This window comes from Vibrio sp. 10N.222.55.C6, assembly GCF_041473395.1.
Lineage (GTDB): Bacteria > Pseudomonadota > Gammaproteobacteria > Enterobacterales > Vibrionaceae > Vibrio > Vibrio crassostreae_C.
In genome coordinates this window covers 230,687-288,357 of record NZ_JBFRSD010000005.1, presented here as the reverse complement: position 1 = coordinate 288,357, position 57,671 = coordinate 230,687, and the positions used below count along the sequence as shown (strand labels likewise).

The 57,671-nt window shown below is 45.7% G+C and carries 50 protein-coding genes and 1 pseudogene (2 of these 51 running past the window's edge); 38 read left to right on the top strand and 13 right to left on the bottom strand.

The window, feature by feature from the left end; all coding sequences use genetic code 11:
* On the top strand, positions 1-464 hold the 3' portion of the coding sequence (locus AB4486_RS07060; protein WP_372116822.1) for an NADAR family protein. The gene continues 97 nt to the left of window position 1, outside the view; 464 of the gene's 561 nt are visible here — the last part of the coding sequence; the start codon falls outside the window, past its left edge; its stop codon occupies positions 462-464.
* 174 nt (positions 465-638) lie between these two features.
* Here AB4486_RS07060 and AB4486_RS07055 read toward each other — a convergent pair whose 3' ends face one another.
* The gene (locus tag AB4486_RS07055) at positions 639-1,397 is read right to left on the bottom strand and encodes an ABC transporter substrate-binding protein (RefSeq protein WP_136974558.1); all 759 of its coding nucleotides are present in this window, start codon (positions 1,395-1,397) and stop codon (positions 639-641) included.
* A gap of 88 nt (positions 1,398-1,485) precedes the next feature.
* Here AB4486_RS07055 and AB4486_RS07050 point away from each other — a divergent pair, with 88 nt between their 5' ends.
* Positions 1,486-3,918 carry a response regulator gene (locus tag AB4486_RS07050; protein WP_372116821.1) on the top strand — a complete coding sequence of 811 codons (2,433 nt, stop codon included), beginning with the start codon at positions 1,486-1,488 and terminating at the stop codon, positions 3,916-3,918.
* A 151-nt stretch (positions 3,919-4,069) separates the two neighbouring features.
* Here AB4486_RS07050 and AB4486_RS07045 read toward each other — a convergent pair whose 3' ends face one another.
* Together AB4486_RS07045 and AB4486_RS07040 are read right to left on the bottom strand one after the other, a co-directional pair.
* On the bottom strand, positions 4,070-4,822 hold the full coding sequence (locus AB4486_RS07045; protein ID WP_017061222.1) for an SDR family NAD(P)-dependent oxidoreductase: 753 nt from the start codon (positions 4,820-4,822) through the stop codon (positions 4,070-4,072).
* Positions 4,823-4,834: 12 nt separating this feature from the next.
* On the bottom strand, positions 4,835-5,530 hold the full coding sequence (locus AB4486_RS07040) for a sulfite exporter TauE/SafE family protein (protein ID WP_372116900.1): 696 nt from the start codon (positions 5,528-5,530) through the stop codon (positions 4,835-4,837).
* Between the two features lie 362 nt (positions 5,531-5,892).
* On the opposite strand from AB4486_RS07040, the gene AB4486_RS07035 reads away from it, so the two are divergent.
* Entirely contained in the window at positions 5,893-7,209 is a 1,317-nt protein-coding gene (locus AB4486_RS07035; RefSeq protein WP_372116899.1) for an aspartate aminotransferase family protein, read from the top strand.
* Between the two features lie 167 nt (positions 7,210-7,376).
* Here AB4486_RS07035 and AB4486_RS07030 read toward each other — a convergent pair whose 3' ends face one another.
* On the bottom strand, positions 7,377-8,891 hold the full coding sequence (locus AB4486_RS07030) for a PLP-dependent aminotransferase family protein (protein WP_017066354.1): 1,515 nt from the start codon (positions 8,889-8,891) through the stop codon (positions 7,377-7,379).
* Between the two features lie 239 nt (positions 8,892-9,130).
* Here AB4486_RS07030 and AB4486_RS07025 point away from each other — a divergent pair, with 239 nt between their 5' ends.
* The 4 genes from AB4486_RS07025 to AB4486_RS07010 all read left to right on the top strand — a co-directional run bounded on the left by AB4486_RS07025 (position 9,131) and on the right by AB4486_RS07010 (position 12,398).
* Positions 9,131-9,997, top strand: coding sequence for a transporter substrate-binding domain-containing protein (locus AB4486_RS07025; protein ID WP_065584482.1), 867 nt, complete (start codon positions 9,131-9,133; stop codon positions 9,995-9,997).
* Positions 9,998-10,128: 131 nt separating this feature from the next.
* On the top strand, positions 10,129-10,770 hold the full coding sequence (locus AB4486_RS07020; RefSeq protein ID WP_017066356.1) for an amino acid ABC transporter permease: 642 nt from the start codon (positions 10,129-10,131) through the stop codon (positions 10,768-10,770).
* A 115-nt stretch (positions 10,771-10,885) separates the two neighbouring features.
* Positions 10,886-11,551, top strand: coding sequence for an amino acid ABC transporter permease (locus AB4486_RS07015; RefSeq protein WP_017071256.1), 666 nt, complete (start codon positions 10,886-10,888; stop codon positions 11,549-11,551).
* The gene (locus tag AB4486_RS07010) at positions 11,544-12,398 is read left to right on the top strand and encodes an amino acid ABC transporter ATP-binding protein (protein WP_017065130.1); all 855 of its coding nucleotides are present in this window, start codon (positions 11,544-11,546) and stop codon (positions 12,396-12,398) included. Before AB4486_RS07015 ends, AB4486_RS07010 begins: the two co-directional genes overlap by 8 nt.
* Before the next feature lie 103 nt (positions 12,399-12,501).
* Here the strand turns inward: AB4486_RS07010 and AB4486_RS07005 are convergent, their stop codons facing one another.
* The gene (locus AB4486_RS07005) at positions 12,502-13,230 is read right to left on the bottom strand and encodes a UTRA domain-containing protein (RefSeq protein ID WP_102428102.1); all 729 of its coding nucleotides are present in this window, start codon (positions 13,228-13,230) and stop codon (positions 12,502-12,504) included.
* 211 nt (positions 13,231-13,441) lie between these two features.
* On the opposite strand from AB4486_RS07005, the gene AB4486_RS07000 reads away from it, so the two are divergent.
* From AB4486_RS07000 to AB4486_RS06975, 6 genes are all read left to right on the top strand, one after another.
* A complete protein-coding gene (locus AB4486_RS07000; protein WP_371690469.1) occupies positions 13,442-14,545 on the top strand; it encodes an ABC transporter substrate-binding protein in 1,104 nt (367 codons plus the stop codon).
* Between the two features lie 61 nt (positions 14,546-14,606).
* Positions 14,607-15,527 carry an alkaline phosphatase family protein gene (locus tag AB4486_RS06995; protein ID WP_372116818.1) on the top strand — a complete coding sequence of 307 codons (921 nt, stop codon included), beginning with the start codon at positions 14,607-14,609 and terminating at the stop codon, positions 15,525-15,527.
* Complete coding sequence (locus AB4486_RS06990) at positions 15,524-16,417, top strand: ABC transporter permease (RefSeq protein WP_372116816.1); 894 nt, start codon at positions 15,524-15,526, stop codon at positions 16,415-16,417. Before AB4486_RS06995 ends, AB4486_RS06990 begins: the two co-directional genes overlap by 4 nt.
* Positions 16,417-17,202: an ABC transporter permease gene (locus AB4486_RS06985; RefSeq protein ID WP_004732591.1), complete on the top strand. Its 786-nt coding sequence runs from the start codon at positions 16,417-16,419 to the stop codon at positions 17,200-17,202. The genes AB4486_RS06990 and AB4486_RS06985 overlap by 1 nt, the downstream gene beginning before the upstream one ends.
* Positions 17,202-18,221 carry an ABC transporter ATP-binding protein gene (locus tag AB4486_RS06980; protein ID WP_102393377.1) on the top strand — a complete coding sequence of 340 codons (1,020 nt, stop codon included), beginning with the start codon at positions 17,202-17,204 and terminating at the stop codon, positions 18,219-18,221. The genes AB4486_RS06985 and AB4486_RS06980 overlap by 1 nt, the downstream gene beginning before the upstream one ends.
* Position 18,222: 1 nt before the next feature.
* Positions 18,223-18,882: an HAD family hydrolase gene (locus AB4486_RS06975; RefSeq protein ID WP_372098832.1), complete on the top strand. Its 660-nt coding sequence runs from the start codon at positions 18,223-18,225 to the stop codon at positions 18,880-18,882.
* 75 nt (positions 18,883-18,957) lie between these two features.
* Here AB4486_RS06975 and AB4486_RS06970 read toward each other — a convergent pair whose 3' ends face one another.
* From AB4486_RS06970 to AB4486_RS06960, 3 genes are all read right to left on the bottom strand, one after another.
* Positions 18,958-19,623 (bottom strand): response regulator, encoded by a 666-nt coding sequence (locus tag AB4486_RS06970; RefSeq protein ID WP_136974564.1) that lies wholly within the window; start codon positions 19,621-19,623, stop codon positions 18,958-18,960.
* Positions 19,620-20,993, bottom strand: a complete 1,374-nt coding sequence (locus AB4486_RS06965) for an ATP-binding protein (protein WP_372116897.1) — start codon at positions 20,991-20,993, stop codon at positions 19,620-19,622. The genes AB4486_RS06970 and AB4486_RS06965 overlap by 4 nt, the downstream gene beginning before the upstream one ends.
* A gap of 288 nt (positions 20,994-21,281) precedes the next feature.
* Positions 21,282-21,527, bottom strand: a complete 246-nt coding sequence (locus tag AB4486_RS06960) for a hypothetical protein (protein ID WP_017072318.1) — start codon at positions 21,525-21,527, stop codon at positions 21,282-21,284.
* Between the two features lie 301 nt (positions 21,528-21,828).
* Here AB4486_RS06960 and AB4486_RS06955 point away from each other — a divergent pair, with 301 nt between their 5' ends.
* The 5 genes from AB4486_RS06955 to maiA all read left to right on the top strand — a co-directional run bounded on the left by AB4486_RS06955 (position 21,829) and on the right by maiA (position 28,369).
* Entirely contained in the window at positions 21,829-23,877 is a 2,049-nt protein-coding gene (locus AB4486_RS06955) for a DUF3466 family protein (protein WP_372116815.1), read from the top strand.
* A 517-nt stretch (positions 23,878-24,394) separates the two neighbouring features.
* The gene (gene hppD / locus AB4486_RS06950; RefSeq protein ID WP_372116813.1) at positions 24,395-25,468 is read left to right on the top strand and encodes a 4-hydroxyphenylpyruvate dioxygenase; all 1,074 of its coding nucleotides are present in this window, start codon (positions 24,395-24,397) and stop codon (positions 25,466-25,468) included.
* Complete coding sequence (locus tag AB4486_RS06945; protein ID WP_372116812.1) at positions 25,461-26,591, top strand: homogentisate 1,2-dioxygenase; 1,131 nt, start codon at positions 25,461-25,463, stop codon at positions 26,589-26,591. Before hppD ends, AB4486_RS06945 begins: the two co-directional genes overlap by 8 nt.
* Before the next feature lie 12 nt (positions 26,592-26,603).
* A complete protein-coding gene (locus AB4486_RS06940) occupies positions 26,604-27,641 on the top strand; it encodes a fumarylacetoacetate hydrolase family protein (RefSeq protein ID WP_372116810.1) in 1,038 nt (345 codons plus the stop codon).
* 38 nt (positions 27,642-27,679) lie between these two features.
* A complete protein-coding gene (gene maiA, locus AB4486_RS06935; protein ID WP_372116808.1) occupies positions 27,680-28,369 on the top strand; it encodes a maleylacetoacetate isomerase in 690 nt (229 codons plus the stop codon).
* Between the two features lie 253 nt (positions 28,370-28,622).
* On the opposite strand, the gene AB4486_RS06930 is transcribed toward maiA, so the two are convergent.
* The 4 genes from AB4486_RS06930 to murQ are packed head-to-tail and all read right to left on the bottom strand — an operon-like array spanning position 28,623 to position 33,927.
* Positions 28,623-29,615: an OmpG family monomeric porin gene (locus AB4486_RS06930; RefSeq protein ID WP_017065119.1), complete on the bottom strand. Its 993-nt coding sequence runs from the start codon at positions 29,613-29,615 to the stop codon at positions 28,623-28,625.
* Between the two features lie 21 nt (positions 29,616-29,636).
* Entirely contained in the window at positions 29,637-31,532 is a 1,896-nt protein-coding gene (locus AB4486_RS06925) for a glycoside hydrolase family 3 protein (protein ID WP_372116895.1), read from the bottom strand.
* A gap of 12 nt (positions 31,533-31,544) precedes the next feature.
* The gene (gene murP, locus AB4486_RS06920; RefSeq protein ID WP_372116806.1) at positions 31,545-32,996 is read right to left on the bottom strand and encodes a PTS N-acetylmuramic acid transporter subunit IIBC; all 1,452 of its coding nucleotides are present in this window, start codon (positions 32,994-32,996) and stop codon (positions 31,545-31,547) included.
* A 28-nt stretch (positions 32,997-33,024) separates the two neighbouring features.
* Positions 33,025-33,927 carry an N-acetylmuramic acid 6-phosphate etherase gene (murQ, locus tag AB4486_RS06915; protein WP_372116804.1) on the bottom strand — a complete coding sequence of 301 codons (903 nt, stop codon included), beginning with the start codon at positions 33,925-33,927 and terminating at the stop codon, positions 33,025-33,027.
* 227 nt (positions 33,928-34,154) lie between these two features.
* Between murQ and AB4486_RS06910 the strand changes: the two genes are divergently transcribed.
* A complete protein-coding gene (locus AB4486_RS06910) occupies positions 34,155-35,009 on the top strand; it encodes an SIS domain-containing protein (protein ID WP_017065115.1) in 855 nt (284 codons plus the stop codon).
* 47 nt (positions 35,010-35,056) lie between these two features.
* On the opposite strand, the gene AB4486_RS06905 is transcribed toward AB4486_RS06910, so the two are convergent.
* Positions 35,057-37,111 (bottom strand): acetoacetate--CoA ligase, encoded by a 2,055-nt coding sequence (locus AB4486_RS06905; protein ID WP_372116802.1) that lies wholly within the window; start codon positions 37,109-37,111, stop codon positions 35,057-35,059.
* Positions 37,112-37,310: 199 nt separating this feature from the next.
* Here AB4486_RS06905 and phhA point away from each other — a divergent pair, with 199 nt between their 5' ends.
* From phhA to secD, 19 genes and pseudogenes are all read left to right on the top strand, one after another.
* Positions 37,311-38,105: a phenylalanine 4-monooxygenase gene (gene phhA, locus AB4486_RS06900; protein WP_017065113.1), complete on the top strand. Its 795-nt coding sequence runs from the start codon at positions 37,311-37,313 to the stop codon at positions 38,103-38,105.
* Entirely contained in the window at positions 38,095-38,433 is a 339-nt protein-coding gene (locus AB4486_RS06895) for a 4a-hydroxytetrahydrobiopterin dehydratase (protein ID WP_371725521.1), read from the top strand. Before phhA ends, AB4486_RS06895 begins: the two co-directional genes overlap by 11 nt.
* 141 nt (positions 38,434-38,574) lie before the next feature.
* Entirely contained in the window at positions 38,575-39,675 is a 1,101-nt protein-coding gene (locus AB4486_RS06890) for a Fic family protein (protein ID WP_372116801.1), read from the top strand.
* Between the two features lie 135 nt (positions 39,676-39,810).
* Positions 39,811-40,317 (top strand): hypothetical protein, encoded by a 507-nt coding sequence (locus AB4486_RS06885; protein ID WP_017066729.1) that lies wholly within the window; start codon positions 39,811-39,813, stop codon positions 40,315-40,317.
* Between the two features lie 216 nt (positions 40,318-40,533).
* Positions 40,534-40,743 carry a DUF3283 family protein gene (locus AB4486_RS06880; protein WP_004732615.1) on the top strand — a complete coding sequence of 70 codons (210 nt, stop codon included), beginning with the start codon at positions 40,534-40,536 and terminating at the stop codon, positions 40,741-40,743.
* Between the two features lie 96 nt (positions 40,744-40,839).
* Entirely contained in the window at positions 40,840-41,556 is a 717-nt protein-coding gene (locus tag AB4486_RS06875) for a YebC/PmpR family DNA-binding transcriptional regulator (RefSeq protein ID WP_010432326.1), read from the top strand.
* A gap of 187 nt (positions 41,557-41,743) precedes the next feature.
* Positions 41,744-41,908, top strand: a pseudogene (locus tag AB4486_RS06870) (LysR family transcriptional regulator); the annotation flags it as partial.
* A gap of 12 nt (positions 41,909-41,920) precedes the next feature.
* Positions 41,921-42,796 (top strand): NAD(P)-dependent oxidoreductase, encoded by an 876-nt coding sequence (locus tag AB4486_RS06865; RefSeq protein WP_372116799.1) that lies wholly within the window; start codon positions 41,921-41,923, stop codon positions 42,794-42,796.
* Positions 42,797-43,256: 460 nt separating this feature from the next.
* Complete coding sequence (locus tag AB4486_RS06860) at positions 43,257-43,937, top strand: hypothetical protein (RefSeq protein WP_372102628.1); 681 nt, start codon at positions 43,257-43,259, stop codon at positions 43,935-43,937.
* 46 nt (positions 43,938-43,983) lie between these two features.
* Positions 43,984-44,682, top strand: coding sequence for an ABC transporter ATP-binding protein (locus AB4486_RS06855; protein ID WP_017067011.1), 699 nt, complete (start codon positions 43,984-43,986; stop codon positions 44,680-44,682).
* Positions 44,670-45,968, top strand: a complete 1,299-nt coding sequence (locus AB4486_RS06850) for an ABC transporter permease (protein WP_372116797.1) — start codon at positions 44,670-44,672, stop codon at positions 45,966-45,968. The genes AB4486_RS06855 and AB4486_RS06850 overlap by 13 nt, the downstream gene beginning before the upstream one ends.
* Positions 45,961-46,743, top strand: coding sequence for an outer membrane lipoprotein-sorting protein (locus AB4486_RS06845; protein ID WP_017065102.1), 783 nt, complete (start codon positions 45,961-45,963; stop codon positions 46,741-46,743). The genes AB4486_RS06850 and AB4486_RS06845 overlap by 8 nt, the downstream gene beginning before the upstream one ends.
* Positions 46,744-46,752: 9 nt before the next feature.
* Positions 46,753-48,045 (top strand): hypothetical protein, encoded by a 1,293-nt coding sequence (locus AB4486_RS06840; protein ID WP_372116795.1) that lies wholly within the window; start codon positions 46,753-46,755, stop codon positions 48,043-48,045.
* Positions 48,045-49,079, top strand: coding sequence for a sensor histidine kinase (locus tag AB4486_RS06835; RefSeq protein WP_102397968.1), 1,035 nt, complete (start codon positions 48,045-48,047; stop codon positions 49,077-49,079). Before AB4486_RS06840 ends, AB4486_RS06835 begins: the two co-directional genes overlap by 1 nt.
* A gap of 72 nt (positions 49,080-49,151) precedes the next feature.
* Positions 49,152-50,000 (top strand): LytTR family DNA-binding domain-containing protein, encoded by an 849-nt coding sequence (locus AB4486_RS06830; RefSeq protein WP_017066907.1) that lies wholly within the window; start codon positions 49,152-49,154, stop codon positions 49,998-50,000.
* A gap of 175 nt (positions 50,001-50,175) precedes the next feature.
* On the top strand, positions 50,176-52,938 hold the full coding sequence (locus AB4486_RS06825; protein WP_017066906.1) for a pitrilysin family protein: 2,763 nt from the start codon (positions 50,176-50,178) through the stop codon (positions 52,936-52,938).
* Between the two features lie 297 nt (positions 52,939-53,235).
* Entirely contained in the window at positions 53,236-56,004 is a 2,769-nt protein-coding gene (locus AB4486_RS06820) for a M16 family metallopeptidase (RefSeq protein ID WP_372116793.1), read from the top strand.
* A 299-nt stretch (positions 56,005-56,303) separates the two neighbouring features.
* Positions 56,304-56,768, top strand: coding sequence for a hypothetical protein (locus tag AB4486_RS06815; RefSeq protein ID WP_372116893.1), 465 nt, complete (start codon positions 56,304-56,306; stop codon positions 56,766-56,768).
* 275 nt (positions 56,769-57,043) lie between these two features.
* Positions 57,044-57,671 carry the start of a protein translocase subunit SecD gene (gene secD, locus AB4486_RS06810; protein WP_372116791.1) on the top strand. Its footprint extends 1,172 nt past the window's final position, so the window shows 628 of its 1,800 coding nt (coding positions 1-628); the start codon lies at positions 57,044-57,046; the stop codon falls past the right edge of the window.

Genomic DNA, 57,671 nt, shown 5'->3' with positions numbered 1-57,671 from the left:
TTAAAGAAGTGCTGTTTTACGAACCCGAAGATCCGAACGGATACCTGTCAAATTTTGCCGCTTGTCCTATCAAGGTAGGTGATCAAGTTTGGGCAACCAGCGAACATTATTATCAAGCGATGAAGTTTGCCTCCGAAGCGCTACGCAATATCATTTTGGAAGCCAGTACACCTGCCGAAGCGTTCTCTTTAAGTCGTGACTACGAAGACCAAGTTCGCGAAGATTGGTATGACATTCGTGTTGAAGTGATGCAGTTTATTGTGACGGAGAAGTTCAGACAGAATCCACAGTTTGCGCTGTTTCTTACCAATACCGGAGATTCGGTGATCAAAGAACATTCGCACAAAGACCACTTCTGGGGCGATGGCGGCGATGGAACCGGCGAGAACCATTTGGGTAAGATTCTGATGGCAGTGCGTCACCAGCTTCGCACTCAGCAACTGCATTTAATTGCTTCACACTGATTCGTCGATTCAGATAGCGGCATGCTTATCATTACTCCTTAGACGCATTTAAAAGGCCGCCCTGCTATCTAGTATGAAGCAGGGCGGCCTTTTCGGTTTTAGAGAGTCAGGCATCAACGAGAGTTAACGTACGTGACTAAGCTATCCGTTGATAAGTTCTACGTTACGCTGGTGCTATAAGTAACTCTGTACGATGTCGTCAAGCTGTCCATCGTCTTTCATTTGGTCTAGGCGTTGGTTGATGAAGCTTTGCAGCTTAGGATCCATCTCAGGGTCAAACGCCAAATGGATAGGGTAGTTATTGATGACAGAACCAAACTCATGCATCTGGTAATCATCAATACTCAGTTTTTGCTCGTTTAGGTTGTATTTGATTCGTGATTCCATTTCCACAAACACGGTGTCGCCAGGTGCTCGGTTCAGGACACGAAACGCAGCAGTGTAATCTTTTACTCGAATCTCGTTGAGCTTGCCCTGTTGGATATAAGGTTCCAAGTTCGGATACTCAAATCCTTTCAGCAATACTACGGCTTTCCCATCGAGATCATCGATTGTATTGAACTCAAATGGCTTTTTACCGCTGCTGAGTAATACGTGTTTTACATTGTAAATCGGGTCTTCAGATAGGTTCGCAGATTGAATATTCCCCCAACTAGGGCTGCCATAGGTAACCCAGTTTGGATTCTCTCTCGCATCGAGCTTGTCGATCATTCGATTAAAAGGGTAGGTGTGGTAGTTGATCTCATATTGGCTGTCATCAAACACGGCTTCCACAATATCTGAAACAATTCCTCTGTGAGATGACCCGTCAGTTTCGATTTGAAAAGGTTGCGCTTGGCTCGCAATAATGTAGTAGTGAAGAGGTTCGCTTGCAGAAGCATAACTGCTTGAAAACAAACTGACTATGGATGCAACGATAAGATGTTTTTTCATAACCTTCCCTAGTTATTTGATGGATGACTACTATTATACTAGTTGAGTAATTGTAGTTTGCTAGGATAACAATAATGGTAATTTGTGTATGGTGACAAAAGGAAAACGCTACGTTGGACTCTCCCGACAGTTGATCGGGATGATAATAGCGATCAGTACCTTATTCACAGTTATAGTGACAGGTCTCGGGTTGTATGTAGAGTACCAAAGTCGAGTTTCTTTTATCAGCTCTCAGATCGAGCAGGTCAAGGCTGGCTACCTTTCTGGTTTAACGGCAAGTTTGTGGGTTGAAGATCGAGAGCAATTGTTTGTGCAAGCCGAAGGCATCTCTCGCCTCCCTTCGGTCAGTTACCTTCTTATCGAAAGTCCCGATGAAAAAATTCTAGAGTTAGGTCAAAAGACCGAAGGCCAATCTTATTCTCAGTCTTGGGAAATGGTGCACCAGATGGGCGGCACAGACTTCCCGTTGGCGACGCTCACGGTGCAATCAGACTTGAGCATGATCCTAGATGACTTTGAAGAACGAGTGTTATTGTTGCTCGCCTTCGAAGCCGTTAAAATCTTCTTGTTGTCTCTCGTATGTTTAACCATCGTCTATCGTCTTGTCGTAAAACGTTTGATGACTATGTCTTCCCAAATCAACCAACAACAGGTCGAAGACAACAAACCGCGCTTTATAACGCCAACTCACTCTACTTACAAAGATGAGATATCGACTCTAGAGAGTAGCTATAACCGATCGGTAGAACGTATTCGTCAACAATATCAAGAGCTGGAAAAAGCCAAAGACATTGCTGAGGTGGCCAACCGCAATAAAAGTGAATTCCTTGCCAATATGAGTCACGAAATCCGTACCCCAATGAATGGGATTATCGGGCTGTCGTCTTTGCTTTCTGAAATGGATATGCCGAAAGAGCAAAAAGAGTACATCAACATGCTCAATACCTCTTCGCTTACGTTGCTCGACTTAATCAACGACATTCTCGATTACTCGAAGATCGAAGCGGGGCGACTAGAGCTTCAGCAAGAGCCGATGAAAATGATGGGCATTGCGGCCGACGTTGAATCAACCTTTCGAGTGAAAGCCGAACAGAAAGGGCTTCGATTCCAATTAGCGATCGACCCTAAGATCCCAACCATGGTGATTGGCGACGGTACACAACTAAGACAAGTCCTAAATAACTTAGTAGGTAACGCGATTAAATTTACCGAGCATGGCCACGTCACGCTCTCGCTTCGTTTGGAAGAGGTGGTTGAGCCTGAGCAAAAACTCAGAGTGAGGTTCGAGGTTGTCGACAGCGGTATCGGTATTGCAGAAGACAAACAGAAATCGGTGTTCGATAAGTTTCAACAAGCCGACGGCAGTACCACACGTATTTATGGAGGCACAGGGCTTGGTCTAACAATATGCGAGAAGATAGTGACATTGATGGGCAGCAAGCTTGAACTCACCAGTGTTGAAGGTAAAGGCAGTACCTTCTATTTTACGGCTGACTTTGACCCGTGTTTAGAAGCCGATGAAAGCAATATCGATTTCAATAAGGTTTCGGTTCTGCTTGTGGATGATAGCCAGCTGAACATGCGTATAACGTCTACACAGCTTCAATCCTTTGGCGTTAAGTCTGAGTGCTGTGAAACGGCAAACCAAGCGTTAGAGTTGGTTTCAGAGTCTGTGGCTAAGTCATCACCTTATGATCTCGTTCTGATAGACAAAGTAATGCCGTCCGTTGATGGCTTTCAACTGGCGAGAAGCTTAGTTGAACGCTTTGGTAGCGAGTGTCCCAAGTTAGTGATGATCTCTGCTGACCCTAGAAAGCAAGATGAAGCTCGTGCTAAACAAGTCGGTTTTGTTGCCTACATTGCGCGTCCTTACCAAGATAATCAGCTTAAATGGACCATCAGTGAGGTACTCGCGAGAGCGGCTGATACTTCAGTCTTTACCTATCCGAACAGAGGAGAGGTTGCGTTTAAAGACAATGAACCTGTGCCGTTAAGTAAACCTGCAGCGGTTGTTAAAGATGCTCCCATTGTCTCTGTAAACGCCACACCAGCCGATAAACAAGCTCCAATTCAAGCAGAGTCAAAACCTGTCGCAGTTGCCGGAGAATTTAGTGGTACAGTTTTAGTTGTTGAAGACTCGCGAGTAAACCAACAAGTCGCCAAGATGATGCTCAAGAAGCTTGGCTTTGAGGTTGATATTGCCGACAACGGTGAAATTGGTGTCGAGAAATTCAAAGCCAACGAATACGAGATGATTTTTATGGATTGTCAGATGCCGGTTCTCGATGGCTTCGAAGCGACCAAGCAGATCCGAGCGCTCGAAGAAGGGGCTGCAAAGCATATTCCAATCATTGCGCTGACGGCCAACGTCGTGCAGCGAGACAAGCATTTGTGCTTCGATGTAGGCATGGATGAGTTTTTACCTAAACCGGTTAACCAAGGCAAACTGAGAGAGATCGTAGCGAGTTTCTTGTCGAAAGAGACGGAATCAAACAAAGAACATGAGCAGCAAATTGTTTAGTTGAGTATCTCTAATCTTACTTTCATTAAAAGAGTAATGAGGCGAATTAGACATAGTCTTTTATGCCGTTGGTTATATTTGAAGTATCGTGTGAAAGAAATGATAAAGGTGGCCTGAAAAGACCACCTTTTTTGTATGTGTCGGTTTGAACTTAATCTCTATCGATTGCGAACGCAGACCATGCTTGACGTGTCGGCATCACTTCGACTCGGTTAATGTTGATGTGATCTGGCAAGGTTGCGATATAAAACATCTGCTCGGCAATATCCTCTGCTGACAACGGTGTAGTGCCTTGGTAAAGGTTGTCTGAAGCCGTCTGGTTACCTTTAGTTCTTACAAGAGTAAATTCCGTTTCTGCAATACCAGGGGAGAGGTCAGTCACTCGTACCCCTGTGCCTTGTAAGTCACAACGTAGGTTGTAACTGAACTGCTTTACGAACGCTTTGCTGGCACCATACACATGGCTTCCTGGGTAAGGCCACTGTCCGGCGATTGACCCAACATTGATGATTGAGCTTCCTGCGCCTTTTTTAATTAACGTAGGCAACAGCGCATGAGTAACATTAACCAAGCCTGTGACATTGGTATCGATCATAGTGTGCCAGTCTTTCAAGTCCACATCAGGCGCGCCTTCTGGTGCCAAAGCTAACCCAGCATTATTGACCAATGCGGTAATCGATGAAAATTCAGCGGGTAATGAATCAATGGCTTGTTTTACGGCGTCTGCGTCTCGAACGTCGAGTTGAATTACATGCACAGGCACCGTTAATTCTTCCTTTAGGTCGAGTAGCCTTTCGATTCGACGACCAGACAGCACTAACGACCAGTTATCTTCTGCGAAACGTTTTGCTGCCGCTTTGCCGAAACCAGAGGTTGCCCCTGTAATGAACGCTATCTTATCCATAAATACATCCTTCTAATTTGAAATTAACATAAGTAGTGCCATGCCGATCAAAATCGGCGCGGTCGTTGTTTTTGCAGACAAGTTGGGTACTGATAGATACAGTTTTTGCCCCAGTACATTGCCAATCAAAGCTGCCGGTAATAGCCATAAACCTGTGATGAACGATTCTTGGTTAAATGCGCCAATCCATATGAAGCCGATCAGTGAAATCGCTGAACTCAGCAGAAAAAACACAATCGCGGTGGCTCTCTGTTCACTGGTTTTAATGGTCAGGTTCATCAAATACGTCACTAATGGCGGACCTCCTGAAGAAGCGGTGGTCATGCTAAACCCCGAAATGGCTCCCGCCCAAAACGCGTGTCGTTGGTTCAACCAAGTGAGGCGTAAGTCCAAAATAATCAGCGTGCCAGCGACCAAAGACATCATCGCGATAAAGGCCTTCAAGCCTGATTCCGATATCGTGCTAATGAAATACAGCGAGAAAGGCACCGCAACCAACATGCCAATACACAGCGGCGCAATAAGCCGGATATTGATGGTGGTTTTACTTCGCTTGAGCAGAGGAAAGGCACTTAAAAAGTCCAACAAGATAGCGATGGTTACCGCTTGCAATGGTGGAACAATAAAGCTGAGGGAAAGCGCTACGATAATCGCAAACCCAAATCCTGAATAGCCTCGAACTACTCCTGCAAACAGAATCAATGTCATCGCTAATCCTAATTCCACTCTTGCTCACCTCTTTGCTTTTGATATTGCTGCTGCGTTAATTAGCGTTCGATGAGACCTGTCTCGTCTGCCTTTCAATCTATTCACACCTAAGAGTTTTGAATAGAGCCAGATCGACGATTGGATTGGGTCAGGCTGTTTGTTGGATCGGGGATGAGACTTGGGCTGATGTACTGGCCCAATGTTTTGTTGAAACTGACACTATGACCTCCGCCCTGTTTGGGATGAAGATTATTCCATCCGATAGCGCAGCCTTTTCAATGTCGTGTTTTGTGTCTTTCATTCTCGAAGACGAGCCAAGCACGAGCGGCTGTGAATCTAGTGTTGTTAATGGAGACGATGAAATGGAAGTATCAACAGAACAGCTTGTGAACCAAGATATTATCGACCTCGACAAGAGCGTATTTCATTCTTGGTCGATTCAAGAAGCAGCGGAGCCTATCGCCATTGCGGGTGGGCAAGGATGCAAAATGTGGGACTACGAAGGTAAAGAGTACCTTGATTTTAGTAGCCAACTGGTTAACACCAACATTGGTCATCAGCATCCACAAGTGATCAAAGCGATTAAAGATCAAGCGGACTCATTGGTAACCGTTGCCCCTGCGACCGCCAACCTCACTCGTGGTTTGGCCGCTAAACGTATTTTGTCTAAAGCACCAAGCAAGTTTAAGAAGGTGTTCTTTACCAACGCAGGCGCAGATGCCAACGAAAATGCAATTCGTATGGCGCGACAATTCACAGGGCGCGACAAGGTGCTATCTGCTTACCGTTCTTACCATGGCAATACAGGTACTGCTATTGCTGCGACGGGGGATTTTCGTCGAATTCCAAACGAGTATAGCCGTGGGCACGTTCACTTCTTCAATCCATTTCTCTATCGAAGCGAATTCAACGCGGCGACTGAGGCAGAAGAGAGTGAGCGTGCCCTGCAGCATTTAGAGCGAGTGATTGAATGCGAAGGACCAACGGCGATTGCGGCGATTATCCTAGAGACGATTCCGGGAACGGCTGGTTTTCTCATTCCGCCCAAAGATTACCTTATCGGCGTGCGTGAGCTGGCAACCAAACATGGCATTCAGTTGATATTCGATGAAGTCATGGTCGGCTTTGGCCGCACGGGTAAGTGGTTTGCGTTTGAACACTTCAATGTAGTGCCGGATCTGATTACTTTCGCGAAAGGGGTGAACTCGGGTTATGTGCCGGCTGGTGGCGTGGTGGTCAGCGAACCGATCGTTGAGCACTTTAAGTCAAACTTCTTTATGGGCGGCTTAACGTACTCTGGTCACCCTTTGGCGATGGCTTCTATCGTTGCAACGCTCGATGTGATGGAGCAAGAGGGCATTGTCACACATGCTGATAACGTCGGTAACAGCGTTCTAGGGCCGCTCCTACTGAGCCTTCAAGAGTTGCACCCTATGATTGGTGATGTGCGCGGTAAAGGGATGTTCTGGGCGGTTGAGCTGGTGGAAGATCGTGAAAGTAAAACACCTTTAAGCAATGAAAAAATGGGGCAATTGAAAGCGCAATTGACCAAGCGAGGCCTGTTGACCTTCATTGTGAATAACCGCATTCACGTTGCGCCACCTTTGGTTATTCAGCCAAGCGATATAAAGAAAGGCGTTAAGATCATTGATGAAGTGTTGTTTGAACTCGCTTCTTAAGTCTCCAATAAGATAGCCAGCACAGCAACCAAGGCACTTTGACAAAGAATTCCCCGTTCTTTTCAACGTGCCAAACCTAACCTTCAGAAACGACAAAAGAGCATCGATTGATGCTCTTTTTACGTTCTTTCACTAAATCAGTCTGGTCAAACTGCTCTTAAGTGATGCTAGATCTTCATCACCTCTGACAGCTCTTTGATACCGGGTGCGATCAGATCTTTGTCGATGGCGTGAAAGCCCAATCGAAAATAGGAATTGGGGTCATATTCTGACAATGCTTCACAGCCCGATTCCGTTTCGGTATTCGTCATAAAGTGTGAATAGCCTGTCTCAATCAATATGCCCTTTTGGGCGGCTCGTGAAGCTAAACGCTGGCTATTGATGTGGCTGGGCGTTTGTAGCCACAGAGAGTTGGCCTGCTCGCTTTGAGCCAGTCGCTTGCAGTCAGGTAAGTACTTCAAGACAGCATCGTTGATCAGCTTCCAGCGCTGGCGAGTGTTTTCTCTAAAGCGCCTCACAAAGCTGTCGTAGTAGCCTTGTTCAATAAAGTGCGCTACTTCCATCTGAACACGGCTTGGCGCATGTCGGTACATCAAGCGACGCAGTATTCTAAGGTCGTAGATTAACTCTTCAGGTGCCACGATGTAGCCTAACCTCAAGCCGGGTGCCAGTAGCTTAGAGAAGCTGCTGACGTAGATGACTCTCCCTTCCTTGTCATTGGCTTTTAGCGCGGGTTTAGGATTCCACTCCACGTTGCACTCGGCGTCATAGTCATCTTCGATAATTACCGCGTCATTGGCTTTGGCCATTTCAAGTAACTGAGTTCGACGCTCATCACTCATGGTGACGCCGGTTGGAGCTTGATGGCTAGGCGTGACATAGAAGTGATCACACAGTGAAGAGTGCTCATTGAATCTCAATCCTTGTTCATCCACTTGATGCGGGTGTAACTGCGCGCCAGAGAGATTGAAGATGTGATTCGCTTCTTTGTAGCCGGGGTTCTCGACTCCGACTCGACTCTGATGGTTCATGAGCAAAGTCGAAATCAAATACAGCGCATTCTGCGAACCTAAGGTTATGAGGATCTCATCACTTTGGGCATGAATACCGCGCTGTGGGAGCACCCTTGTGCGTATCTGTTCGACCAGCATGTCGACGTCTTTATCGACCTTGTCGCAAAGCCAGCGGTGATCATGTGGGTCTGAGGTGACCTTTCTTGTCGCTTCTCGCCATTGAGCTAATGGGAAGTCATTGATAGAGGGTTGGCCAAAAATAAATGGGTATTGGTAACAACTCCAATGCGAGGGTTTGACGATGCGTGGGTATTGGCCCAATTGCAGCTTAACGCGTTTGCTCCAATCCGGTGCATTGTCGCTGTCGGCTGATTCAAAATGATCCAAACTCGCGTCGATAGTATCACTCGGGTTTTCATACTTTTCTGAAAGGTAATAACCACTGCGAGGCTTACTGATGAGGTAGCCATCGTCGAGCAAACTGTCGTACACCAACGAGACAGTATTGCGTGAAACACCCAATTGGCTAGACAGCTTACGACAAGACGGAAGCGCTTGTTCAGCCGGAAAAATACCATTCAATATCGCCGTCACCAAATAGCTACGTACTTGTTCTTGCAGGCTTCTTTTGGAATCAAACTCGATGAAACAATTGTGATTTATCGCCATGAGATACAGTCCTTATTCTCAGTGAACCTCAGTCCAATTTGTATAAAAGAGCAAGAAATGCGCCAGAGTTCATATTGATGTTTTAAGAGTGTGTTTTGCTCTCTCTCAACCCCGAAAATTACGTTGTCCCAAACTAGAAAATCGTTCTGTCCCAACCTGAAAATTAAATTGGCTCTACGTCTCCGATGCATTCCGTTCATAAAGTAAAGGCAGGCAAATAATCTCGATAAGGAAAGCGTATGAAACAGGGAATGACGATGAAGGCATGGGTTTCAACAGCGGCAGCGACAGTTGTACTGGGTTGTTTTGGAGTCGCACAAGCATCGGAGCTTGCAGCCATCGAAAAGCAAGGCTTCATGAAAGTGGCGACAGAAGACAACTACTCTCCATTCAACTATATCGACCGCGGTAAGCCTGCGGGGATTAACAAAGATTTGCTTGATGAGTTACGTGAATATTCGAAGTTCGATATCGAACAAGAGATCTTACCTTGGACAGGACTACTCGCTTCGGTATCTGCGGGTCAATATGATGTGGCGTTAACTGGCGCGATCATTACCGATGCTCGCTTGAAGGCCTTTGATTTCACTCCACCTATCGCTTCAGCGCAGCATTACTTCTTAACCAGAGCTGACGCGGAAGATATTAATACGGTAGCCGATTTAGATGGAAAAACAGTGGGCTTACAAGCGGGCAGTGCTTTGCTAGAAAGGCTTCCAGAGCTCGAAGTGATGCTCGAAGCACAAGGCAAATCTTTGGGTAAAGTGGTGCAGTATCAATCCTACCCAGAAGCGTATTCCGACTTGGCAATCGGCCGAATAGACTATGTGATCAACAGTGTGGTTTCAGTTAACGAGGTAGTGAAGTCGAAGTCAAAGGTATTCAAAAAAGGCGAAGCAGTCTCTGGCCCAGGTTTCGTTAGCTGGCCAGTTCCTAAAGATAATCCTGAGCTTTTGGCTTACCTAACGGAATTCTTCCTACACCTTGAGCAAACAGGAAAAATGGCAGAGTTGCAGAAGAAGTGGTTCGGTGAATCGTTCGACCAACTCCCTTCAGAAGCCATCACTTCGGTTGAGCAGTATCACAAGCTAACAGCCGTTCAATAGATGAATAAGCATGCGCCGACACAAACAGTTAGCGGCTGTTTGTGTCCATGCCAATGGGTTCAAAGCGGTTTAACCCATGAGTCTTTGGCGCACAATCTATAGAAAGAAGTCGCTGATCAAAGAGGTCGTTTATGGATTATTACGCTTGGGAACAGTTACTACAGGGCGCGTGGGCAACGGCATGGATATCGGCAGTATCGATTGTATTAGGTGTCGTCATCGGCCTAATGATTGCCTTAGTTAGAATGATGAAAATCCCGTTTGTGGATCAAATGTTGGGTATCTATGTCAGCTGGGCACGAGCAACGCCTTTGGTGACACTGGCTCTGTTTATTTTCCTTTCTTTTCCGTCATTTGGCATCAATTTAGATAAACACGTTTCTGCTATTTTAGCTCTCACACTCAATACATCGGCATTCAATGCAGAGATTTGGCGCAATGCCTTTCTTAACTTTTCAAAAGGACAAATGGAAGCGGCAGAAGCCATTGGTATGAGACGTATCACTTATTTTCGCCGCATCATGTTCCCGCAAATGGTGATCATGAGCCTACCAGCGCTAGTCAATGAGATGTCGTTCTTAATCAAAGGCAGCCCAGCGATTGCGGTGATCGGCATCGTCGACCTAACTCGTGTCACCAATCGAATCTCTGCGGTTACCTATGAACCACTTGGGCCGATTCTATGTGCCGGTGCCATTTACATGTTGATTATTGGCGTGTTGGTGAAGTTGCAAGCTGTGGCTGAAAACCGAGCCACTTATCTGCAGCAATAAGTGCATACATCTGTTTACAGTAGCAGCAACAGTTTGGCCGTCATCACTACTTGGTCAGCTACACCATTTACCTGCTTGTGAAGCGTCATTGAGTGGGTAAATTTAAGGAGTAAATATGGAAGAATGGAATATTATCTGGCAACAAAAAGAGCTGTTTGCTTCTGGTTTTGTAACCACGTTTTATCTTTTTGTTTCGTCTTCAATCTTGAGTTTCGTCATAGGCATTGGTTTGTTGTACTGTCTCGAAAACTCGAGACTCGGTGTTAAGTACACCATCAACAGTTTGATAGGCATGATGCGCACCTTACCGTTTCTGATTTTAGCCTATCTGCTCTATTACGGTTTGCCTCAGGTTGGCATTCGACTAGATGCAGTGACTGCGGGAATCATCGCACTCAGCCTCTATCATGGTACGTATTTCTGTGAGATTTTCCGAGGTGTTCGTAAGGGGTTAGAGCCTGGTTACATCGAAGCGGCGCACGCTTATGGCTTTTCTAAACTCAAAACCTTCACACGAGTCATCACACCCAACGTGTTGTGTAAGTCGGTTCCTCTGATCACTAACCAACTCATCATCTGCTTAAAAGACACTGCGTTTCTTAGCATCATCACCGTCGCAGAAATTACCGCGGCCGCCAACAGCATTCAATCGACCTACTTCATCCCATTGAATGCGTTCATCATTGCTATCGCGCTCTACTGGGTTGTGAGTATTGCACTTGAAAGCATCACCAAACGAATCCAAACCAAAGTTGAACTTAGAGGACTTAGCCATGCTTAAACAATCAGAGATTATTGAAACGGAAGCACCGATTAACCCTTCTTTGGGCGTGAATTTGGAAGTGATTGAGTGCGAGCCACTATTGGAAGAACGAGAGACGATCATCAAGGTTGAAAACCTGTCGAAACAGTTTGATGGCATCGAAGTACTGCGAGACATCAACCTCAACATCAACAAAGGCGATGTGGTGAGTATTCTCGGCTCGTCAGGTTCGGGGAAATCGACGCTACTGCGTTGCATGAACTGGTTAGAGCAGCCAGAGCGCGGCACGATTTTTATGGGTGATGAGCGTATTGGTATCAACTCTGAAACGGGTAAGCCACTCAAATACAAAGAGTTGGCGAAACTTCGAGAGCGTCTTGGAATGGTTTTCCAAAGCTTCAACTTATGGCCGCATCTCACCGTGTTGCAAAACGTCATGGAAGCGCTGGTTCATGTTAAGAAGATAGCGAAATCAGACGCCGAGGAGATGGCTCGTAAGCAACTCGACAAGGTTGGGATGTCACACAAACTAGAGAGTTACCCAAGCATGTTATCGGGTGGGCAAAAGCAACGTGTCGCGATTGCCAGAGCTCTCGCGATGGAACCGGATGTATTGCTGTTTGATGAGCCAACCTCCGCGCTCGACCCTGAATTGGTCGAAGAGGTGTTACTGGTAATGAAGAAGCTATCGCAAGAGGGTTACACCATGGTGGTGGTGACTCATGAGATGGAATTCGCGCGTCAGGTGTCGGATCAGGTGGTATTCCTTGAGAAGGGCATCTTGATTGAGAAATCTAACCCTGAGAAGTTCTTCACTAACCCAGATTCAACAAGGGTAAGGAAGTTCCTCAAGCTTGATTCATGAGCTAGATGATTCGCGCACCTTAATGTTTGATTGTTAAAAAACTCCGACTGAATCAGTCGGAGTTTTTGTATTTGTGTTGCTACCGCATTAAGAGGATGTGGTACTAGCCAATGCTATCAATGTGGATCACTACTGAGTCTGGTCGCCAGTATTCCAGTTCGCAATCCATCAACTCGCCATCTTGCTTGTAGTTCACACGGCAGATCTTCAGCACCGGTTGACCCTCAGCCAAATTTAGCGCCTTAGCGACATAGGCTGGGGCTGAAGTGGGAATTACATCAAAACGCGAGCGTTGGGTCTCGTAGCCGTATTTTTCTCGGTAGATGCCTGTTAGTGACATGGTGAGGTTTTCCGACAAGACACCATCAAATAAGGGCGCTTTCAGTACATTTTCAACAAACAGCACTGCTCTACCATCAATAAAACGCAAGCGCTCAATCACGTGTATTGGCGTTATCTGCTCTATCTCTAATGCTTTGGCGTAATCGCCTGTCGCCATCTCTGTACGGGTGCTGAGCAGTCTGGTTTCTGCTATGCGGTGTTGTTCACGAATCATTTGATGAAAGTGAGAACGTGATAATGGGTTATAGCGAACACGTTCGGGTGACACATACCAGCCACGGCGCTCTTCTCGGTATATCAAACCTTCGGTTTCCAGAGACACCAACGCATCTTTGAGCGTGATTCGTGTGGTGGAAAACAGTTCGCTAAGGTTTCTTTCTGATGGCAGTTTTTGCCCTTCAATGAAGATACCTGATTGAAGCTGCTCTCGAATACTCGCCTTAATTCTTCCTAACTGTGTCCCTGATTGCCCGGTGCCCAATGTTCTCATTACTGATCTAGTCCATAAGTTCGTGTGCTTAATAAGGTAAACCATGGAGTTAACAGGAATGTGACAGTAAACAATGGCTTATTGTCATATGAGTGAAATATAACTGCCACGTAAATGCACTCGAACTGTCAAATAACTTACGGCAAACCGTCACATTCCGGCTATAGCATACAAAACGAACTTACTGACCTAGTCCAGAAGGATAGAGACAATGAAAACTTTGCTTAGCCGTTCAACTGTATCGCCAGCTAAATTAATCGGTTCACCTGCAAAATTAATCGGCGCAACGCTAATAACGGCAACACTTTCAATGCCAGCGATGGCGAAGGATGCTGATCTTGAGTCACTGATTGAAGCCGCTCAAAAAGAGGGTGCAGTTTACAGTGTGGGTATGCCAGACAGTTGGGCAAACTGGAAAGGCACATGGACTGACCTGAAAGCAAACTACGGTTTGAAGCATCAGGATACCGATATGAGCTCGGCTCAGGAGATCTCGAAATTTGAAGCAGAGAAGAAAAACGCAACCGCTGATATTGGTGATGTGGGTTTCGCATTTGCACGTGTGGCAGTGAAGAAAAACGTCACTCAGCCATACAAACCAACCACTTGGAATGACATTCCAGACTGGGCAAAAGACAAAGATGGTCACTGGGCTCTGGCTTACACTGGCACCATCTCTTTCATTTCCAACAACAACCTTGTTGAAGATGCGCCGAAAACTTGGAGTGACTTACTAGAAGGTGACTACAAAGTCACAGTCGGTGACGTAGGCGTAGCAGCGCAAGCAAACAACGCGATTTTAGCGGCTGCATTTGCTAATGGCGGTGACGAGTCGAACCTAAAACCAGCGATTAAATTCTTTGGTGAATTAGCGAAGCAAGGCCGTCTGTCTTACACCGACCCAAGCATCGCGAATCTTGAAAAAGGCGAAGTGGAAGTGGCAATCATGTGGGACTTCAACGCACTGAACTACCGCGACAAGATCGACCGTGAGCGCTTTACCGTCAGCATTCCACAAGATGGCTCAGTGATTTCTGGTTACACCACCATCATTAATAAATACGCACAAAACCCGAACGCGGCGAAGTTGGCTCGTGAATACATCTTCAGCGACCAAGGCCAAATCAACCTAGCAGAAGGTTACGCACGTCCAATCCGTAGCAACATTACGCTACCTCAATCAGTTCAAGACAAGCTGATCTCAAACGAGCAATACAGCAATGTTCACCCAGTGACTGACTTCTCAGCATGGGAAAAATCAGCACGTCGCCTGCCACGTCAATGGCAAGAAAGCGTATTGATTCACCAGCAATAACCCCGCTTAACACGCCACCTTCAGTAGGTGGCTTTTAGAAACAAGCAATAGAGAATAGACCATGAGCAATAAGGTTATCCTTGTTGTTCTAGATGGACTGAACTATCAGGTAGCCCGTGATTGCATGGGCTACCTGAACGGTCTTCTAGAGCAAAGTGATATGTATGAGAAACAGGGCGATTTGCAGACAAAACAGGGCGATTCGTACAATAACCAAGGCGATTTGCAGAATAAACAGAGCACTTCGCAGAGCACGCAAAAAAACAAGCTGCGCGCCACGCTTTACCCTGTGCAGTGTGAGCTGCCATCTATGTCCCGTCCACTGTATGAGTGCATTTTAACTGGGGTTCGCCCTGTCGAGAGTGGCATCGTCAACAATCAAATCGTGCGTTTATCGAATCACGAGTCGGTATTTAGCTTGGCGAAGTCGCAGAACAAAGTGACGGCTGCAGCGGCATATCATTGGGTGAGCGAGTTATATAACCGAGCGCCATTTGATGCAGTACGTGACCGTTTCACCAACGATGAAACCATGAACATCCAACACGGTTGTTTCTACCACTGGGACCACTACCCAGATGAAGCCTTGTTCTTGGATGCTGAGCACCTGCGCGTCACTCATCAGCCTGATTTCTTATTGATTCACCCAATGAACATTGACGACATGGGACATAAGCACGGGCTGGATTCTCGCCAGTACCGTAATAGTGCTCGTGGCGCGGATATCTACCTATCGAACTACCTTGAGAAATGGGTAGATGATGGTTATCAAGTGATCATCACCAGTGACCATGGCATGAACAATGACCTGTCTCATGGTGGCATTCTGCCTGAAGAGCGTGAAGTGCCTTTCTTTGTGATTGGCGATAAGTTTACACACCAAGCTTGTGCAGTGAAACAGACCGACATCTGCGGCAGCGTGTGTCAGCTACTCAACTTAGATCACGATAAATCTTACACTCAGGAATTGTTGGCCCTATGAGCAGTTCTGTAATCACGCAGAGCGATGGCTCTGCGCTTAAACCCAAAACCAAATCTTTGTTTCAACGCTTCAAGCCCGCTTTGTGGCTTGCGCCTTTCGCATTGTTTTTCTATCTGTTCCAACTGGCACCTATGGTTTGGGTGCTGATCAACAGCTTCTTCTATGACGACGAACTCTCTATCGAAAACTACGCTGAAGTGTTCGATTCTGCCTTTATGATGCAGGCTTTTGGCAACAGTTTATGGTTGTCGATTTGGTCGAGCATTGTTGGCTTAGCGATTGCGACTCTGCTCGTTTCTTCACTGCGCCGCGTTGATTCTAAAATCCGCGATGCGGTGATCGCGTTTACCAATATGAGCAGCAACTTCTCTGGTGTGCCTCTGTCGTTCGCATTCATCATCATCTTGGGCACCAATGGTGCGATTACCTTATTGCTCAAGCAGTATGGATTGCTGGGTGATTTCGACCTTTACGGCAAGTGGGGCTTGCTGGCGATTTACATCTACTTCCAGATCCCATTGGCGGTGTTGTTGCTGTATCCAGCGTTTGATGCTCTGAGTGACGACTGGCAAGCCGCTTCGGCACTGCTTGGCGCGAAAACTTGGCAATACTGGACCAAAATCGCGCTGCCTGTGTTATCTCCGGCTTTGTTCGGCACCTTTATCATCTTGATTGCTAACGCGATTGGCGCCTACGCAAGTGTGTATGCGTTGACCTCGGGCAACTACAACGTGATTACGATTCGTATCGCGAGCTTGGTATCGGGCGACTTGTTCTTAGAACCAAACCTAGCTGCGGCAATTTCAGTGATTCTGATGGCGATGCTGGCCTTCATCACCGTGATTAACCAATGGCTGATCAGCAAAAGCTACGCAGGGAAGAGAAAGTAATGAACACCGTCAATACTCGTTTTCATAAAACGGTTGTCTATTCGATTGTCGGCATCATGATGATCCCGATCTTAGCGACCTTTATTTACTCGATCTCTTCTCGTTGGGGCGCAACGATCCTGCCGGATGGCTTCACGTTAGATTGGTATATCAACCTGCTGACGGATCCTCGCTTCTTGCAAGCCTTTGGTCGTTCACTGTTTATCTGTGTGGCGGCACTGTCATTGAGTGTGGTATTGGTCTTGCCTGCGATTTTCGTGGTGTTTTACTATTTCCCGAAGCTCGACAAGGTGATGAACATCCTGATCTTATTGCCGTTCGCGGTGCCGCCAGTAGTGTCGTCAGTCGGCTTGCTTCAGCTGTATGCAGACAGCGAAATCTCACTGATAGGCACACCGTGGATCTTGATTGGTACTTACTTCACCATCGCGCTGCCATTCATGTATCGTGCGATTGCCAACAGCTTTGAAGCAATCAACTTGCATGACTTGATGGACGCGGCACATCTGCTTGGCGCAAGTACCACCAAGGCGTTCTTATTGATTATTCTGCCAAACCTTAAGAAAGGCTTAATGGCGTCACTGTTCTTGTCGTTCTCGTTCCTATTAGGCGAGTTCGTGTTCGCCAACATCTTGGTAGGAACACGCTACGAGACACTGCAAATCTACCTATACAACATGCGTCAAACCAGTGGTCACTTCACGTCAGCCCTTGTGATGACGTACTTCCTGTTTATTTTCTTACTGACTTGGTTGGCAAGTCGTTTCAGCCAGGGAACAAAATAATGAGCTATGTAAATGCGAAAAACCTCACTAAGAGCTTTGGTGACAATACAGTGTTTGAAGACATTCAATTTTCCATCGAGAAGGGTGAATTCATTACTCTGCTTGGCCCAAGTGGCTGTGGTAAATCGACTCTGCTGCGCAGCTTGGCTGGCCTGAATCCTGTCGATGGTGGCGAGATCTGGGTCAACGGCGAAGAGATTACTCACCAAGTGCCACAACAGCGTGGCATCGGCATGGTGTTTCAATCTTATGCCCTGTTCCCGAACATGACGGTTGAAGGCAACATTGCGTTTGGCCTCAAGATGAAAAAGCTTGCTGCTGACGAGATTAAGCACGAAGTCGCGAAAGTGATTGGGCTGGTGGACTTAACGGGCAAAGAGAAGTTTTACCCGCATCAGCTATCGGGCGGTCAACGCCAGCGTGTTGCCTTGGCAAGAGCTTTGGTGGTCAAGCCGCGTATTCTGCTACTTGATGAGCCGCTTTCGGCGTTGGATGCGAAGATCCGAAAGCACCTACGCCAACAGATCCGAGATATTCAAAAAGAGATGAACTTGACCACGATCTTCGTGACCCACGATCAAGAAGAGGCGATGATCATGTCTGACCGCATCTTCTTGATGAATAAAGGTGAGATCGTACAAGCAGGCACACCCGAAGAGATCTACACTCAACCTGCCAATGAATTCGTGGCGGGGTTCATGGGGCACTACAATCTGGTGCAAGCTAACAAAGCCAAGCAGCTGTTCAACATTGAAACCGAGTGGAAGGTGGCGATTCGCCCTGAATCTATCTACGTGAAAGAGCAAGGTCGACAATATGGCGAGCATATCTCCGCGCCGAAAACGGGCACCATTCGTAACCACCAGCTTTTGGGTAACGTGATTCGCTACCAAGTGGACGTTGATGAGTGTGAATTAACGGTCGACCTACTCAACCGCTCCTCTGAACGACTGTTGGCAAACGGCAGCCAACTTGAACTCCTGTTTAACCTTAACGAAATTCAACCTGTGAGAGCCTAAGATGTTCAAACCTTTGTATGTATTTGATATGGATGAAACGCTGATCAATGCCGATGCAGCGATGCTCTGGAATGAGTTCTTGGTTGAAAAGGGCATTGCCACTGCGCCCAACTTTATTGAAGAAGATAAGCGCTTAATGGGCCTGTATTCGGAAGGCAAACTGAACATGGAAGATTACTTAACATTTTCCATGCAGCCGTTAGCCGATATGCCAACAGAGCAAGTCACCGCATTGGTGGAAGAGTGTGTTGAACAGCATATTTTGCCTAAACAGTTCAAGCAGTCTAAACCTTTGATTGAGCAGTTAGAGCGTGACGATATCGACATGTTGATCATCTCAGCCAGCGTCACTTTCTTAGTAGAAGCGGTCGGCCGTAAGATTGGTATCGAGAATGCACTCGGTATTGATTTGATTGAAAACCAAGGCCGTTTTACTTCTCAAATATCAGGCGTACCAAGCTATCGTGAAGGCAAAGTGACGCGTTTAAAAGAGTGGTTAGACAATCAAGAAACCAACTATTCAGATATCCACTTTTATACGGATTCAATCAACGACTTACCTTTGTGTGAACACGCTGATTTTGCTTACCTGGTGAATCCATGCCCGCGTTTGAAAGCGTTAGCCGATCAACCGAACTGGTCGATCCTCAACTGGGATTAACGCTGATCCCATCTTTGAATTATGTTCGCTTTAGAACGAAAAAAGCCGCTGATGAAAGCGGCTTTTTGATTCGTATTATTCTATTTCTAGTTTGTAACCTATCCCGTAAATGGATTTGATGTAGTCACATTTTTCATTTATCGAGACCATTTTTTTGCGTAAGTTTTTGATATGGCTATCGATAGTGCGATCACTGACCACTCTTCTATCGTCGTAGATTTTATCAATCAATTGATCGCGACTATAAATGCGGCCAACATTTTGATAGAGAAGGTGCAAAAGCCGAAACTCAGCTGGCGTTAAACTTAGCTTAATACCACATAGGACAGCGGTCATACTCAATTCATCAATATCAATGGCGTTCGTTGGTGACGTGGCTTGGGGCTTGTTGGAACGGCGCAAAATATTTTTCACCCTCACAACCACTTCTCTCGGGCTGTACGGCTTACATATATAATCATCTGCACCCAGTTCAAGCCCAACGAGTCGATCAATCTCTTCGACCTTGGCTGTCGCCATAACCACTGGGATGTCACTGAACGTTCTCAGCTCTCGATAAATATCCAACCCGTCTCGATTGGGTAGCATGAGGTCGAGAATAATGAGTTTAGGCGATGCTTGCTTTACCCAGTCAATGACAAGGTTACCATCGATAATATGATGACTTTCAAGGCCAGAGTGCTCTAAGTACTCACACAGTACACTTGCTAATGCAGGCTCATCTTCGACGACTAAAATCACGATTTTATTTCCTTTGGTAACGCTATGATGATTCGTAGTCCACCCAATTCTGAGTGGTCGGCAGTAATGTGTCCTTGGTGCGCTTCAACGATATTTTTACAGATAGATAAGCCAAGTCCAGAACCGCCACTTGAGCGACTGCGCGATTTATCAACGCGGTAAAGCCTCTCAAATAAACGTGGAAGTGATGCATCAGGTACACCTGGATCACTGTCTTCAACGTTGATAATAATACTATCACTAATGTCGGTAACATCTATCGATACATGCCCATTATCGCTAGTGTATCGTGCGCTATTTTCCAACAGATTCACAAACAGTTGTGTCAGTAATCTCTCATCACACGAGGTAAACAGTGGCGCCGAATGGTCATAGTGCTTTGTTAATGTGATGTTTTTTTGTTCTAAACGGATCGAGTTTTGAACGATCACAGAATCAATCAGTTTATGTATATCAACGTTGTTTTTAACATTGAGGTTAAATCCGATGTCATACAGGGAGAGTTGGTGAAGATCCTCAACGAGTTGACCCAACGTGATGATTTGTTGATGTAACGAGTCGATGTATTTTGGTTCAGGTGATCGAATACCGTCTTGTAGCGCCTCTAGTTCACTTCTAAGCACGGTGATAGGCGTTCTAAGTTCATGTGAAATATCTGATAACCACTGTTCTCTAAGTGTTTTCTGTTTTCTTAGTGTCTCGACAACACCGTTGAATATTCCGATGAGATCAGACAATTCATCATTGCCGCTTTTTTTAATGTAGAAATCGAGATCGCCATTTTCGATAGATTTGGCACCTTTCGACAAAGCACGCAATGGTTTCAAAAATCGCCTAACAAGAAACAAAGAGATAAGGAATGAAAGCAACACGGTAATCGATGCGATAGTGCTTACATGCGTCGTTTGTTGTTTGAAAAAGCTTTCTGCTAAAGGCCCTGATATTTCATCCATCTGGACGATGGAGATATACCCAATAACTTGATCATCCAGTGTTATTTCGACTAGCGCTTGATGCTGACCATCTTCAAGGTGATGTAGGTTTTCAGGCGGTCCAATTATGGCTCGCCCGTCTTGATCTAAAATGTTGAGTCGTTGCCAAATAGGTTGAAGGCCTGGCGCTTCCGGCTCTCTTAATGGTGGTGGCGATGGGTGTCTGTCACGAGGATGTGGTCGTCGTGAGGGGCCGCTAATGCTACTGGCGATTAAATGTGGTTCACGCTCTAGCCGCCTCCACTTTTCGGAAGGTGAGTAATATTGCTTTAAGTTATTGGCGAGTTCTTGAGCTAGGGCAATCTCATTATTATTTGTGAAATCTTGGAGCCCTCTTTGAAAACTGGAGTTAATAAAATAGGTCAGTACAAAGAGCATGGTCACGCACACCATTAGTATTGAAACAAACAGTTTGGTGAAAATTGATATGCGCACGTTCTCTCCAGAAATTAAAGTGAATTAAGACGATAGAGTGAGTTAAGACAATAAAATGAGATAAACCAATATTAGCCCTCGATCGTGTGGGAAATATGGACATTGATTTCTTTATTCATCTTAGGCCATGTATAAGCACTCTTTTGTTAGAAACGAATAGCGAGCTGACAGGGTGCTATATCCCATCAGCTCGCATTGAATTATCACTATTTTAGGATAACCCTCTAACCATTATTGACGTCTTGGTGGTGGTGGCGGAACTTCCTCTTCCGATAGACCACCGCTTCCATCTGCGTCTAGTTTATCAAAGTCATCGGCGAGTGGACCTCTGAGCTCTTCTAATTGTAATTCGCCATCACCGTTTGCATCCATTTCTTCAAAGCTTGGCATTTCTCTTGGGCCTTCACGGCTTTCAGCACACGCTTGAAGCGCGAATGTCGATGTCAGTAAAAGTAATGCTGTCGTGATTTTGTTCATCATTTAATTCCTCTTCGTAACCAAATATAAGTGTAATTCTTTGACGCAAATAGGTTAGCGATCAAATTAGCAGAGAAAATGGATAAATCTAGGAGATGAAAGTTAGCGCTTAACTTTATAAGAGCATCAGATCATTAGCCCATCAAGTCAGGTTGTTTAAACCTCCATTGTTTCTACATAGTTTCCACATTTTCTATTTTTATCCTAGTCCACTATTGAACTCATGAATTTAATGCCTTTAGCAATAAAGGCAGAAAGCTATCGTTGGTATTGAAATGGATTATTTTTTAGGAGCCGTAGAATGAAGGCAATGGTAAAAAAATCAGTCGTTGTCTCTTCTACGTTGTTGGTTGCTTCTTATAGTAACGCTGCGCTTTATAGGGTGGTTTTGGAGGAATCACCAGTAGAAACGGAATCGGTGTACGGGGTCGCAGTTGAACCAGAGCTTGGTACAACGGATTGCTTTAGTACCAGTTGTGGTGACACCGACTACGCATTCGCAGGGGAAGCTCAAAATGCAGAACCAGGTTTTTCCTTTAAAGAGGAGGTCCCCTTTGGTATCGATAACACGTTCTACTATTTGGATTATGACGATATCTATAGCTACTGCACGAGCGAACTTGGCTACGCGACTTGTGAAGCTTGGAGTTCTTTATTGTGGTATGGCGATGATGATGCGGGCATTGGAGGCTTGAAAAATGAGCGTGATGCGTATTACGGGCTGAGCTATCAGACGAATTCCACGGCTTTTTATGATTCTTATTCGTTAAGCGAGATCCCAGATGTTGGCAGCAACCCACCTGATGTGAGCAGTTATAGTTATTCCTTTGTTGATGGAACAGAGGAGAAGGTCATCACTAAAGTTGACGAGAATGGTTTTGTTCTTGGTAACACCAGCAGTGGTTACTACAGTTATAACAACCAATATATTCAGTTGTATAGGCAGCGTGGTTACTACGATACAGGCACTGAATTTACGGTTCTCCAACCTGAAGCCGATACCAGCATTACGATCAGCGATGCTGACGGCGAAGCGAATATAATCTCCCAAATGGGAAGAACGATGGCTTTTGACTCTTTCAGTTATGGAGGGGAAAGCTATGTGGTCGGAAGCGCGTCCGTTGCGACTTTTTATTACAGTGATGGATACAAAGATTATGACTCTCCGTACACATCCGACAGTGATGCTGAGGATCTAGATAATTGTATCGATGAAGATATTGAGCCTGCTTTATATCCAGAGTGTCAGAACTTTGCTTTTGCTAATCGAGCTTTTGTCTGGAATATAACCGATGCGAATGGCCCCAATGATGATGGAAACCGTTTCTCAGTATCCGATTGGGAAACCAGTTCGACCTATTACTCTTACAACGATGATGAAGCTTCAGCACAGGCGAGTGTGAGGGCTGCAACGATTTCATCTAGAGGGACATATAGCTCTTATCCTGTTTTAGTTGGTTACAATACAGAGCTAGATGATTCTGATAACTTTCTTATGCAGGCTGCTGTGTTTAGGCCAAGCAGTACGTCAAATTTCAGCGTTTCGGAAAATGCTTGGACGACTACATTTATCGCTAATGCGACGGTAGAAGTGAGTGATTCATACATTCACAGTAATTCTGTCGCAACAGACATTAATGAAAACATGATGGTTATTGGTTATGCAAAAAGAGATGGTGATTATCCGTCGGATCGTGTGTCTGACAATCGTATGTTTGTCGCTGATGCGAATGACACAACGCCAACAGCTACATTCTTCGCAAGTTTAGGTGAAGACATTTTCTTTGATAGTGCAGAAGGAAAAGCAAGTGAGATCAATAATTACAATGAAATTGTTGGCTATGTTGACGCAGAAACTCACTCTGAAGTAGACGGCCATGAAAGGAGGCATCGCGGCTTCATTTTCCCTTACAACGACATTGGTACCGATGCTGATAGACGTGCAAGATATAATGATCAAGCTTGGTGGTTAGACGACCTAACTAACGGTGGTGACTACAGTGATGCCAACAACCACTTTAGAATATTGGACGCAACCGACATTAATGATGCGGGTGTTATCTCCGGGACGGCAATACAATGTTTTGCGAGTGAAAGTAGCTCCTCTTCTATGGCTTATGATTCAACCGCGCACTTTGCTTATTGTAATGATGGAGTGGGTGATGAGAGGGTGGTGGCAGTGAAACTTATCCCGATATCTGGAGCAACAAGTGAGGACATCGCTGAAAGAAGTGATGATAGCGCTGAAGATGTTGAACGTAGTGGTGCCGGTACCGGGTTATTGGTGCTTATCAGTTTAATTTCCGTGCTTTCATTTCGTTTGAAAAAATCTCGTTCTATGATTGCTTGAATTGATGACGTGCTCACAAGAGAAACAACCTCCATTTGACCATCAACCATCAACCATCAATCATCAACCATTAAAGTAATGGGTTAGAGTTGATGGCTCACCCTATGAGAATACCATTGGGATATGAAGCTTTTTAAAAGAGCATCACCTGTTTTGTGATGCTCTTTTTACGTTCAACATACACTTATCTCTTTCTGCTTTAGCCCATAAAGCTCAAATGTAACAATTCAATAACATCTATTCCTCTGCTGTAAATCAAACCACCACTCTTCAATCCCTTGATAGCACTCACTTTCTTGTTTTAGCGATTCGCGTGTAACAAATATTTTACAAATTGACGGGGTTTCATCGAAATTGCCCATTTTCCTCCACCCATTCCATTATCTCGGCTTGTGGGCCAAATTTAATTAAGGACAAAAAACACACAACATCTATTTACGTAATAGAAAGCACGTAACAAAAAGTCACGTGATAAAAAACCACGTAATACAAACCAATAGGTACAAGGAGAAAGTTCATGGTGGATACATACAACCCGCTTGGCACGGATGGATTCGAGTTTGTTGAATACACGGCCGTTGACCACAAGGGAATTGAGCAACTTAAAGCGTTGTTTGTGTCACTTGGTTTTGCTGAGGTCGCCAAGCACCGCTCAAAAGAGGCTTGGCTGTATCGACAAGGTGACATCAACTTTATCGTCAATGAACAGCCACACAGCCAAGCGGAAGCGTTCGCCAAGGTACATGGTCCATCGGTATGTGGCATGGCTTTTCGTGTCAACGAGGCAACGGCTGCAATGGAGCAAGCTTTCAAGGGCGGTGGTGAAGAGTACAAAACAGAAATAGGGCCGATGGAGCTGAGCATTCCGGCTATTTACGGCATCGGTGAGAGCCTGCTCTATTTTGTGGATCGTTATGGCAAGCAGAGCATCTATGACGTCGATTTCCGATTCTATGACGATGCGGAAGAGAGTATGGCCGAAGCCAATGTTGGTTTGTTCGAAATCGACCACCTCACGCATAACGTGAAGCAAGGCAATATGGATGTGTGGTCTGGATTCTATGAGCGTCTTGGCAACTTCCGCGAGATTCGCTACTTCGACATCGAAGGCAAGCTGACAGGCCTTGTGAGCAGAGCCATGACCTCACCGTGTGGCAAAATCCGCATCCCTATCAATGAGTCTTCCGACGACAAATCACAAATCGAAGAGTTTATTCGCGAATACAACGGCGAAGGTATCCAACACATCGCCCTCGCTACGGATGACATCTACAAAACCGTGAAAACTCTGCGTGATCGCGGTATGGACTTTATGCCAACCCCTGATACCTACTACGAGAAAGTTGACGATCGTGTGAAAGGCCACGGTGAAGACACCGATCTGCTGCGCGACTTGCGTGTGCTGATTGATGGCGCGCCGACCAAAGACGGCATCTTGCTGCAAATTTTCACGCAGACAGTAATCGGGCCTGTGTTCTTTGAAATCATTCAGCGTAAAGGCAACGAAGGCTTTGGTGAAGGTAACTTCAAGGCGCTGTTTGAATCGATTGAAGAGGACCAGATTCGTCGAGGAGTATTAGACGATGCATAAATGGATCTCGTTTCCTCATCGGGAGGGGGTGTGTTCTAAACAAGCGCATGCCGACTTCCCTGAAGAGGCAATCTATGAGCGAGAAGCAGGTCGGAGTGGTTTCTTCGGCCCTGCCGCTCACTTTCATCACCAACATGCCCCAACAGGTTGGTCAGAGTGGGAGGGCGATCTGCGCCCTCGCGCTTTTGATTTTACGCTGGTGGAGAAAGCCAGCCAGATAACCCCTTGGGCGGTGCCTCATCTTTTGCACAATGCGGACTGCAAAATCCGCGTATGGCGTATGGATGAGAAGATGGATTTCTTAGTGCGTAACTCTGACGGCGATGAGCTGTTGTTCATTCACCAAGGCAGCGCTGATCTCTATTGCGACTATGGCCATTTAGAAGTGAGTGAAGGGGATTACGTGATGATCCCGCGCTCGACCAACTGGCGCTTGGAGCCAAGTGAACCGATGTTTATCTTGATGATTGAGAACACAGACGCGGCTTATTCCTTGCCAGAGAAAGGCATGGTCGGTAATCACGCGGTGTTTGATCCTGCGGTGCTCGACATCCCTTCTATCAATGATCAATTCCGCGCTCAGTATTCAGAAAACCAGACTCAGGTTCAGGTGAAGCGCCACGACAAAGTTAGCGTGATCACTTATCCGTTCAATCCATTGGATGCAATTGGTTGGCATGGTGATTTGGCCGTGGTGAAAGTGAATTGGCGCGATATCAGACCGCTGATGTCACATCGCTACCACTTGCCACCGTCTGCACACACCACCTTTGTTGGCGCAGGCTTTGTTGTGTGCACCTTTGTGCCACGTCCGATTGAGAGCGATCCTGGGGCGTTGAAAGTGCCGTTCTACCACAACAACGATGATTACGATGAAGTGCTTTTCTATCACGCTGGTGACTTTTTTAGCCGCGACAACATTGAAGCGGGCATGGTGACCTTCCATCCAGCAGGCTTCACTCATGGACCTCATCCAAAGGCCTTCAAGGCAGGTCAGGCGCATAAGAAGAAGTTTACCGATGAAGTGGCGGTGATGATCGATACTCGCCATGCGCTGCAGTTCTCTGATGAACTCGATAGCGTTGAAAACAAAGAGTATGTCTACTGTTGGCAAGAGAAGTAAGGGGCAACAAGGATGAAATTAGCAACCAAGAAAAATGGTACTCGCGACGGTCTATTGATGGTCGTGAGTAAAGATCTCAAACAGTGTGTGGCTGCCACTGAAATCTTCCATGCGATGCATCTGGCGCCAACCATGCAAGTAGCCTTGGATAACTGGGACAGCGTTGCACCTCAGTTAGAAGAGTTATACACCTCGTTAAATAACGGGCATGTGACAGGCAGTGAAGTGTTTGCGTCTCAGTATTGTGAATCGCCTCTGCCACGCGCTTATCAATGGGCGGATGGCAGCGCTTATGTAAACCACGTTGAACTGGTGCGTAAGGCTCGTGGTGCTGAAATGCCAGAAAGCTTCTGGGTTGATCCACTCATGTATCAAGGCGGCTCAGATACCTTTATTGGTCCGCGTGACAATATTGAGTTTGCCAGTGACGAATGGGGTATCGATTTCGAGGGTGAAGTCGCGGTTGTCACCGGAGATGTGCCAATGGGTGCTAGTGCTAAGCAAGCGCACGATTCGATTCGTCTGCTGATGTTGGTGAACGATGTGTCGCTGCGTGGCTTGATTCCAGCAGAGCTCGCCAAGGGCTTTGGTTTCTTCCAGTCTAAGCCCTCTTCAGCGTTTTCCCCGGTTGCCGTTACGCCTGATGAGCTAGGTGAACAGTGGAAAGGCAGTAAGGTACACCTGCCACTGACTTCAACCTACAATGACCAGCCTTTTGGTTGTCCGAATGCCGGTGTAGATATGACCTTCAATTTTGCAGAGTTGGTTGTGCATGCAGCTAAAACTCGACCATTATCGGCAGGCGCGATCATAGGTTCAGGCACGGTATCGAATAAGCAAGGCACTGACCACGGCACCTCAATTGCCGAGGGCGGCGTGGGCTATTCATGCATTGCCGAGGTGCGCATGATTGAGACGATTCGCGATGGCAAACCTTCGACTCAATTCATGTCGTTTGGCGACTCGATTCGCCTAGAGATGTTTGATACGGCGGGTGATTCCATTTTTGGTGCGATTGACCAAAAAGTTAGCCAATATCGAGCGTTATAGCCCATATTATAAAGATTCAGCTCGAGCGAGATCATTGTATGAATCAGAACATGACACTTTATGGTTACTGGCGCTCTTCGGCCGCCTATCGGGTGCGTATTGGATTGAACCTAAAGCAACTCAACTATGAGTCTAAATCGGTGCATTTGGTGCGTAATGGCGGCGAGCAGCATGATCCACAATATCGCGAGCTCAATGCCAGTGAATTAGTGCCAGTGCTGGTGGATGGTGATGTTCAACTCAATCAGTCGCTGACGATTCTGCAATATTTGGACGAAAACTATTTGTGTGAGAGCAGCCCAGACTCCTTGTTGATTCCAGAGCAAACACCATTGCGCTATCAAGCGTTGGCAATGGCTCAGGATATTGCGATAGAAATTCACCCTCTGAATAACCTGCGTGTGTTGCAGTATTTGGAGCGAGAGTTGTCGTGTGAGCAAGAGGCGAAAATAGACTGGCTTCACTATTGGATGAGCCAAGGTTTTTCGGCATTAGAAGAGAAGCTTTCTAAGCATCGTCAAACATACGCTGATTCAGTTTATAGCCTCACCGATTCACCATGCATTGTCGATATTTGCTTGGTGCCACAGGTGTATAATGCGCTGCGCTTTGGCGTTGATATGTCGCCTTATCCGCTGATTAACTCAATTGTCGAAGCGTGCAATCAGTTACCTGCTTTTATTGAGGCGATGCCAGAGAATCAAGCGGATGCGAATGATTCCATGTAGATTCACTGATGTAAACGCAAATACTTTTCCCTTACGCTACCAAAACCGTTTTTGGACTATTCTGTTCTAGCCTGATTGCTCATTTAGCAATATACGAATATCTTCACGTATTGGAAAGTCGCTTGATTGAGTGTGCAGTTTTATTGGTGCAGATTAGTATCAATGAAACGGGAGAAGTCATGATCATTAGTATACCAACCGGAGAACGCGCCTCCGGTTGGTATGTTGTTACATCGAAAATATAATCAAGCTGTTACCACTTATACTTCCAACCCGCTTGAGCTAGATAGAATTTCTGGCTGTTGTCTGAACCACTGGTTAGGCCCGCAGACTTAGACTCATCCCACTTGGTTTCTTCGTAAGCCATACCTACCCACAACGTTGATTTAGGGCTCAGTTTATAGTCGATATTCAAACCTAAACGCAGCCCGTCGTCTGTCTCATTGACGACGTTGTAGTTGTTTGACGCATCATAGATTTTCTCGTTGATGAAGTAGCGGAAATAAGGCATCACGCTCCATTTGTCATTAATTTTAGTTGGGAAGTACCCACGAATCTGGTTTTGTTCCCAGTTCTTGTTTTGGTCGTTATCCCAAGTCCAATCGGTGTATAGGTAGACTTTTGCTGTGAAACTATCACTGTGTTTATACGCAAAACCATGCTCCGCTTCCCACTCGTAATCGTTCTCTCCTACGAAGCGATCATAGTAGTAAAACGCATCCCAGTAAGAGAATGAGAGTTTATCGGTGATCTTAAACTCACCACTAGGCATTATCCAGTACAGGTTGTTGCTGCCACGAGCATCTGTTCCCGGTGCAGAGTCGTTAGATTCTTTTCGGTATGTAGCGTTCAGATTAAAGACCACATCATCGTTGCGAACTAAGTTACGAGTCGCACCAATCTGAGTACGGTTTCGTTGAAACGAGTTATCTGTGTTATTTAGATCCTCAGTGATCGAACGGCGCGCCACTTTATGTTCAAGAAAATAGCTCCATTTGGAGTTAGGGCTATTAATGAATAGCTGTGCGACTGGGGTGAGTTTGTCTATCACTGCATTGCCATCAGGGTCTCTGTGCCCTTCAAACTTTTCCATTTCCATGTAAATGTTCGACGCAACGTTCCACTCAGAGGTAAAGTTTTGGGTTAGCTCTTCCGTTTCAACTTTTACGGCGTTGTCTTCAGTCGCAAGCGCGAGACTAGGTAGAAGCAGTGCTAGTAGGGTAGCTCCAGACTTTTTATTTATCATTTTTATTATTCCTAGGACGAATTATTGGTAGTTCATTGAATGGCCGAATGGGTAAATAACGTCACCGTTGTCATTTTTTACATCTACTGGAAGAGTTCCTGTTGGTGCGTTCAGAGGCAGTCCCGTTTGAGGGTTTAAAAACAAGGTGCGAATACCAGAGCTAATGTTTGCTTCAAGTGAATTGCGGTCATTGTTGGTCACGTCGAACCCTGTGATACCGTAAATAGCGATGTTCGCTTGTACACCGTCTACATGGGCAATGTCGTAAGGATTACGCGTTGAAATCATCACCAGTTTTTTGCCTTCAGCGTTCGCGATATCTACGATTTTCTGAGCATTTGCCGCGTGGCCCATTAGGTTGTATGTCGACATGATAATCAGATCGGACTTTACAATGGTGCTACGAAGCTCATTTTCATTTAAGTTATCTTCCATTAATGCCGCTTTCTGCTCGCTAATGAACATTGGGTGATTACCTGTCTCTTGTTTCACAACGTTCAGGTACTTGGTTACAAGTGCATTGCGGCTATCTTCATCAGAAATAACTAGGATATTGCTGGCTTCACTTGGATCGACAGGCAATACATTATTTTGGTTTTCAATAAGCGTGATTGATGCATCAGCGACCTTTTTCTCTTCAAGTTTGTTCGCTTCAGAGCCTACTGAGTCGATGGCAAACTGTTTGTCTGTGGTTTGGTAAACCAGACCCATTTGAAGCTTTTTCTTTATAACGCGAGTTGCGGCTTCTTTCATACGCTCAAGGAACTCTGGATTGGTTTCCATTTTGTCTTCTAGGTAGACAAATAGGCTTTCCAACTGTTTGATTTCATCTCGGTTGGTAATTTGAAGCGGCATCAAAGCAATATCAGCACCGGCGTAAAGTGAAGCGTGAACTGCGTAGTTGCGATCAAAGTTGTCAGCGATGGCCCCCATATCGAGCGCATCGGTCACAATTAGCCCATCAAAGCCAATTTTGTCACGTAAAACCCCAGTCAAAATAGGTTTGGAGAACGTTGCAGGGATTAGCATTTCTTTGTCACTTAAGGTCGCTTGGATCATAGTGTCATCCACGCTTGGTAGCGTCACGTGCGCTGACATTATGGAATCGGTACCGTGCTCAATCGCGTACTTAAATGGAGCGAGGTCGATCGCTTCCCACTCTTCTCGTGAGTAGCTGACTTCTGGTAAATCGTAGTGTGAATCGACGCTCACGTTGCCATGCCCAGGAAAGTGCTTCAGTGCACTGATCACGCCAGCTTCATGAATACCATCCATGTAGGCGGTAGACATTTCATTGATCACATCAACATTGCTGCTGTACGAGCGCACACCAATGATCGGGTTGTTCTGGTTCACATTGACATCAACCACAGGGCCGAAGTTGTAGTTAATGCCTAAAGCGGACAGCTCTGAGCCGTGAATCTTGCCAGCAACGTAAGCATTGTTCGCGTCACCAGAGGCAGCTAGCGCCATGTTTCCTGGCATCTCTGTGCCATTCTGCAATCGAGTGACGTAACCGCCTTCTTGGTCAGTCGCGATGAGAAGAGGTAGGTTACTGCTCGCCTCTTGCAAGGCATCAGTGAACTCGACGATTTGATTCGAATTCACTAGATTTTGGCGAAATAGAATTACACCGCCGATATGGTAGTCGGTGATCATCGAGCTTATGTCATGGTTAATTCGAGTTACAGGGATCTCTTCATCGGTGTATGGGTCTTTGCCCCACGAGCGAAAATCCATCATCAATGTTTGACCGATTAACTCTCTGTTATTCATCGTACTTACGACGCTTTCAGCGTATTTTTCTGGTTGTTGCTGGTACTGCTCTAGGTCTTGATTACTGAATTTATTCATGCCACTCGAACAACCCACAACAGACAATACTGCTGTACTCAAAATGATCTTATTCAATTTCATCACTGCTTTTACCTAAGTTAAATCAACGTTTTTGGAACCAAACATGTACGTAGCAAAGAAACCCACGACATACGAAATAAGAAGACCAATAACAAACACCGCCATCCCTGCAAAAATACCGCTGTTAGAAGTCATTAATGGCACAGCGACGATACCCGATGGGCCAAACACTGTATTTAAACCGACTGGCATCCCTAAGTAAGAGACCAATCCAATAAAGAACCCGCCTGCTGCACCGCCAATACAAGCGGTAACAAACGGTTTTACTCGTGGAAGTGTGACGCCGTAAATCAGCGGCTCACCTATACCCAACAAACCAGGCACAATAGCCCCTTTGACTTGAGTGCGAAGAAGAGAGTCTTTTTGGGCTTTGAAGTACAACGCCATTGACGCGCCGACCTGACCGCCACCCGCCATCGCCAAGATTGGGAACAGAGAGTTAAAGCCTTGCGCTTCCATAAGTGCAAAATAGACAGGAACAAACCCTTGGTGAATACCAAACACGACAGAGATAAGAAATAGGCCAGCCAGTAAAGCGGCACCAAATGGGTTGTCGTTTAAGTTAAGGAATAACCAAGACATGCCTTTGAACAACTCGCCACCAATCGGCATGATCAACAAGTAGGTGACCGCGCCCATAATAAGAAGCGTGACGACAGACGTTAGGATCATATCGAGGTCATCGGGCATGTATTTTCGAACCAGTTTCTCTACGTAAGCACCGGTGATTGCCGCGAGTAATACCCCAATGATGTTGCCACGCGGGTCGATAGAGAATCCGAAAAACTCATTCATCCCTGAGTAGACGCCGGACGTGGCGGTTGGGTCATATCCCAAGACGAACAGTGAAGCCAGAATCGCCCCGTTAACGCCAGAGCCGCCAAAGGCTTGCTGGGCGTTATAGCCAATCAGAATGCTCAAAAAGGCAAAAAGGCCGGTACCAAATACTTTCATGTAGGCAACAAGGTCTAACAGCGACTTGCTTGGTTCTTGATCGATAATGTAGGTCTGCTCAAGTAAGGTTGCAAAACCAAGCAACAGACCCGCCGCGATAAAGCCAGGGATTAAGGGGGTAAAGATGGTAGCGAACTTACTAAGAAATCGCTGTATTCCACTGGTTTGCTTGCTCTTCATTTGCTTTTTTTGTTCAGCCGCAACCGTAGACAAATCTTCCTCTGCATTAGTTTGTTTTACGGTCGCTTCAGGCTGCTCAAGCATCAAGCTGTTCATCAGCTCAGAAGCTTGTTGCGCTTTACCTGGCCCAAGAATGATCTGAAGTTGTTCGTCACTCTCTACCACACCCAGAACGCCTGGGGTTTTCTTGATGGTATCCAGAGACGCTTGATTGATGTCTACGAGGGCTAAACGTAAGCGGGTCATGCAGTTCCCACATTTACGAATGTTGCCACTGCCGCCAACGGCCAACAGTAAAGCTTCAATCATGGTAGGCGTTATTTTTGCCATTTGAATTACCTTTTATAACTGAATTTAATTATTCGTCGGCGAGTGCAGTTCGGATGAAACCACCGCTTTTATTGAGTCGTGCACAGGCTTCTTCGGCGCTGATGCCAGCCAAAATCATGAGAATTGCGGTTTTGCAGTTGTTATTACAAGCGTTAAGCGCATATTCAGCGTGTTTGCTGTCAACTCCGGTTGCTTCAATAACAATGTTGATTTGACGTTGGACGAGTTTGGCGTTGGTCGCCTCTACATCAACCATCAAATTTCCAAACACTTTCCCACTGCGGATCATGGCGCCGCTGGTCAACATATTGAGAACCAATTTCTGAGCGGTACCGGCCTTCATTCTTGATGACCCAGTCACCACTTCAGGGCCGACAACTGGAGTAATCGCAATGTCTTCGGAATTTGCCATTGGAGCTCCGGGGTTACATGAAATTGACACAGTGGTCGCTCCGATGAATCGAGCATAGGTGAGGCCACCCAACACATATGGAGTTCGACCGCTCGCGGCTATTCCGACGACTACGTCTGACTCTGTTAGCGCCAACGATTTTAAATCTGCTTGTGCGAGCGCAGGATCATCTTCCGCGTTCTCTACAGCTTTTAAGATGGCTTGGTGCCCGCCAGCAATAACGCCAATGACTTGTTCAGGGCTCGTGCCATAAGTCGGTGGGCATTCGCTTGCATCTAAAATGCCTAAGCGCCCAGAAGTGCCAGCGCCGATGTAGATTAATCGGCCACCTTTTGCAAAAGCACTTGTGATCGCGTCAACGGCTTTTGCAATGTGAGGAAGGACTTCTTCTACGGCTAACGCAACACGTTGGTCTTCTTTGTTGATGACGGTTAGCATGTCAATTGTTGATAGCTTATCAATGTCTGCGCTTGCAGGATTGCGGCTCTCTGTAACCAAACGGTTCAAATCGATCTTCATTACTTGTTCTCTTACCCAATACAAACTGAGGGCGATACTAAAGAATAAAATATTCCGTTTGAGTGATAAAAATCACAGTTAGAGTTATTCTGAAGTGGTGATTTAGGTGGAATAATTGTGATAAATTTATACTAAATCCCAGGCATTCCGACTTAAGTGGCGGTTTGAACTGAATATTCATTATTCTTCATTAGGAATATTTTATTCTAAAATAATCGAGGTGAAATGTGTCAGTCGTGAATAAAATTGTCAGCCGTCGTACTCAGCTCTCTGCCAATGCGAGAAAAATTGCGGATTGGATAACATCAAATGTGGAACAGGCAGCCTCATTGACAAGCCAAGAACTGGCGCAAGCGACCAACGTGAGTCAATCAAGTATCGTGAAATTTACGCAGCGAATTGGTTTTAAAGGCTACAGTGAATTCAAGTTAGCGCTGACGGAGGATATAGGTCGAAAGCACGCCATTCAAACCACCCCACTGCACAGTAATATTCTGGCCGATGACCCATTCAGCGTTATTTCTCAAAAGCTTGTGCAAGAAAAAACCGATGCGATGATCCAGACAACCAATGCGCTGTCACTTGATACCTGCACGGAAGCTATTCGACTGTTAGATGGTGCCAATAGAGTGCAAGTCGTGGGTATTGGAGGCTCAGCACTCACGGCAAAAGAGTTTAGCTTTAAATTGCTGAAATTAGGCATTACCGCTTTAGCAGAACAAGACAGTCACGTTCAGATAGCGATAGCCCGTACGCTTACCCCGCAAGATGTCCAAGTTGTTATTTCGTTTTCAGGGGAAAGAAAAGATGTGTTAATCGCCGCAGAAACAGCAAAGGAGCAAGGTGTTAAGGTCATCGCTCTTACCTCCGCTCGTAAAAGTAAACTTCGAAGCATCGCGGATTTATCCTTTGATACGATTGCTGATGAAAGCCAATACCGAAGTTCATCGATAGCATCCCGAACAGCTCAAAACATTATTACTGATTTGCTGTTCATTGCATTAGTGAAGCAAAGAGATGAATCAGCAAGACAGCTTATTGATGACATCAACTCAGATATTCGTCAGGTTTCGCATAGATAACTGGTTACTTTACTTTCTTCTAGCTTGGATTTTTTGAGATAGGAACACTAAAGCGAAACAACACTCTTTATCTCTTCCAAAACCTCGGCGTTAGCGATAGCCCCGAGGTTTTCTACATTTTTGCCATTGATCACCTGTTTCACAGCCAACTCCACCAGTTTGCCAGAGCGTGTTTTTGGCACGTCGCTGATCGCAAATATCTGGCTTGGCACGTGTCTTGGCGAACAAGAGGATTTGAGTTTGCTTTTGATGGCTGTCAGTAACTTTTCATCTAAATTCACACCTTGCTGCAGCTGAACAAACAGCCATACCTGTTCATTGCGGTCGATGTTTTTACCGACTGCTATCGAATCGATGATGCCGTCAATGGTGTTCACTTGCTGATAGATTTCGGCCGTACCAATTCGCACGCCACCGGGGTTGAGTGTGGTGTCGCCTCGCCCGTAGAACAGGTAGCCGCCATGTTCGCTCTGTGCGACTTCATCACCGTGATGCCACACATTGTCGAACCTATCCCAATAGGTGCTGTGATAGCGCTCTCCGGTGTCATTCCAAAAGCCAGCGGGGAAGTTGGGTAGGGAGTTGATGCATACTAATTCGCCACGTTCGTGATCGACCTTTTGACCAGACGAATTGAACACCTTGATGTCGACGCCGAGCCCGGCCTGTTGGCACTCACCGCGATACACAGGCGAGATTGGGTTACCCAAAACAAAGCAGCCACAAATATCCGTGCCGCCAGAAATCGACGCTAAATGCAGGTCTTGCTTGATGTGCTTGTAAACGTAATCGAACTGCTCTGGGTAAAGCACAGAACCCGTCGAGCACAGTGTTCTTAATTGAGGCAGAGAGTGGCTGTCGATTGGTGAGAGTTCGGCTTTCTCAATCGCTTCTATGTACTTGGCTGAGGTGCCAAATGTCGATACGTCAGCACGCTGCGCTAAATCCCATAGAACGTTAGGTTGCGGGTAAACCGGGCTACCATCAAAGATAACCAAACAAGCACCGCTGGCGAGCGCAGATACGTGCCAGTTCCACATCATCCAACCACAAGTGGTGTAGTAGAACACGCGATCTCTTGGTTTAATATCGCAATGAAGCTGATGCTCTTTTAGGTGGTTGATGGTAGTGCCACCGACAGAATGCACTATACATTTGGGTTTGCCTGTGGTGCCGGAAGAGTAGAGTACAAACAACGGTTCATTGAAGCCGACACGAGTAAATCGAAGAGGTTTTGTCTGATAGTGATTAATGATGCTGTGCCAGCTTTGGGGTGACACATCATGTTTAACTTTGTTTTTCTTTAATTCGTTCTTCTCTAAATCGCTCTTCTCTAAGTCATTACTCGGTTTCAAATAACCGATCTCACACACCTGTTTTAATTCGTTTAAGTGTTCGATGATTTCACGGTTCTTGCCCGCCATATCGAACGTTTTGCCATTGAAGGTGTAACCGTCACAGGTGAACAGCACCTTAGGTTTCACCTGTCCGAATCGCTCAATCACACTCTCTACTCCAAAATCAGGCGAGGTCGATGTCCAAATCGCGCCTAAGCTGGTGGCGGCTAGCATGGCTATCACGGTTTGTGGCAGATAGGGAGTATACGCAGCAACTATATCACCTTGTTTCACTCCGCTATCGACAAGCCATTGCTGAACACTAGAGACAGCTTCACACAGGGTTTCCCATGTATAACTCTGTTGTTCGCCACGTTCATTCTCAAACCAAATCGCAAGCTCATCAGGCATGGTGTGTGCCAAACGCAGCAAGTTCTCGGCGTAGTTTACTTGTGCATTGGGAAACCAAACCGCATCACGGTTCGATTTAGGCTGCTGCCAGCGGCTCCCACCTTGAGCTTTGATGGTCTCGCTTTCTGCCTTGTTAATAGAGTCTTGTGAGCCGACTACTCCACAAAACTGCCACACGTTTTGCCAAAACGATTCCGGCTGAACTACAGACCATTGGTGGAGTTCGGCATAGTTTTTTACGTCCCTATCTAGGTTTAACCAAGACTGTTCAAGGCTATCGATGAATCGGGTTAAGTTGGCATTGGCGATACGCTGCTCGCTTGGCTGCCAAATGGGCTTATTGCTTTCGTGCATTCCTTTACCTTTAACAAAAAGTTAACGTTTTCAGTCTGGTATTTAGGTTTTACAAAGTCAAAAGTTCAGCAAAATAAGCGCTTGGTGGAATTGTGTAAATAAAATGTTACACGATCGCTTGTTTCGAAAAATCGCGCAAATTGGCGCTTATAAGGAGTGGAGATAGGCTTAAAGTGAGACATTCGAAAGGAGGTGTGTAATGACTCAATATCATTCTAAGCCCGTGAGCCAAGAGGGATGGGTTGAGTGGAGCCTCGAAGAAGACGCTATTTGGCACGACTTAGTGAAAAGGCAACTGGACGTGATTAATGACCGCGCATGCGATGCTTATTTGCACGGTTTGACCTTGCTGGATCTACCATTAGACAGAGTTCCCCAGCTGCCAGAGATAAATAAAGTGCTAATGGAAACAACCGGTTGGCAAGTTCAGCCTGTGCCTGCATTGATCGATTTCGACCGATTCTTTGATTTGCTCGCCAATAAGAAATTCCCAGTTGCGACATTTCTGAGAACGCGAGACGAGTTCGATTACTTACAAGAACCTGATTTCTTTCATGAAATTTTCGGCCATTGTGCCATGCTCACTAATGCCGATTTCGCGGCTTTCACTGAGCATTATGGAAAACTAGGCCAAGCCGCCACATCTAAACAGCGCGCTTATCTTGCCCGTTTGTATTGGTTTACGGTTGAGTTCGGTTTAGTAAAAGAAGGCCAACAACTGAAAATCTATGGCGGTGGCATTCTTTCGTCTCCAGCGGAAACTATGTATGCGTTGGGAGGGGATTTGGCCGTTCGCGAGCGGTTCGATCTGCAAACGGTGTTAAGAACTCCTTATCGAATCGACATCATGCAGCCGAAATATTACGTGATCGACGAGCTATCTGAGCTCTTTAAAATCAGTCAGGAAAACCTATTACAGCAAGCTGATCTCGCCATAGACGCGGGGTTACTACCACCACTTTTTGAACCCAAGGAACCAACACATGTTGAATGAACAAAAATGCGAAGCCTGCAGTATCGACGCGATTGCCCTAAGTAAAGATGAACAACAATCTTTACTGTTGGAGTTGTCAGACTGGCAGATCATCGAAAGAGACGGCATCCCGCAGCTTGAGAAGGTGTTCAAGTTTAAGAACTACAAACAAGCATGGGCATTCAGCAACATAGTGTCAGAACTGGCAGAAGAAGAGTTCCACCATCCTTCGATCTTATTGGAGTGGGGCAAAGTCACCGTCACTTGGTGGAGCCACTCAATCAAAGGCCTGCACAAAAATGACTTCATCTGCGCCTCACGCTGCGATGTGTTCGCGGTGAGTGAATAGTTTTGTAGGTTAGGAGTTACTCTTGCAACCTCTGTGATGCGATTAACTCATTATTCGGCTCATAATGTGAGTTGAATAATTGCCTTAAACAGCTCATAGTATGAGTTGAATAAGTGATACTTTCGCATCATGGGGTGTAATATGTGGATTTGGCAGCAAGATAATTGGCCAAACTTTGTTTGGGATAATCAGAAAATAGGCGTGAGGTTAAGAGAAGTACGGCTTAATCAGGGCATTCTATTGGGCAAGATTACCTCACAGTCGGCAGATCAATCCCAAACCATGCTCGACACCTTATTAGCGAACATAGTCCATTCCAGTGCGATTGAGGGAGAAAAGCTTAATGCTTTCTCGGTCCGGTCTTCTTTAGCCAATAAACTCGGTGTCAGTGAAGATCGACCTTTTCCAACGACAGAACAAACCGATGGCCTAGCTGAAATTATGTTGGATGCGGTGCAGAACCTAACAGAGCCACTAGCGCTTGATAGGATCTTACATTGGCACGATAGACTGTTTCCTCAAGGCTACACCATGTTTAATCCTGTAGTCGGAGGTCAGCTACGAGGTGAAGCTCCGATGCAAGTGGTATCAGGAAGAATTGATCGTCCAACCGTGCACTTTGAAGCACCTAGCCGATACATTCTTGATGCTGAGCTAGATACATTTATCACATGGTTTAATGATTCACTTACCGACGCCACACTCGATCCTCTATTGCGAGCCGCAATCACTCACCTTTGGTTTATCACCTTACACCCGTTAGATGATGGTAATGGTCGTATTACTCGATTGTTGACCGACTTGGCATTAGCACAGGCCGAGCAGCAGTCGGTACGCTTCTATGCGATGTCGGTGGGAATTCTCGCTAACCGCAAGCATTACTACGAGATATTGGAGCGAACCCAGAAAGGGGGACTCGATATTAGCGAATGGTTGATGTGGTTCTTAGATACGTTAGACGAGACGTTTACAGGGGTTTTCGCTGAGGTCGACCAAACTGTATATAAGACCAACTATTGGCGCAGCATCGACCAAACCAAGCTTACAGCAGAGCAAGTAAAAGTGCTGAATAGGATGCTCGATGGTGATTTTTCAGAAGGTATCAATGCCAGCCAATATCAGAAAGTAGCAAAGGTGAGTAGTGCCACAGCAACACGTCATTTGAACGCTTTGATTGAGCATGGCTGCTTAGTTAAATCTGGTTCTGGTGGTAGAAGCACGCGCTATCTGTTGCCGGAATAGGGTTCACTTCAATTTATATACTTAAAGGTGCTGAGAATGTTGGCAGTTCTTTAGCCACAGAAGGTTGTTAAACGAGCCAACTTATAGGTTAAATCTCGCTCCTTCTTTCTACTACTATTAAAATGTGCAAATACAATGACAAATGAAGAAATACAATTATATAACGATATAGTTAAGTCTGGGTTTCCTGTATTAGGGACATTATGTGGTGGTTTAGTTGGTGCAGCATCAACTTATCTTTTAACAAAGTTGAATAACGACAATGACGAAAAGAAAGACGCTCAAAAGCTGCGGAATGATCTGTTAATGAAAACTGCAAATGATGTAGCAGAATTTGAGCATTTAATGGCGATTTATACGACTACATTAGCGAATTATCTAAGAGATCAAGTCGATGACGGCTCTTTGAAAACAGCTTACCTAAATTCATTCAATAGTAATCTAACTTTGCGTAAGGCTAGAATGAATCTCCATATTCTCGGAATGGAAGCATCGTTAGAGTTATTAGAAGGGTATGTTGAGGCTACAAGAGAAGTGCTAGCTTATGGAAAGCGGTTAGATATAAAAAGAGCTATTGAACTAAATCAGAAGATATCTAAGGGTCCAATTTTATTCTATCAATCATTATCGATCGATCCTTAACGCCTTTTTGTTGTTTAGTAAGCTAACTTTCAAAACTCTGCTTTTCACTTTTTAGTTGCTCTTCACCAAACGCACTTTCCCAAACTAGCTTGACCTACATCAGCACTTGCTTGGTTTCTTGTCTCATAAATCCTTTCTACTACTCATAGTATTGGTTTTATGAGGCTGCTCTATGATATATTTCTCGGCCAAGTGTATTACAGACGAAGGCTAGCAATGTCTATCAACCTTTCACTCCTTCCACCCAGCGAGAAAAATAAAATCGAACTGGATAAGCAAGCATCGTTTCTTGTATGGAAACTGAAGCAAGCGAAATGTGGCCCTGAAGCCATTGTTGAAGAAGCAATGAAGCTAGGTGACCCAGAAGAAAAGGCTTGGTTTGATCAGTCTGTAGAAAAATACAAACGGGTAATGGGTGTCGCATAAACGCAGACAAACCTTGCCCAGCAGTGCTGTAGAATTGAAATGACACAGTAATTTGCTAGAATTTGCACCGTTAATTGAATCAGAGAGAAGATCCCGATGGGAAGAAGTTTTGAAGTGCGCAAGGCCTCAATGGCGAAAACTGCAGGCGCAAAAATTAAAGTTTATTCTAAATACGGTAAAGAGATTTACGTACTGGCTAAGAACGGCAGCTCTGACCCAGACATGAACCTACCTCTTAAGCACCTGATTGCTAAAGCGAAGAAAGACCAAGTACCAGCACACGTTATCGAAAAAGCGATCGATAAAGCGAACGGCGGCGGCGGTGAAGACTTCCAACCAGCTCGCTACGAAGGTTTTGGCCCAGGTGGCACAAGCGTAATCGTTGACTGTCTAACTGACAACGGCAACCGTACTTTCCAAGACGTTCGCCAATGTTTCGTTAAGACTGGCGCGAAAATCGGTGTTGAAGGTACTGTTTCTCACATGTTCGCTCACCAAGCTGTATTCCAGTTCAAAGGCGAAGATGACGAGATCATCCTAGAAACGCTTATGATGGAAGACGTAGACGTGACTGACGTTGAGCTAGAAGACGGTGTAATCACTGTATTCGCTCCAACGACTGAGTTCTTCAAAACGAAGACTGCACTAAACACTGCGTTCCCAGAGCTAACGCTAGACGTTGAGGAAATCACTTTCGTTCCTCAAACAACTACGCCAGTAGCTGAAGAAGATTCTGAGAAATTCCAGAAGTTCTTAGACATGCTTGACGACTGTGATGACGTTCAGCAGGTTTACCACAACGCTGAGCTGTAATATCAATCTATAATTGATAGCTTTGCTCTTGTGAGTAAATGTAGAATACAAAAAACCGAGCCTAGTGCTCGGTTTTTTTATGAACGTTATACCTGATTTTCCTTGATCATCGTTCCATAATGTACGGCTGACAAAGCGTTCTCTGGTCGCGATTTATCGCTGAACTTCATTATATTGTTCGTCTTATCCCGACATGAATCTGATTTAAGTACTCCCTGAGTATCATCGGGGTGATCGCCAAGCGTATTTAGTGTACAAAGAAAGAAAATATCAGCCAAAGGCTTTGACCCTGCTTATTGATGCATTGATTGAGAGTGTTCGATCTTTTCATAGCGATGGTTTGGTCAAATAAAAGGAGAAAGAAATGAAAGTAAGTTTTATCGGGCTAGGCGTTATGGGTTTCCCAATGGCAGGCCATCTAGTCAAAGCCGGTTTTGAAGTAACGGTATTTAACCGCACTCACAGCAAAGCGCTAGGCTGGGCTGATAAACACCAAGGTAAAGCGGCTGAATCTGTGGCTGAGTGTGTAGCGGAAGCTGACGTGGTATTGGTTTGTGTGGGTAACGATGACGACGTACGCAGCATGACAACCAGCGAAACAGGCGTATTGGCAGCGATGAAGCCAAACGCGATTCTTGTCGATCACACTACAACGTCTGCAGTTCTGTCTGAAGAGCTTGAAGTGGCAGCGAAGCAAGCCGGTATTCGCTTTATGGATGCACCTGTATCTGGTGGCCAAGCGGGCGCAGAAAATGGCGTGCTAACCATCATGTGTGGTGGCGCACAAGCGCTTTTCAACGACCTTCAACCTGTGTTCGAAGCTTACGGTAAGTCGTCAGTTCTTATGGGTAAAGTCGGCCAAGGCCAACGCGCGAAAATGGTTAACCAGATCTGCATTGCAGGAGTGTTGAATGGCTTATCTGAAGGCTTAGTGCTTGCTGAAAAATCAGGTTTGGATATCCCAACTCTGGTTGATTGCCTTAAAAACGGCGCTGCTGGCTCATGGCAGATGGAAAACCGTGCTACCACAATGGCACAAGACAAGTTCGATTTTGGCTTTGCAATTGATTGGATGATCAAAGACTTAGGTTTCTGTCTAGATGAAGCTGAGCGCCAAGGCATCCAGCTTCCACTGACTGAAAAGACCAACAACGCCTACAAGGCACTGTCTGCCGAAGGACAAGGCCGCATGGATACATCAGTATTGATGAAAGCCGTGGTTGAAGAGACAAAGAAGTAGAAAGATCGAAGTAATAGGAACTTCGTTTAGATAACTAAAAATAGCCGCGGATTAGCGGCTATTTTTTTGGTTTGAGCTCTGCCGAGTGTGTTAATCCAAAATAAATCCCCTCCTAGCCTCCCCTTGATTCATATGTAGATCCCTTGCTGATCGTGGAGAGGGGAGGAATAGAACATCGATCGTTAAAAGTGTCGATGTATGTTCAGTGCTAAAGAAAGTTCTCCCCCTCTGCTAAAGATCTAGAGATATTGATGAACCCAGATTGAGGGGGAGTTAGAGGGGGAGGTAACTATGGCTAATTATGCGAATAGTGTTCGTCTAGTTCCTATAAGGTTGAGACCCCACTCACGCCCCAGCTCAACCATTCACTCCTTATAATTACCATTCGTCGCATTGGTAAAACTGCGCGACAAATTCTAGTTAACCTTTCAACGTCAACATTTGAAAGGGATTAGAAATCATGACTACTTCACACTCATTTAATTCAGGCTCTACCACTTCTCTGCTTAAGCGTTCATTACTGATTGTGCTTGTTTCGTTTGCACCGTCGTTAGCTTTAGCGAACCCGAGTTCAGACGTGCTCGATATCTACAACCAAGCCGCGCAAGGTAATGAAGACTTGGTTGAGGTGGCTTATGAACGCCTTAATGACACGCTGCAACAAGACGGCGCTACGCCACTGACTTTAGTTTATTTAGGAAGCACAGAAACCCTGATGGGGCGTGATGCGTTCTTACCTTGGAACAAGATGAAGTATGTGGAGAGAGGCTTATCAACCATTGATAAATCACTGGTGCTGCTGAAAGACGAAGACCAACCAATTCATGAACAACCCCGTGTTCAAGGGCTGCCAGATTCTTACTTGACTCGCGCTATGGCCGCCGTTACTTACACCTCTCTGCCAGACATGTTTAATCATTTCGATCGTGGTTATGACCTGTTCCTCTCGCTATTGGCTGAAGATGCTTTCCAGCAACAGCATTTCGCTGTGACATCGTGGATTTACCGTTATGCGATTGAGGCATCGATTCGTGCTGAAGACCTAACGCAAGCACAAGCGTGGCTAGAGCAAATGGAAACGGCCGATGCCGACAACATCGAAACGATGACTGCGAAGGCCCTAATAGCGAAAGCGAAATAAAGGGCATGGAAGCTAAACAGTTGGTTAGTAATCAGAGGAAAACGGGATGATTGAATTTAAAGATATCGGCAAAGCATATGTCACAGGCGGTCAACGTGTTGATGCATTAAACGGGGTCGATGGCCATATCCAGCGCGGTGAAATGGTGGCGTTGTGTGGCCCGTCGGGTTCTGGAAAAAGCACACTTTTGAATATTCTTGGTTTGTTGGATATGAGCTATCGAGGACAGATCAATATTGATGGCCAACCGTATCCGACAGAGCAAATCGCCGCTGCACGCTTTCGCCGTCAGTCGTTGGGTTTTGTATTTCAGCGCTTCAATCTGGTTCCAGTGATGACGGCACTTGAGAACGTGGCCTACCCATTGATGTTGAACCAATGTTCGAAACAAGAACAGCAGACCAGAGCACAAGAGATGTTGGAGCGTGTTGGGCTAGGCGAATATGTACATCATCGCCCAGACAATCTTTCAGGCGGCCAGCAGCAACGTGTCGCGATAGCCAGAGCGCTAATCCACAACCCAAGCTTAGTCATTGCCGATGAGCCGACCGCTAGCTTAGACAGTCACACCGCCAACCTTGTGATCGACATTATGAAAGAGCTCGGCCACGAAATGGGCACCACCTTTATTGTCGCAACGCATGACCCAAGAATGGCGCAGCGTTGTGACCGAGTCATTGAACTTATCGATGGTCAACTGGCACTACAAGCCACAGCAATGGAGGCAATCTCATGGGCAAGTTAACACAAAGAATGAGCACTTTTTTGCTTCCTACCTCGGTGCGTTTGGCGTGGCTTAATTTATTGAGAAACGGTCGCCGTAGTCTGCTTTCGGTATTGATCATCGCAATTGCCGTATTTGCGCTGACCTCGGCTGGAGGTTATGGGCTTTATACCTATGAATCTCTGCGTGAATCGACCGCGCGCGATACTGGTCATCTTACTTTGAGTACGCCGGGATATTTTGAGCAAGATGAAGACATGCCGCTGAGCAATGGTCTAGACAATGTTCAAGCCCTAACCAAGAGCATTATTGGCGACAGCAATGTGCGTGGGGTGCAGCCGCGAGTCTATTTTAGTGGTTTGGTGTCTAACGGAAGCAAGTCGAGCATCTTTATGGGAACAGGCGTTAATGAGCGCGAGTTCGACATGAAAGGACCTTTCTTAGATGTGCGCAGCGGTCAGACCCTCTCGGATGTGAAATCTCCCAGATACGACAGCCAAGAGCCACAAGTGATGCTGGGAACTGACCTTGCTCGTAATCTCAAAGTTGCCGTTGGCGATTGGGTGACACTGCTCGCGACTACCAGTGACGGCGCATTGAACGCTTTTGATTTTAAGGTGCAGGGTATTTACTCGACAGGAGTGCCTGAGCTGGATAAGCGTCAGTTATACGTACACATCACCACTGCCCAAGAGCTTTTAGCGTCAGACAAAGTCAGTACCTTGTCGGTGTTTCTATTTGAAACAAGCAAGACCTCGACCGTTCAACAGCGTATCCAAACAGCTTTAGATCGAAATAGTGCGAGCCAAAGCGATCAAGGCACAGAGATCGAGATCACCCCGTGGCAAGATCGCGCGTTTTTCTACACCAAGGTGAAAGATCTTTACGACCGTATCTTCGGCATCATGGGCGCGGTGATGGCATTGGTAGTGTTTGTGTCGTTGTTTAACACCATGACCATGTCGGTGACCGAGCGTACTCGTGAAATTGGCACCTTGTCGGCACTAGGCAGTTACCCGTCTGAAATCGTCGCAGGTTTCTTAAAAGAGGCGGGATTGTTGGCTGTGATTGGCAGCGCGATCGGCGCGTTAGTGAGTGGCTTCGTGTCGGTGTTATTGCTGGTGGTGGATATCCAAATGCCACCACCTCCCGGCAGAACCGAGGGTTACCCACTCAATATTTACTTCTCATTGGAATTAGTTGGTTACGCCACTTTAGGTGTGTTGACGATATGTTTGCTAGCTGCTTATTTTTCTGCTCGCAAAGGCGTGAATAAGCCAACCACGGAGGCGCTGGTTTATGTATAAATTTACTCGTTCACTCACTGTTTTAGGTTCTGTATTGGTTTTGGTTCTAGCATCGACACCAAGCTGGGCAGTCGATTCACAACAAGTCACAGAGATGATCGCCAAGGCGGATAGCTATCGCTTGAACAGCGAACAGGCGTCTAAAGTGGTTTCTCTGGTCGCGCTATATCAAGACGAGCAACTGGACAAAACCCGCGAATACAACGTCTACACAAGACCAAACCGAGAGTCGCTGGTCGTGTTCAAGTCGGCGGTCGAGGCGGGTCAAAAGATGCTGATGATAGAGGACAACTATTGGTTACTGATGCCGAAATCGCGCCGACCTATCCGAATCACACCAATGCAGAAACTCTTGGGTGAAGCTTCGGTAGGGGACATTTCGACGCTCACTTGGAGCGAAGATTACCAAGGTAAGTGGGTTGCCGAGCAACAGGTTGAGAGGTCGACTGGCGAGACACTCGATACTTATCATCTAAAGCTAACGGCGAAAACCAAGGGTGCCAGCTATCAATCGATTGATCTGTGGTTAACGGCAGACCGAGCGTTTCCTGTTAAAGCGGATCTGTATCTGCGTTCTGGAAAACTGGCCAAGCAAGCTTGGTTTACTGAAGGCGTGCGAGATGGCTTGCCAAGTGTAGTTTCGATGACTTTGCTCGATAAGATTCAACCAAGTAAGAAAACCGTGATTGAGTACCGCGAGGTAAGCGAACAAGCTTTAGCGGACAAATACTACAACCCTGCTTACTTATCACGTAATAGCGTGTCTGGGCTTTAGGTGGGTGCCATGAAAGCTTCTAGTCGTCGATTCCACATTAAGCCTTTAATCGCTAGCTTTCTTGCATTGTCTTGTGTGAGTAACACGACTCAAGCGGACGATCTGAGCCTAGCGTGGGACTGGCAACTGAGTGCTGAAGCCGTTGAATCGCGAGAGTCGCCATTTAGCCCTTTTGCATCTGATAATCGTCAGTCACTCAATGGTTTGTTGGATCTTGAAGTTGGGTATGGCAATTGGCTTGGCCTGTTTGCCGTGAAAGCCAATGATATTTTGACTAATACTCCTCAAGACCAAGACGCGAGCTTTGAATCGGAATTCATTGCGCGCGAGCTGTTTTGGCAAGGTGGTGTTGAACTGTCTAATTCAGCGTTCGGTGATCACTACCTTGATGTGACACTCGGTAAGGTTCGCCTAGATTGGGGTGTTGGTTATGGCTACCGACCGTTAGACATTATCAAGCCTTACCGACAAAACCCTGTTGGCATTGTCGCAGAAGAGGGCGCAGGTGTTGCCTCGGCGTCACTGTTCGATATGACGGGCGAATGGACACTGCTTTACAGCGATTCGTCATGGACTTCCCAAGACGTAAATGAATTCGAAAAGCAGAATCAGCAACAAGGCTTTGGGATACGTCGTTACAATCTGGTTGGCGACCACGAATATCAATGGATCGCTTATTACGACGATGTACGCCACGGCTTGCTTGGAGCGAGCTTGGTGTCGGTATTAAATCTCGCGTGGGAGTTTCACGGTTCGATGGTTTATCAGCGACAAAGTTTGGGTTACAGCCAGCCTAACTCACTGCATAAACCGGTTTATCTAGAAGAGCAGGGCGAGGCTTACCAAGCCTTACTCGGACTGATATGGGGCAACGAGACGGGCCACAATGTGGTACTGGAATACTGGTTTGATAGCCGCGCTTGGAGTCATTCTGAGTGGCAAAGCGCGATAGAAAGTGCAGAGTCTTTGTCGGTTAATCCGATGACATCTTCGTTGGTAGGTTCTTATGCTCAAGGTTATCAGCACGCCAATTTGGTTCAACACAACATCATGTTTCATTGGTCTCTGGATTCGACACATGGCTGGCTTGAAGATATCACGCCAACATTCGATGTCATGTTGTCTCCTCAAGATGGCGGTTTTATTGCGACTCAGTGGCTCAATTATCAGGCTTTAGATAATGGCAATTCATCGTTGGATTTGGAACTTGCTGCACGCTTTCTAGGTGGTAAAAGTGATTCTGCTTACGCCAGTTTACCCGATAGTCATATGATTCTCTTAAATATCAAAGGACGATTTTAATGGACACTTCTTCAAACAGTCGATTTTCATGGATTAAGAGTTTCGCGTTCACCACGCTATTTTGTGTTCTTATTGCGATTACAACCCATACGATTTGGGGCGGCGGATTAACGGTTAACCTGGCAATCAGTTTTGGCTTTGGCTACAGCGCCGTGGGTTCTTCTTTCATCTTGGTGAAGTTGTTTAAGAGGACATCTCGAACGCTTGAGGTGGGTATCTCAATGGTGATCGCGATGACCTTTGGTACCTTGAACGCACACTATTGGTTGAACGGGTATTTCGGGGCTAATATCTCGGACCTTAAATCTGTAGTCTTGCTCGGTGTGATCTTCTGTTCGGTTTGCTATTACTATTTCTATACTCGGGAGCAGCAGTTACGTGCCGATAACGAATTGGAAGTGGCCAAGCGTCGTCAGGCCGACCAAGAAAAGGTGGTGGTGCTAAGCCAGCTTAAACAACTGCAAAGCCAAATTGAACCGCACTTCTTGTTCAACACGCTTGCGACCATCAATGTATTGATTGAGAGTGACAGCGCGAAAGCCAAGTTGATGCTCGAAAAACTGACTGACTTATTACGTGTAACTCTGAAAAACAGCCGCACTGAACAATCGACCATCGCACAAGAGGTCGACTTGTTAGACGCTTATCTTAATATCCAAAAGATACGCTTGGGTGAGCGCTTAACGTTCTCGATTGAAACACACGAGATTAGCGATTTGCAGGTGATTCCACCGTTCTTGATTCAACCTTTGGTCGAGAATGCACTCACGCACGGCATCGAGCCCAAAGCCGCTGGTGGCCAAGTGAATATTCGTATTACTCAACAAGCACAGCAGCTAAAAATTGAAGTGGCTGATAATGGCGCTGGGTTGAAAACGCCTTCTGCGAATACGGGTCACGGTGTTGGGTTAAGCAATATTCGTCAAAGAATCGAAACCCTGTATGGTGATAAGGCGAGCCTAACGATTACTGAACACGCTGAAGGCGGGGTAGTCTCGACGATCTTGTTACCGTTGACTGAGGCAGCCGCCTAGAATTACAGATCAGAAAACACCGAACAGTGACGCAAAATAGACGATTTACAGTGTGAATTTAAAGGACTAACCATGAACAACCCAACAGTACAGCCGAGCGTAACGGCGATAATCGCAGACGATGAAGCACTGTTAAGGCACCACTTAGACAAGAGCCTTGCTGAGGTTTGGCCGGAGTTAGAAATCGTCAGTAAAGCACAAAACGGTTTGGAGGCGATGGAGAGTATTCAGCAGCTTAAGCCCGACGTGGCTTTTCTCGATATTCGTATGCCGGAACTGGATGGTATCTCTCTGGCGAAACAACTCAACAAGTTAGATTCACCGCCATTGATTGTGTTTATCACGGCTTATGACGAATACGCGGTCAAAGCTTTTGATCACAATGCGATGGACTACCTGCTTAAGCCAATCAATGAAGAGCGTTTACTGGCCACATGTCAGAAAGTGCAAGCGCGTCTGTCGAGCAATCAAACACAAACAGGTACCACGCCAGAACAGCCCGATATCACGGCGTTAATGGCTCAGCTTCAACAACTATCCCAGTCGACGTCACAGCAAACGCAGCCTCCTTATCTATCGGAGAAAAAGTATCTCACATGGCTCAAAGCCAGTGTAGGGGAAGACATTCACCTAATCGCCGTCGATGATGTCGCTTACTTCAAAGCAGAAGACAAGTACGTGTCTATATTTAAGAAGGGTCAAGGGGGATCGCTAGAGGAGTATATTCTTCGCGTGTCACTAAAAGAGTTGATAGCGCAACTCAATCCTGATGAGTTTTGGCAAATCCACCGTTCAGTGGTAGTGAAAGTTTCCGCCATTGATAAGGTGAAGAAAGGGCTCTCAGGTCAGATGTCGGCGTATGTGTCAGGGGAAAAGCTACCGATCAGCCGTGCCTCGCAAGCGTTGTTTAAGGGTATGTAGCGTACGAGCAAAAGGCGCGACATATCACCTTTATAATTGATTCATGTAATTTATAAATTAAACACTTTCATATTTATATCGAGTGACTCTAAAATTTTAGTCGTTTGATTTAATGGCGAATTATTACACTTTGGCGATCGGATATATTGAAGCAAAGCCCTTCAAAGAGATCGTTATGAAAGCATACTATTTAGTCGTCGTATTGAGCTCCACATTGCTAGGTTGCAGTTCTACTCCTCATCAACAAACGTTATTGAAATCCGATCCATATTGGGTCACAGGTGAATTAGATAACGGTTTAACCTACCACGTTTACCCTGACCGAGAACAACCAGTATCGGTACGCTTACTTGTGCATGCCGGCTCTTTTCAAGAGAGCGATCAACAAAAAGGTTATGCCCATTTTGTTGAGCACATGGCGTTTAATGGCAGCAACAATTTTTCAGGGAATGATGTAGTAGAGTTATTTGAGCAATCTGGTGCTAGCTTTGGCGCTGACTTAAATGCTTATACCTCTTATCAAGAAACCCTCTATAAGTTAGATCTACCCGACAACAAGAATCTAGATAAAGCGTTGGCATGGTTTAGAGATATTGGCGATGGTTTACTGCTGTCCGGCGCTGAGATCGAAAAAGAGAAAGGGGTGATATTAGGAGAATTTCGACACACACGAGTTGAAAATAAGCCTCTCTCATTTAAATTCTACGATCATATGGTTGAAGGCACGAATTACCAAACCAACGATCCCATTGGCAATAAAGAATCCGTTTCTAATGCGAATGTTCAAGAGTTAAATAACTATTACCAAACCTGGTATCAACCTCAGTTAGCCGAGGTGATTGTCTCTGGTGATATCACTCTGGCAGAAGTGATCCCTTTGATTGAAGAAACTTTCTCTGATTGGCAAAGAGGCACAACACCGGTTCCCGTGAAGAACACGTCAGCGGATTACAATACTCAAGATTTTGTGGCGTATGGAGCTGGGAGCGAGCCACCGAGCATCGGGATAGTGATTGAGCGTGGGCAAAGAGTGACACAGAGCCATGAGCAACAACATCAGCTTTGGCTAGATGATATTGCTCAACAACTCATCCAACAAAGGTTGAATTCAGATTTTGTTGACGCTGCATTGCCAGTGCAATGGGTTGCTTCGACTCCCTATTTCTTAGAGTACCAAAGGTATTCCATTACTACGGTTGGCTTTCCTATCGATAGTCGAGAGCAAAGCCAGCAGCAGTTTATTTCTACTCTCGCCTCATTGCGTGATTATGGTGTGAGCGAATATGAATTCACGAGTGTGATACAGCAATACCAAGCTAACCTTGATGACATTCAAGCTAACTGGGAGAGAATGGACGCAGTAGCTCATGCTGACGGTAAGTCGACGGCGCTGGTGATTAACCAAACGGTTCAATCACAGCTTGATTATAAGTCGAGCTTGAAAGAGTTTCTTTCGAGTACGGATCTAGAAGCCGTAAATGATAATTTAGATGATTTACTTTCTAGTCCATATATTTTGGGATTAGGTTTATCGTCTAAAGAAGACTTGCAGGCAATGAATAACGAGCTAAAAGATGTCAGAAAAGCCTATAAAAAGACAGGTAACAGACCATTGCTCGTTACTGCAAGCTCGGCGTTTAGTGTACCAGCGTCTCAAGGTGAAATTGTAAAACAAGTTCAGGTGAGTGACGATCCTAATTTGAAGCAATGGACACTAAGCAACGGCATTGAAGTTTTGTATCTCCGTAACTCTGAGGCTGGTAATAGTGTTGGGGTTTACTATGCAAGTGAGGGGGGAAAAGCGGCGCTGAGTCCTTCGCTGTTTCCTGCTGTAGAGATTGCTCTGCCAGCTTCGATTCGTAGTGGTGTTGGTAAATTTAGTGGTTCGGAGTTCACCGCTCACTTGAGACGCGAAGACATTGAAATCTACCCCTTTATCAACTTTACTCATCATGGTTTAGAAATAAGCGCCAAGAAAAAGACGCTTGCAGAGGGTTTAGCTGCGCTCCATACCATTGTAACCGAACCTAAAATAGACAGTGCCCAGCTTGAGGCTGTGAAGTCTGAATTTGCTCAAGATCGTACAGCATATTTAGAAACACCAGTTGGTCAGTTTATTCAGATGGTTAATCGCAATAGCTATCAAACAAGCAGCCGTCACATGATGCTTGAAAGTGACGATATTAAAGCTGTCACGTCGCAAGATATACTAGACGTACAGCATCAACTCTTTCAAAAATTAAGAGACAATACATTGGTTATTGTTGCTGATATTAACCCCGCTGAAATTAAGCCTCTTGTGCGTCAATACGTTGCATCGTTGCCATTAGAAGCCGCTGTGTCTCCTGATTATCAGGTGGCTTATAGTCCTGATTCGAAAGAACGAATGGATATATCCGTCAATAATGAAGACAGCAGTCAGTATTTATTGCGTGTGATTTCCCAGCAAGCTCGGGATCAAACCGCAAAAGATGTGTTTATGGACGATATGCTTCAGCGCGTGTTGTCGAGCCGTTTAACGGCTTATGTTCGTGAAGAGTTAGGTTTGGATTATGCGCCTTATGTGTACTCGGTTGCACAAGACAGTGAGCCGAGTCATGACTGGTTAATCGGCTCTTTAACGGCTCCAGAAAACTCAGATAAAATTGAACAGGCGATTGATAAGGTCATTGCTGAAGCGGCAAAAGGGATTTCTGAAGATGAGACTCGGACGGCCGCTAAGCAGCTTGTAGCGGACCTTACTCCACTTAAATATAAGCCTACCGAACAAGCTTGGTTTATTTCTCGTTATTTGATTCATGACTATGGTTTTGAGGTGTTGTTCGACCTGCAGGGGACGGCAGACTCAATTTCTAGTCAAGACATGACAGAGTATGCGAAAGAAATTTTTGGTGATAACAGCTATCAGCTGAAGAATTTGTTAAGCCCACAAGGTTAGGTCTAGTTAGGTGAGTGGTTTTCTTGAAAGCCGCTTCTACTTTTTATATGTGGATTCACTTACAAGCCAAATGTTCAAGCATTTGGCTTTTTTTTATTGCACTGACAAGCGAGTCTAAAATCGATGTATTAGGCTCTTATCAAAACACCACTTTAAATGAGCACAGCGATCTTACATAACGATTTATGATTTATAAAATAAAGATCTAGATCACAAAGATACTCATCAGGTTCAATATTAAATAATAATCGTTAGCTCAATCTGTATATTGTCGATGAATGACATTAAGAGGTTGTTATGAAAACATATTATTTAGCGACGGCTCTATGCCTCACCTTAGTTGGCTGTAGCTCAACATCAAAAACTACCGAAACGCCAATCCAGCCGGATCCGGCATGGGCTTCAGGCCAACTAGAAAATGGCCTTACTTATCATGTTTATCCAGATCATGAAGAATCCGTATCTGTTCGTTTAGTCGTGCACGCCGGTTCGATTCAAGAGACTTCTCAACAAGAAGGCTACGCGCACTTTTTGGAACACATGGCATTCAATGGCAGTAAGAATTTCTCTCAAAATGATGTGATTCGTCTATTCGAAGACGCAGGCGCTAGCTTTGGTGCTGATATTAATGCCTACACTTCTTATGAAGAGACGGTCTACCAGTTAGATTTGCCAGATAACATCCAATTGCAGTCTGCTTTGACGTGGATGCGTGACATTGGTGATGGCCTGGATCTATCAAGTTCAGAAGTCGAAAAAGAAAAAGGCGTGGTTCTTGGTGAGTTCCGTATGGCTCGCCTCGATGATAAGTCATTCGGAGATATATATTATGATTACTTCGTTGAAGGCGGCCCGTACGAATCGCAAGATGCATTAGGGACTAAATCGTCGATCGTGAATGCTACTCCTCAAGGCATCACCAACTTTTATCAGACTTGGTATCAACCTCAAATAGTTGAGCTGGTCGTTTCTGGTGATGTGGACATCAAAACTGTGATTCCACTTATTGAAGAAAAGTTTTCTAGCTGGGAGCGTGGCGATACGCCGAGACCAGAGAAACAGAAAACGACCTCATTCAATGAAGATGATTATGTTGAGTACGCAGGAAGAGAAGCGCCAAGCATCACTCTGACGTTTAACCGCGGTTCAAATATAGTTGAAAATCATGCTCAGCAGAATCAACGCAGGTTAGATGAAACCGCTCAGCAATTGATTCAACGACGATTAGAAGCGGTGTTCAATGATGCCGCGTTCCCGACTCAATGGATTGCATCTGATAGTTATCGAATGGGCGCTTTTTACTATTCGTCAATAAGTGTTGGGTTTCCGGCTGGAGACCGTGAAGTTATCCAACAAGATCTGCTTTCTACATTGGCATCATTGCGTGATTTTGGTGTTTCGGAAACGGATATTGCTGGCGAACTGTACTACTACCAAGACTTGCTGGATAACATCGAGCATAACTGGGATAAAATGGACAGTGTTGAACACGCGAATTACAAAGTGAGTGCGTTAGTCAATGATCGAATAGTCCAATCACAGAAAGATTATCAAGCAAGCTTGGAAGCTTTCATCGCTAACTTGAGCCTTGAAGTGATTAACGACAACATCAAGAATCTACTTTCTGATGATTACTTTATTGTTATTGGGATGGATGACTCCGAAGACAGAACCGCGATCATCAACTCTCTCGATAGTTTAAAAGCCACGTATAGCGAGGCGGGAGTTGCGCCGCTTGCGATTGGAACAGCCAGCGCTTTTGCTGTACCTAGCTCGCAAGGCGAGGTTGTACTTGCTGAACAAATGTCTATTGACCCATACATCCAAAAGTGGACGTTAAGCAATGGCATCGACATGTGGTACCTGCGTGATTATGAGGCAGGTGATGATGTTGGGGTGATGTACATGAGCCTCGGCGGAAAAGCCGCTTTGGATCCGAGCTTGTACCCAGCTGTTGAGGTTGCGTTACCTACCTTCGCTCGAAGTGGTGTCGGTGAGTTTACGGGCTCTGAGCTTTTAGCGTACTTTGATCGTGAAAATATTAGCGCCGATTCTTTCATTGGTAATACTCGTCATGGTATTGAATTTAATATCAATAAAGACGGACTTAAAGATACGTTTGCTGCGCTTTATACCTTCATAACTGCGCCTAAAATTGTTCCCGAGCAGTTAGAGGCAGTGAAACAGGAGTTTGTACAAGGTCAAGAATCTTTCTTGAGCAGCCCTGTCGGTCAGTTTGAGCGCGCAAGAAACCAGAATATCTATCGTCAAGACAGTGGCCACCTCTTTGTTGATAAAGAACGTGTTGAAGCGGTTTCTGTGGAAGACGTCGCTAATCTTCATCAGCAATTGTTTGGTCAAATGAGGCATAACCAATTGGTGATCGTGGGTGACATCGACCCAAGTGAATTAAAGCCTTTGGTTGAGCAATACTTGGCTTCGATTCCATTAGAAAAAGCTGAGGTTCCTGAATTTAAGGTGGCTTACAAGCAGCCATCTGAATCACGCATTGATTTAGCGATCAACAATGTGAATAGTGCAGAGTACATCCTACGAGTTATCTCTGAGCCTAGCGTTGAAGTTAAAATGTCGGCAAAAGATGTTTTCATGGAAGACTTGCTGCAGCGCTTGCTGGCGACTCGTTTAGATACCTATATTCGTGAAGAGTTGAGCTTAGATTACTCGCCATATACGTATTCATCATCCGCAGATAGTGAGCTGAGTGGTGAGTGGGTTATCGGGGCGATGGTAGCGCCGGAGAACGTTGACCAAGTTGAAGTGGCGATCGATAAAGTGATTGCAGACCTTTTACAAGGCGTCTCTGAAAAGGAAATGCACGCAGTCGTGAAACAGTTTGAAGCGGACTTCACGCCTCTCGAGACGAGCTCTATTGACCAAGCATGGTATCTGTCTCGTTATTTACTTCATGGTTACGATATCGAAGCTTTGTCTCAAGTTGAGCGAGTGGCGAGGTCGATTACTGCGGAAGACATGAATCAACTTGTCCAACGCATCTTTGGTGAAGATAGCCGTAAGGTTAAGAACATCATGCGTCCTAAAGCCTAAAGCCTAAAGCCTAAAGCCTAAAGCTTGAAACCAACAGAAAGAGACAACTCAAAGCCAAGCGAGCACCGCTTGGCTTTCTTGTTTTCCCACCATTCATAACGTCTATGCCTCACCTGTTGTTAAGCCGTTTTAGATCTATGTAAATCTAAATTTTGAGATCGCTTAATCGGTTGCATCGTATCATTTTCTAAAAAAATGTTTTAAATCAAGACAGCGTTTCATTTGTATTGTAGATTGACGATCTACGAGAATGTTGTTTGGATATTAGATTGCTTAAACTGGGTACCCGATTAGTCTTAATGTTGTTTTTACTGAGCTTTGGCTTAGTGAATTCTAACGGCTATTCGTTTCCTTCTAAGCCATTTCAAATATACTCGGCTCAAGAGCAATCTTCACAGAATTATTTTTGTAAACAAGCTGATACGGATAATCCGTCGAGCTACTTAGAGTGCGATAAGGCTCAGTTTGGCACAGTACCTTCTGGTGACAGTTCCAACTATCACGACACCGAATCAAGCCTTCAAGCAGCAAACTTCAGACGTATGCTCAGTAATGAGCAAGAAAGCGTGGCCGATCTTGAGCCTGCTTATCACCTACTGATCGACTTCTCTCCCCCTTCATTACTGGCTTCTCTGCTTTTCAACACACCATTGTTGGATTCCAAGCAGCACTGGACCAGCATTGTGAGTTCTCCGTCCTCCCGGCTTGCTGGGTGGAAAGAGGGCAACATCCAATACTCGCATTTCCGAGAACTTCTTAGCTAATCGTTTGACCCTAAATTGGTCGTATCGATGGTCACTTGTGCCCGTTGAACTCGCCAGTTAATCAAAACAAGCATAGCGACATCAGCTTTAGCATCACTATCTTTCAATCAGCTTGTTCTGGTCGTGATTAGCCATCGCTCGTGTTCGCAAAATATTAGACATACCAATCGTAGTAAATAACTGGTCACCCTAGCTGGTTAAAATGCTCGATCACTGCTTTTTTCTGGTGCTATTTTTGAGCACGTATTTACGGTGATTGGTAGAAAGAAGAGATCTTGACTGTGAAAAAACGCATTCAAAGAAAACAAATTAACCACTACTCAAAGTGGAAATACGTGGTGCTTATCGCCACCATCATCATCATGGTTCTGAGTGCTTTACCTTCTTGGTATGGCGAAAATGCATCGGTTCAAATTAACAATCGTTCCGAACAGACCATCGATGCGAGTCAAATTACCCAATACCTTGCGAGCGAAGGCATCCAAGCTAAATCGGCATTTCAAAAAGACCAACGTTTAGTCGTGATCTTGGAAGACGCAGAACAACAAGCGAAGGCTAAAGAGGTGCTGAATGAGCGCCTATTGGATAACGCGACGGTTGCGCTAGCGATGGAACCAGCAGCACCTAAATGGCTAACTGACATGGGCTTTGCGCCGATTCAGTTAGGCCTTGATTTACGTGGTGGTGTGCAGTTCCTGTTAGAAGTGGATATGGAGCCTGTTTATCACGCGCAAGCTCAAGCGATGGTCGACGAGGTGACCAGTCAGGTGCGTTATGCCCGCGGTAAAGTGGTGAACAACCAAGTTCAGTTTGATTTCCGTACCGACGCCGATTTCGAAAAAGCCCAGAAGCTGATTCGTCAAGAGTTCCCACAATGGCTACGTAACCGCTCAGACAAGTCGC

Bases quoted from the DNA above. Each gene is read 5' to 3' on its own strand.
- AB4486_RS06990 (WP_372116816.1), top strand. From the start codon at position 15,524: ATGAGCAGTTCTGTAATCACGCAGAGCGATGGCTCTGCGCTTAAACCC.
- AB4486_RS06960 (WP_017072318.1), bottom strand. From the start codon at position 21,527: ATGAACAAAATCACGACAGCATTACTTTTACTGACATCGACATTCGCG.
- AB4486_RS07010 (WP_017065130.1), top strand. From the start codon at position 11,544: ATGCTTAAACAATCAGAGATTATTGAAACGGAAGCACCGATTAACCCT.
- AB4486_RS06945 (WP_372116812.1), top strand. From the start codon at position 25,461: ATGCATAAATGGATCTCGTTTCCTCATCGGGAGGGGGTGTGTTCTAAA.
- AB4486_RS07015 (WP_017071256.1), top strand. From the start codon at position 10,886: ATGGAAGAATGGAATATTATCTGGCAACAAAAAGAGCTGTTTGCTTCT.
- AB4486_RS06930 (WP_017065119.1), bottom strand. From the start codon at position 29,615: ATGATAAATAAAAAGTCTGGAGCTACCCTACTAGCACTGCTTCTACCT.
- AB4486_RS06890 (WP_372116801.1), top strand. From the start codon at position 38,575: ATGTGGATTTGGCAGCAAGATAATTGGCCAAACTTTGTTTGGGATAAT.
- AB4486_RS07030 (WP_017066354.1), bottom strand. From the start codon at position 8,891: ATGGCGATAAATCACAATTGTTTCATCGAGTTTGATTCCAAAAGAAGC.
- AB4486_RS07055 (WP_136974558.1), bottom strand. From the start codon at position 1,397: ATGAAAAAACATCTTATCGTTGCATCCATAGTCAGTTTGTTTTCAAGC.
- AB4486_RS07005 (WP_102428102.1), bottom strand. From the start codon at position 13,230: ATGAGAACATTGGGCACCGGGCAATCAGGGACACAGTTAGGAAGAATT.
- AB4486_RS06830 (WP_017066907.1), top strand. From the start codon at position 49,152: ATGAACAACCCAACAGTACAGCCGAGCGTAACGGCGATAATCGCAGAC.
- AB4486_RS06820 (WP_372116793.1), top strand. From the start codon at position 53,236: ATGAAAACATATTATTTAGCGACGGCTCTATGCCTCACCTTAGTTGGC.
- AB4486_RS07040 (WP_372116900.1), bottom strand. From the start codon at position 5,530: ATGACATTGATTCTGTTTGCAGGAGTAGTTCGAGGCTATTCAGGATTT.
- AB4486_RS06955 (WP_372116815.1), top strand. From the start codon at position 21,829: ATGAAGGCAATGGTAAAAAAATCAGTCGTTGTCTCTTCTACGTTGTTG.
- AB4486_RS06855 (WP_017067011.1), top strand. From the start codon at position 43,984: ATGATTGAATTTAAAGATATCGGCAAAGCATATGTCACAGGCGGTCAA.
- AB4486_RS06845 (WP_017065102.1), top strand. From the start codon at position 45,961: ATGTATAAATTTACTCGTTCACTCACTGTTTTAGGTTCTGTATTGGTT.
- AB4486_RS06985 (WP_004732591.1), top strand. From the start codon at position 16,417: ATGAACACCGTCAATACTCGTTTTCATAAAACGGTTGTCTATTCGATT.
- AB4486_RS06825 (WP_017066906.1), top strand. From the start codon at position 50,176: ATGAAAGCATACTATTTAGTCGTCGTATTGAGCTCCACATTGCTAGGT.
- AB4486_RS06940 (WP_372116810.1), top strand. From the start codon at position 26,604: ATGAAATTAGCAACCAAGAAAAATGGTACTCGCGACGGTCTATTGATG.
- AB4486_RS07020 (WP_017066356.1), top strand. From the start codon at position 10,129: ATGGATTATTACGCTTGGGAACAGTTACTACAGGGCGCGTGGGCAACG.
- AB4486_RS06925 (WP_372116895.1), bottom strand. From the start codon at position 31,532: ATGAAATTGAATAAGATCATTTTGAGTACAGCAGTATTGTCTGTTGTG.
- hppD (WP_372116813.1), top strand. From the start codon at position 24,395: ATGGTGGATACATACAACCCGCTTGGCACGGATGGATTCGAGTTTGTT.
- AB4486_RS06835 (WP_102397968.1), top strand. From the start codon at position 48,045: ATGGACACTTCTTCAAACAGTCGATTTTCATGGATTAAGAGTTTCGCG.
- murP (WP_372116806.1), bottom strand. From the start codon at position 32,996: ATGGCAAAAATAACGCCTACCATGATTGAAGCTTTACTGTTGGCCGTT.
- AB4486_RS06850 (WP_372116797.1), top strand. From the start codon at position 44,670: ATGGGCAAGTTAACACAAAGAATGAGCACTTTTTTGCTTCCTACCTCG.
- AB4486_RS06965 (WP_372116897.1), bottom strand. From the start codon at position 20,993: ATGCTCTTTGTACTGACCTATTTTATTAACTCCAGTTTTCAAAGAGGG.
- AB4486_RS06865 (WP_372116799.1), top strand. From the start codon at position 41,921: ATGAAAGTAAGTTTTATCGGGCTAGGCGTTATGGGTTTCCCAATGGCA.
- AB4486_RS07045 (WP_017061222.1), bottom strand. From the start codon at position 4,822: ATGGATAAGATAGCGTTCATTACAGGGGCAACCTCTGGTTTCGGCAAA.
- AB4486_RS07035 (WP_372116899.1), top strand. From the start codon at position 5,893: ATGGAAGTATCAACAGAACAGCTTGTGAACCAAGATATTATCGACCTC.
- AB4486_RS06885 (WP_017066729.1), top strand. From the start codon at position 39,811: ATGACAAATGAAGAAATACAATTATATAACGATATAGTTAAGTCTGGG.
- murQ (WP_372116804.1), bottom strand. From the start codon at position 33,927: ATGAAGATCGATTTGAACCGTTTGGTTACAGAGAGCCGCAATCCTGCA.
- AB4486_RS06815 (WP_372116893.1), top strand. From the start codon at position 56,304: ATGTTGTTTTTACTGAGCTTTGGCTTAGTGAATTCTAACGGCTATTCG.
- AB4486_RS07050 (WP_372116821.1), top strand. From the start codon at position 1,486: ATGGTGACAAAAGGAAAACGCTACGTTGGACTCTCCCGACAGTTGATC.
- AB4486_RS07000 (WP_371690469.1), top strand. From the start codon at position 13,442: ATGAAAACTTTGCTTAGCCGTTCAACTGTATCGCCAGCTAAATTAATC.
- AB4486_RS06975 (WP_372098832.1), top strand. From the start codon at position 18,223: ATGTTCAAACCTTTGTATGTATTTGATATGGATGAAACGCTGATCAAT.
- AB4486_RS06840 (WP_372116795.1), top strand. From the start codon at position 46,753: ATGAAAGCTTCTAGTCGTCGATTCCACATTAAGCCTTTAATCGCTAGC.
- AB4486_RS06895 (WP_371725521.1), top strand. From the start codon at position 38,095: ATGTTGAATGAACAAAAATGCGAAGCCTGCAGTATCGACGCGATTGCC.
- AB4486_RS06905 (WP_372116802.1), bottom strand. From the start codon at position 37,111: ATGCACGAAAGCAATAAGCCCATTTGGCAGCCAAGCGAGCAGCGTATC.
- AB4486_RS07025 (WP_065584482.1), top strand. From the start codon at position 9,131: ATGAAACAGGGAATGACGATGAAGGCATGGGTTTCAACAGCGGCAGCG.
- phhA (WP_017065113.1), top strand. From the start codon at position 37,311: ATGACTCAATATCATTCTAAGCCCGTGAGCCAAGAGGGATGGGTTGAG.
- AB4486_RS06875 (WP_010432326.1), top strand. From the start codon at position 40,840: ATGGGAAGAAGTTTTGAAGTGCGCAAGGCCTCAATGGCGAAAACTGCA.
- AB4486_RS06980 (WP_102393377.1), top strand. From the start codon at position 17,202: ATGAGCTATGTAAATGCGAAAAACCTCACTAAGAGCTTTGGTGACAAT.
- AB4486_RS06860 (WP_372102628.1), top strand. From the start codon at position 43,257: ATGACTACTTCACACTCATTTAATTCAGGCTCTACCACTTCTCTGCTT.
- AB4486_RS06880 (WP_004732615.1), top strand. From the start codon at position 40,534: ATGTCTATCAACCTTTCACTCCTTCCACCCAGCGAGAAAAATAAAATC.
- maiA (WP_372116808.1), top strand. From the start codon at position 27,680: ATGAATCAGAACATGACACTTTATGGTTACTGGCGCTCTTCGGCCGCC.
- AB4486_RS06995 (WP_372116818.1), top strand. From the start codon at position 14,607: ATGAGCAATAAGGTTATCCTTGTTGTTCTAGATGGACTGAACTATCAG.